This window comes from Tabrizicola sp. (genome assembly GCF_016793705.1).
Lineage (GTDB): Bacteria > Pseudomonadota > Alphaproteobacteria > Rhodobacterales > Rhodobacteraceae > Tabrizicola.
Genome location: NZ_JAEULO010000051.1, coordinates 1 through 55,429 on the forward strand (window position 1 = coordinate 1; position 55,429 = coordinate 55,429).

Annotated in this window: 52 protein-coding genes, 1 tRNA gene and 3 pseudogenes; 36 read left to right on the top strand and 20 right to left on the bottom strand. The window is 65.1% G+C overall.

Annotation, left to right across the window (positions count from 1 at the left end):
• Positions 1-1,233, bottom strand: a 1,233-nt coding sequence (locus JNJ68_RS13835; RefSeq protein ID WP_294982970.1) for a hypothetical protein, incomplete at its 3' end; no start/stop codon positions are given.
• Positions 1,234-1,708: 475 nt separating this feature from the next.
• On the opposite strand from JNJ68_RS13835, the gene JNJ68_RS13840 reads away from it, so the two are divergent.
• Positions 1,709-3,631, top strand: a complete 1,923-nt coding sequence (locus JNJ68_RS13840) for a divergent polysaccharide deacetylase family protein (RefSeq protein ID WP_294982971.1) — start codon at positions 1,709-1,711, stop codon at positions 3,629-3,631.
• A 49-nt stretch (positions 3,632-3,680) separates the two neighbouring features.
• On the opposite strand, the gene trpE is transcribed toward JNJ68_RS13840, so the two are convergent.
• The 3 genes from trpE to JNJ68_RS13855 form a co-directional block, all read right to left on the bottom strand.
• The gene (gene trpE / locus JNJ68_RS13845; protein ID WP_294982972.1) at positions 3,681-5,189 is read right to left on the bottom strand and encodes an anthranilate synthase component I; all 1,509 of its coding nucleotides are present in this window, start codon (positions 5,187-5,189) and stop codon (positions 3,681-3,683) included.
• The gene (locus JNJ68_RS13850; RefSeq protein WP_294982973.1) at positions 5,189-7,060 is read right to left on the bottom strand and encodes a peptidylprolyl isomerase; all 1,872 of its coding nucleotides are present in this window, start codon (positions 7,058-7,060) and stop codon (positions 5,189-5,191) included. Before JNJ68_RS13850 ends, trpE begins: the two co-directional genes overlap by 1 nt.
• A 98-nt stretch (positions 7,061-7,158) precedes the next feature.
• A complete protein-coding gene (locus JNJ68_RS13855; protein ID WP_294982974.1) occupies positions 7,159-8,337 on the bottom strand; it encodes an aminotransferase in 1,179 nt (392 codons plus the stop codon).
• A gap of 135 nt (positions 8,338-8,472) precedes the next feature.
• Between JNJ68_RS13855 and JNJ68_RS13860 the strand changes: the two genes are divergently transcribed.
• Both JNJ68_RS13860 and JNJ68_RS13865 read left to right on the top strand, forming a co-directional pair.
• Complete coding sequence (locus JNJ68_RS13860) at positions 8,473-8,730, top strand: type II toxin-antitoxin system ParD family antitoxin (RefSeq protein WP_294982975.1); 258 nt, start codon at positions 8,473-8,475, stop codon at positions 8,728-8,730.
• Entirely contained in the window at positions 8,720-9,019 is a 300-nt protein-coding gene (locus tag JNJ68_RS13865) for a type II toxin-antitoxin system RelE/ParE family toxin (RefSeq protein ID WP_294982976.1), read from the top strand. Before JNJ68_RS13860 ends, JNJ68_RS13865 begins: the two co-directional genes overlap by 11 nt.
• Here JNJ68_RS13865 and gpt read toward each other — a convergent pair whose 3' ends face one another.
• From gpt to fabI, 3 genes are read right to left on the bottom strand one after another with little or no spacing between them, the layout of a single operon-like run.
• Positions 9,020-9,544 (bottom strand): xanthine phosphoribosyltransferase, encoded by a 525-nt coding sequence (gene gpt / locus JNJ68_RS13870; RefSeq protein WP_294982977.1) that lies wholly within the window; start codon positions 9,542-9,544, stop codon positions 9,020-9,022. It abuts the gene before it with no gap.
• Between the two features lie 11 nt (positions 9,545-9,555).
• Complete coding sequence (locus tag JNJ68_RS13875; protein ID WP_294982978.1) at positions 9,556-10,170, bottom strand: LysE family transporter; 615 nt, start codon at positions 10,168-10,170, stop codon at positions 9,556-9,558.
• Positions 10,171-10,183: 13 nt separating this feature from the next.
• Entirely contained in the window at positions 10,184-11,014 is an 831-nt protein-coding gene (gene fabI / locus JNJ68_RS13880) for an enoyl-ACP reductase FabI (protein ID WP_294982979.1), read from the bottom strand.
• A gap of 95 nt (positions 11,015-11,109) precedes the next feature.
• Here fabI and pdxH point away from each other — a divergent pair, with 95 nt between their 5' ends.
• The 19 genes from pdxH to lexA all read left to right on the top strand — a co-directional run bounded on the left by pdxH (position 11,110) and on the right by lexA (position 25,295).
• Positions 11,110-11,712, top strand: coding sequence for a pyridoxamine 5'-phosphate oxidase (gene pdxH, locus JNJ68_RS13885; protein ID WP_294982980.1), 603 nt, complete (start codon positions 11,110-11,112; stop codon positions 11,710-11,712).
• A gap of 117 nt (positions 11,713-11,829) precedes the next feature.
• Complete coding sequence (locus JNJ68_RS13890) at positions 11,830-12,360, top strand: cold shock domain-containing protein (protein WP_294982981.1); 531 nt, start codon at positions 11,830-11,832, stop codon at positions 12,358-12,360.
• The gene (locus JNJ68_RS13895; protein WP_294982982.1) at positions 12,357-12,830 is read left to right on the top strand and encodes a DUF192 domain-containing protein; all 474 of its coding nucleotides are present in this window, start codon (positions 12,357-12,359) and stop codon (positions 12,828-12,830) included. The genes JNJ68_RS13890 and JNJ68_RS13895 overlap by 4 nt, the downstream gene beginning before the upstream one ends.
• Positions 12,830-13,105, top strand: a complete 276-nt coding sequence (locus JNJ68_RS13900; protein WP_294982983.1) for a VOC family protein — start codon at positions 12,830-12,832, stop codon at positions 13,103-13,105. The genes JNJ68_RS13895 and JNJ68_RS13900 overlap by 1 nt, the downstream gene beginning before the upstream one ends.
• Before the next feature lie 11 nt (positions 13,106-13,116).
• Positions 13,117-13,449 (top strand): hypothetical protein, encoded by a 333-nt coding sequence (locus JNJ68_RS13905; protein ID WP_294982984.1) that lies wholly within the window; start codon positions 13,117-13,119, stop codon positions 13,447-13,449.
• A gap of 76 nt (positions 13,450-13,525) precedes the next feature.
• Positions 13,526-13,602, top strand: a tRNA-Pro gene (locus JNJ68_RS13910).
• 226 nt (positions 13,603-13,828) lie between these two features.
• Positions 13,829-15,283, top strand: coding sequence for a protein adenylyltransferase SelO (locus tag JNJ68_RS13915; protein ID WP_294982985.1), 1,455 nt, complete (start codon positions 13,829-13,831; stop codon positions 15,281-15,283).
• A 37-nt stretch (positions 15,284-15,320) separates the two neighbouring features.
• Entirely contained in the window at positions 15,321-15,872 is a 552-nt protein-coding gene (locus JNJ68_RS13920; RefSeq protein WP_294982986.1) for a helix-turn-helix domain-containing protein, read from the top strand.
• A gap of 85 nt (positions 15,873-15,957) precedes the next feature.
• On the top strand, positions 15,958-17,151 hold the full coding sequence (gene kbl / locus JNJ68_RS13925; protein ID WP_294982987.1) for a glycine C-acetyltransferase: 1,194 nt from the start codon (positions 15,958-15,960) through the stop codon (positions 17,149-17,151).
• Positions 17,148-17,765 carry a class I SAM-dependent methyltransferase gene (locus tag JNJ68_RS13930; RefSeq protein ID WP_294982988.1) on the top strand — a complete coding sequence of 206 codons (618 nt, stop codon included), beginning with the start codon at positions 17,148-17,150 and terminating at the stop codon, positions 17,763-17,765. Before kbl ends, JNJ68_RS13930 begins: the two co-directional genes overlap by 4 nt.
• A gap of 8 nt (positions 17,766-17,773) precedes the next feature.
• A complete protein-coding gene (gene tdh / locus JNJ68_RS13935; RefSeq protein WP_294982989.1) occupies positions 17,774-18,799 on the top strand; it encodes an L-threonine 3-dehydrogenase in 1,026 nt (341 codons plus the stop codon).
• 341 nt (positions 18,800-19,140) lie between these two features.
• Positions 19,141-19,506 (top strand): phosphomannose isomerase type II C-terminal cupin domain, encoded by a 366-nt coding sequence (locus JNJ68_RS13940; protein ID WP_294982990.1) that lies wholly within the window; start codon positions 19,141-19,143, stop codon positions 19,504-19,506.
• 226 nt (positions 19,507-19,732) lie between these two features.
• Positions 19,733-20,320: an aminodeoxychorismate/anthranilate synthase component II gene (locus tag JNJ68_RS13945; RefSeq protein WP_294982991.1), complete on the top strand. Its 588-nt coding sequence runs from the start codon at positions 19,733-19,735 to the stop codon at positions 20,318-20,320.
• On the top strand, positions 20,317-21,330 hold the full coding sequence (gene trpD / locus JNJ68_RS13950; protein ID WP_294982992.1) for an anthranilate phosphoribosyltransferase: 1,014 nt from the start codon (positions 20,317-20,319) through the stop codon (positions 21,328-21,330). The genes JNJ68_RS13945 and trpD overlap by 4 nt, the downstream gene beginning before the upstream one ends.
• Positions 21,323-21,976 carry a uracil-DNA glycosylase gene (locus JNJ68_RS13955; protein ID WP_294982993.1) on the top strand — a complete coding sequence of 218 codons (654 nt, stop codon included), beginning with the start codon at positions 21,323-21,325 and terminating at the stop codon, positions 21,974-21,976. The genes trpD and JNJ68_RS13955 overlap by 8 nt, the downstream gene beginning before the upstream one ends.
• Positions 21,977-22,077: 101 nt before the next feature.
• The gene (trpC, locus tag JNJ68_RS13960) at positions 22,078-22,887 is read left to right on the top strand and encodes an indole-3-glycerol phosphate synthase TrpC (protein WP_294982994.1); all 810 of its coding nucleotides are present in this window, start codon (positions 22,078-22,080) and stop codon (positions 22,885-22,887) included.
• Positions 22,884-23,360, top strand: coding sequence for a cyclic pyranopterin monophosphate synthase MoaC (moaC, locus tag JNJ68_RS13965; protein ID WP_294982995.1), 477 nt, complete (start codon positions 22,884-22,886; stop codon positions 23,358-23,360). The genes trpC and moaC overlap by 4 nt, the downstream gene beginning before the upstream one ends.
• On the top strand, positions 23,360-24,529 hold the full coding sequence (locus tag JNJ68_RS13970) for a molybdopterin molybdotransferase MoeA (RefSeq protein ID WP_294982996.1): 1,170 nt from the start codon (positions 23,360-23,362) through the stop codon (positions 24,527-24,529). The genes moaC and JNJ68_RS13970 overlap by 1 nt, the downstream gene beginning before the upstream one ends.
• A 79-nt stretch (positions 24,530-24,608) precedes the next feature.
• A complete protein-coding gene (gene lexA, locus JNJ68_RS13975) occupies positions 24,609-25,295 on the top strand; it encodes a transcriptional repressor LexA (RefSeq protein WP_294982997.1) in 687 nt (228 codons plus the stop codon).
• Here the strand turns inward: lexA and JNJ68_RS13980 are convergent.
• Positions 25,289-27,388 (bottom strand): ComEC/Rec2 family competence protein, encoded by a 2,100-nt coding sequence (locus JNJ68_RS13980; protein WP_294982998.1) that lies wholly within the window; start codon positions 27,386-27,388, stop codon positions 25,289-25,291. The two genes, lexA and JNJ68_RS13980, sit on opposite strands and share 7 nt — an antisense overlap.
• A 76-nt stretch (positions 27,389-27,464) precedes the next feature.
• On the opposite strand from JNJ68_RS13980, the gene gltX reads away from it, so the two are divergent.
• Together gltX and JNJ68_RS13990 are read left to right on the top strand one after the other, a co-directional pair.
• Positions 27,465-28,868 carry a glutamate--tRNA ligase gene (gltX, locus tag JNJ68_RS13985; protein ID WP_294982999.1) on the top strand — a complete coding sequence of 468 codons (1,404 nt, stop codon included), beginning with the start codon at positions 27,465-27,467 and terminating at the stop codon, positions 28,866-28,868.
• Between the two features lie 95 nt (positions 28,869-28,963).
• Positions 28,964-30,253, top strand: a complete 1,290-nt coding sequence (locus tag JNJ68_RS13990) for a citrate synthase (RefSeq protein ID WP_294983000.1) — start codon at positions 28,964-28,966, stop codon at positions 30,251-30,253.
• A gap of 75 nt (positions 30,254-30,328) precedes the next feature.
• Here the strand turns inward: JNJ68_RS13990 and aguB are convergent, their stop codons facing one another.
• From aguB to JNJ68_RS14005, 3 genes are all read right to left on the bottom strand, one after another.
• Entirely contained in the window at positions 30,329-31,201 is an 873-nt protein-coding gene (aguB, locus tag JNJ68_RS13995; protein WP_294983001.1) for an N-carbamoylputrescine amidase, read from the bottom strand.
• Between the two features lie 58 nt (positions 31,202-31,259).
• Positions 31,260-32,279: a DUF2235 domain-containing protein gene (locus tag JNJ68_RS14000; protein ID WP_294983017.1), complete on the bottom strand. Its 1,020-nt coding sequence runs from the start codon at positions 32,277-32,279 to the stop codon at positions 31,260-31,262.
• Positions 32,280-32,478: 199 nt separating this feature from the next.
• On the bottom strand, positions 32,479-33,624 hold the full coding sequence (locus JNJ68_RS14005; protein WP_294983002.1) for a type III PLP-dependent enzyme: 1,146 nt from the start codon (positions 33,622-33,624) through the stop codon (positions 32,479-32,481).
• A 216-nt stretch (positions 33,625-33,840) separates the two neighbouring features.
• Here JNJ68_RS14005 and JNJ68_RS14010 point away from each other — a divergent pair, with 216 nt between their 5' ends.
• On the top strand, positions 33,841-34,272 hold the full coding sequence (locus JNJ68_RS14010) for an Lrp/AsnC family transcriptional regulator (protein ID WP_294970423.1): 432 nt from the start codon (positions 33,841-33,843) through the stop codon (positions 34,270-34,272).
• Positions 34,273-34,379: 107 nt separating this feature from the next.
• The gene (locus tag JNJ68_RS14015; protein WP_294983003.1) at positions 34,380-34,712 is read left to right on the top strand and encodes a hypothetical protein; all 333 of its coding nucleotides are present in this window, start codon (positions 34,380-34,382) and stop codon (positions 34,710-34,712) included.
• A 30-nt stretch (positions 34,713-34,742) separates the two neighbouring features.
• On the opposite strand, the gene JNJ68_RS14020 is transcribed toward JNJ68_RS14015, so the two are convergent.
• Positions 34,743-36,362 carry an NAD(P)H-hydrate dehydratase gene (locus JNJ68_RS14020; RefSeq protein WP_294983004.1) on the bottom strand — a complete coding sequence of 540 codons (1,620 nt, stop codon included), beginning with the start codon at positions 36,360-36,362 and terminating at the stop codon, positions 34,743-34,745.
• Between the two features lie 171 nt (positions 36,363-36,533).
• Here JNJ68_RS14020 and JNJ68_RS14025 point away from each other — a divergent pair, with 171 nt between their 5' ends.
• The 3 genes from JNJ68_RS14025 (at position 36,534) to JNJ68_RS14035 (ending at position 39,275) form a co-directional block, all read left to right on the top strand.
• Entirely contained in the window at positions 36,534-36,872 is a 339-nt protein-coding gene (locus JNJ68_RS14025; RefSeq protein ID WP_294968666.1) for a P-II family nitrogen regulator, read from the top strand.
• A gap of 50 nt (positions 36,873-36,922) precedes the next feature.
• Positions 36,923-38,332 (top strand): type I glutamate--ammonia ligase, encoded by a 1,410-nt coding sequence (gene glnA / locus JNJ68_RS14030; RefSeq protein ID WP_294983005.1) that lies wholly within the window; start codon positions 36,923-36,925, stop codon positions 38,330-38,332.
• 211 nt (positions 38,333-38,543) lie between these two features.
• Positions 38,544-39,275: a hypothetical protein gene (locus JNJ68_RS14035; RefSeq protein ID WP_294983006.1), complete on the top strand. Its 732-nt coding sequence runs from the start codon at positions 38,544-38,546 to the stop codon at positions 39,273-39,275.
• A gap of 159 nt (positions 39,276-39,434) precedes the next feature.
• Here the strand turns inward: JNJ68_RS14035 and JNJ68_RS14040 are convergent, their stop codons facing one another.
• The 3 genes from JNJ68_RS14040 to JNJ68_RS14050 are packed head-to-tail and all read right to left on the bottom strand — an operon-like array spanning position 39,435 to position 41,715.
• Positions 39,435-40,310 (bottom strand): alpha/beta hydrolase, encoded by an 876-nt coding sequence (locus JNJ68_RS14040; protein ID WP_294983007.1) that lies wholly within the window; start codon positions 40,308-40,310, stop codon positions 39,435-39,437.
• On the bottom strand, positions 40,298-40,921 hold the full coding sequence (locus JNJ68_RS14045) for an NAD(P)H-dependent oxidoreductase (protein ID WP_294983008.1): 624 nt from the start codon (positions 40,919-40,921) through the stop codon (positions 40,298-40,300). Before JNJ68_RS14045 ends, JNJ68_RS14040 begins: the two co-directional genes overlap by 13 nt.
• Complete coding sequence (locus JNJ68_RS14050) at positions 40,918-41,715, bottom strand: DUF3445 domain-containing protein (RefSeq protein ID WP_294983009.1); 798 nt, start codon at positions 41,713-41,715, stop codon at positions 40,918-40,920. The genes JNJ68_RS14045 and JNJ68_RS14050 overlap by 4 nt, the downstream gene beginning before the upstream one ends.
• Before the next feature lie 124 nt (positions 41,716-41,839).
• Between JNJ68_RS14050 and dddP the strand changes: the two genes are divergently transcribed.
• The gene (gene dddP / locus JNJ68_RS14055; RefSeq protein WP_294983010.1) at positions 41,840-43,177 is read left to right on the top strand and encodes a dimethylsulfonioproprionate lyase DddP; all 1,338 of its coding nucleotides are present in this window, start codon (positions 41,840-41,842) and stop codon (positions 43,175-43,177) included.
• Positions 43,178-43,429: 252 nt separating this feature from the next.
• Here the strand turns inward: dddP and JNJ68_RS14060 are convergent, their stop codons facing one another.
• Positions 43,430-43,900 carry a hypothetical protein gene (locus JNJ68_RS14060; protein ID WP_294983019.1) on the bottom strand — a complete coding sequence of 157 codons (471 nt, stop codon included), beginning with the start codon at positions 43,898-43,900 and terminating at the stop codon, positions 43,430-43,432.
• 22 nt (positions 43,901-43,922) lie between these two features.
• On the opposite strand from JNJ68_RS14060, the pseudogene JNJ68_RS14065 reads away from it, so the two are divergent.
• A pseudogene (locus tag JNJ68_RS14065) lies at positions 43,923-44,292 on the top strand (transposase); the annotation flags it as partial.
• Here the strand turns inward: JNJ68_RS14065 and JNJ68_RS14070 are convergent.
• Positions 44,286-44,417 (bottom strand): annotated as a pseudogene (locus JNJ68_RS14070) (transposase); the annotation flags it as partial. The pseudogenes JNJ68_RS14065 and JNJ68_RS14070 overlap by 7 nt on opposite strands.
• Positions 44,418-44,691: 274 nt before the next feature.
• Here JNJ68_RS14070 and JNJ68_RS14075 point away from each other — a divergent pair.
• Together JNJ68_RS14075 and JNJ68_RS14080 are read left to right on the top strand one after the other, a co-directional pair.
• Entirely contained in the window at positions 44,692-47,502 is a 2,811-nt protein-coding gene (locus JNJ68_RS14075) for a calcium-binding protein (RefSeq protein WP_294983011.1), read from the top strand.
• 176 nt (positions 47,503-47,678) lie between these two features.
• Positions 47,679-48,790, top strand: a protein-coding gene (locus tag JNJ68_RS14080; RefSeq protein ID WP_294983012.1) for an IS3 family transposase whose coding sequence is annotated in 2 segments (ribosomal slippage) — positions 47,679-47,982 and positions 47,982-48,790 — 1,113 coding nt in all. Because the reading frame shifts where the segments join, the coding sequence is not laid out codon by codon here.
• Between the two features lie 338 nt (positions 48,791-49,128).
• Here JNJ68_RS14080 and JNJ68_RS14085 read toward each other — a convergent pair.
• Both JNJ68_RS14085 and JNJ68_RS14090 read right to left on the bottom strand, forming a co-directional pair.
• Positions 49,129-49,416: a hypothetical protein gene (locus tag JNJ68_RS14085; protein WP_294983013.1), complete on the bottom strand. Its 288-nt coding sequence runs from the start codon at positions 49,414-49,416 to the stop codon at positions 49,129-49,131.
• A gap of 472 nt (positions 49,417-49,888) precedes the next feature.
• Positions 49,889-50,197 (bottom strand): annotated as a pseudogene (locus JNJ68_RS14090) (transposase); the annotation flags it as partial.
• Between the two features lie 746 nt (positions 50,198-50,943).
• Between JNJ68_RS14090 and JNJ68_RS14095 the strand changes: the two are divergent.
• The 3 genes from JNJ68_RS14095 (at position 50,944) to JNJ68_RS14105 (ending at position 54,533) form a co-directional block, all read left to right on the top strand.
• Positions 50,944-51,489 (top strand): hypothetical protein, encoded by a 546-nt coding sequence (locus tag JNJ68_RS14095; protein WP_294983014.1) that lies wholly within the window; start codon positions 50,944-50,946, stop codon positions 51,487-51,489.
• 78 nt (positions 51,490-51,567) lie between these two features.
• Positions 51,568-53,232 carry a type I secretion system permease/ATPase gene (locus JNJ68_RS14100; RefSeq protein ID WP_294983018.1) on the top strand — a complete coding sequence of 555 codons (1,665 nt, stop codon included), beginning with the start codon at positions 51,568-51,570 and terminating at the stop codon, positions 53,230-53,232.
• Complete coding sequence (locus JNJ68_RS14105) at positions 53,229-54,533, top strand: HlyD family type I secretion periplasmic adaptor subunit (protein ID WP_294983015.1); 1,305 nt, start codon at positions 53,229-53,231, stop codon at positions 54,531-54,533. The genes JNJ68_RS14100 and JNJ68_RS14105 overlap by 4 nt, the downstream gene beginning before the upstream one ends.
• Before the next feature lie 171 nt (positions 54,534-54,704).
• On the opposite strand, the gene JNJ68_RS14110 is transcribed toward JNJ68_RS14105, so the two are convergent.
• Positions 54,705-55,388, bottom strand: coding sequence for a recombinase family protein (locus JNJ68_RS14110; protein WP_294983016.1), 684 nt, complete (start codon positions 55,386-55,388; stop codon positions 54,705-54,707).
• Between the last annotated feature and the right edge of the window lie 41 nt (positions 55,389-55,429).

Here is a 55,429-nt window from a genome sequence, read left to right on the forward strand (position 1 = left end):
GCTACGCTTCGTGACTGAGACCCACGAGCAGTAGTCCATTCGACAGTTCGCTAGTATCGCATCAAGATCGGAACTCAGCGGAGAGACGGGAGCGGAATCTCCCACAGAAGGATCGTCTTGAAGTTGCACTTCCTCCGTTGCTAGACGCTCGCGCTCCGCCTGTTCAGCCGCAAGCCGCCCCTTGTCTATGCCAACGCTTCCTTCACTTTCCCCTCCAACCGCTCGCGCCAAACGTCCAGCCGAGTCAAGCGGTAAACAGGTGAAATAGCCATCTTCATGCTGTGCGCTCTGAAAGACTGAGCCGTCCTTGATATCCACGCAGCTGTGCGTTTGCGAAGCACGGAATGGTTGTCCTTGCCTGCTCCTATGGACAGAAATCAGTTGCTGCTGAAGATCAATGCCCAAGGAGGAAAAAACTGGACCAACGCTGTAATGCAGGGTCATATTTGAGCCTCTGACATAGCACTCCGCAAGCGACATGCCTGATGGCTTCTTCAGAACAAACACAGCCAAAACTCTCAGGGGTGCGAGCGCGTCAGGTGGACATTCCCGCCACTCCTGCATGCGTTGGGATTCAGCATTCCAGCGAACCAAGCTGAGCGCTTTTTTGACTGCTTCAAGTTGAGCCAACGGCAACTGCAGCAAAGGAGCTGTTTCCAGAAGAACGTCATTTTCCGCCAAAGCATCACCGCCCTGACCCTGAGGCAGTGCTGGTGGCGTAGCAGCGCCAGTTATCTTTTGAAGCGTTACGTGTGCCCTATAGGCAGCATCGAAGCCGTCAGGCTCCACCTGAGCCTTCTCGCCAGCAATGATCGCATCACTGAGGGGAAAATCGACCGTAAGGGCATACGGTGCAGGCTTGCCCACGAGGTAGTTGACGTCAGCCGAAAACCTAAGAACGCCCTCATCCAGGAAGCTTCCAACGAACCCTTGAAATACGGGTCCGTCTGACTTTTCGAACTCAATAGCTTCGACAAGCTCCAAGCGCCCGCCTTGCGCACGAACAAGGGCGCGCGCCAATGGGTCAACGCGTCCTGGTACGTAATGCTCGTTTCCTTTGTCGATCCAGTAAACGTCGCGCCATACCCGCCCCACTTCGAGTATATAGGTTCCGTCATATGCAGACACGTCTTGCGCTGCGAGGGGGGCAGATGACTTTGCGTCCGCGTGAGCAGGTGCAGATAAGCAGATAGCCAGCGCGGTCATGAGCGCAGCTGCAAGTTTCAGGATCATGTGTGGCACCCGTTCGAAGCGTCCAGTACTGTCAACTTGCCATCGTCCAAGGCAATGTGGCACCAGTATGGTGGCCAAGCGGTCTCTGATGCAACGCAATCGCAAAATGGGCGCTGGCTGCTTCCAAAAGGTGTGCACATTTCTGTGCACCTGAACTCGTAAGTTTTTTAAGTTATTGACTTACTTAGTTATTTCATGATGTCATTCTCTTGTAAATCCGTGAAGACCGGTTCGATTCCGGTACCCGCCTCCAAGTCTTTCCCCGCAATCCCCGCGTCACCGGGCGGACCAGTGCCCGCGCGCCACGCTAATGGCAACTTGTTGACGGCGGGCAGAAAAAACGTGAAGGCGGCGCGAGTTGCGGCTATAGTGCCGCTCAGCAGAAGAACGGCCCCGGGCAAGCGGGCGGTCCGACCGGGGCAGACAAGGCGCCCGGCTCCGCACTGGCCCAGGTGGCGCAAAGCTGGAGGCGGCAGTGGTCGGCAAATTCCTACTCGGCGTGGTCACGGGTGGCCTGGTGGTCACGGGTGGCCTGGTGGTCGGCTCGCTCTTGTTCCCGACGCGTCCCGCAAACGACAATGTTCCGGCGGCCGAAGCGCCGATCGCCGCGCCGGTCGCCACCACGCCCGAGGCCGGGGCGACCGCCGCCGCGCCCGAGCCCGCTGCCGAGACCGATGTGACCGAGGCTGCGGACGCCACCGCCGACGTTGCGGCAGCCGAGGCTCCCGAACCCGCGCCGGTGGTGGAACTGGCCGAGGCCGAAGCCCCGGCGGAAGCGCCTGCCGTGACGGTCGCGGAAAGTGCCCCCCCTGCGCCCGAGGCGACCTCGGAAGGCGATGTCGCCGCTGCTGCGCCCGAAGCCCCGGCTGCCGAGGTCGCCCGACCGGAAACCGAGGCCGAGCCGTCGAAACCGGCGGCGCCCGAGGCCGATGCCGCCGCCCCGGCTACCGGGACCGAGAGTCCGGCATCCGCAACGGAAACCGCTGCGGTCGAACCTGAACCTGCGGAACCGGCAACCGCTGAGCCAACGCCCGCCGAACCTGCTGCCTCGGTCGAGGCTGCGCCCGACCTGTCTGCTCCTGCCCAGCCCCCCATCAGCGCAGCCGCACCGGAGGAACCGGCTCCGGCAGCACCCGCGCCGAGTGGGGAAACTGTGGCAGAAGCCGCGCCCGCCGCCGAGACTCCCGCCCCGGTGGAAGCCCCGGCAGTCGAGCCCGCTCCGGCGGCCCAACCTGCCGCCGAGGGCGGCGCGACAACGCCTTCGGAGACCGAGGCGGCGACGGCCGATGCGGCACCGGCAACCACCGCAGTAGCCGAAGCCCCGGCTGCGCAAGCCCCCGCAGCGGAAGCCCCGGTCGACGAAGCATTGCCGATGGAGCTGCCTGAAGCCGAGGTTCCGGCGGCCGAAGCGCCGGTCGAAGACCCTGCCGCCGCAGAAGCGCCCGGCGTTGCGACCCCCGCGCCCGAGGTGGTCACCGAGGAAACACCCAATCTGTCACCAGGCACTGCGGTTCCGGTCATGCCAGGCAGCAAGCCCGCAGCGCTTCCCGGCACCGCCGAAACCGATCCCGATGGCGCGGCAACCGCCGAGGCGCCGGGCAACGGGTCCTCGTTCAAGCCCGCGCCTGGCCTCGTCCGCTCGGGCGAGGGGGTGATCATCGGGCGGGACAAGCCGGTGGAGGCCGATGCCGCCGCCGACCCCGCCGCCACGCCGCTGGAGGACCCGCGCCCGATCGCGCAATTCGCCGCCACCTTCGAGAATCCCTCCGCCAAGCCGGCCTTCGCCATCGTGCTGGTCGATCCTGGCACCCCTGACCTCGACCGCGCGGGGCTGGCCGCCCTGCCCTTCCCGGTCAGCTTCGCGCTCGACCCGCTGGACCCCGCCACGCCCGAACGCGCTGCGGTCTACCGCGCGGCGGGCAAGGAAGTGGTGATGCTGGTCACGGGGATCGCGAAGGGGGCAGTGGCCTCGGATGTCGAGGTGGCCTTCCAGGCGATGGAACAGGGCCTGCCCGAGGCAGTGGCGGTGATGGACCTTGCCGATCCGGCCTTCCAGAACAACCGCAGCCTCGCGGGCGCGGTGGTACCGATCCTCAAGGCCGACGGTCGCGGGCTCCTGACCTGGGACGAGGGGCTGAACGCCGCCGACCAGATCGCCCGGCGCGACGATCTGGAAGCCGCCGTGGTCTTCCGCAACCTCGACCAGGGCGGCGGGGACAAGGTGGCCGTGCGCCGCCTTCTCGACCGCGCAGTGTTCAAGGCCGATCAGGCGGGCCGGGTGAGCGTGGTCGGCACCGCAGATCCGTCGACCGTGGCGGCCCTTCTGGAATGGACCGTCGAGGGCAAGGCCGCGACAGTGGCGCTGGCGCCCCTGACGGCGGTGCTGAAGGTGGACTGAGACCCGGAGGGCCGGTCTAGAATTCTTCCGGAAGAATTTTAGACCTGCGTCAGCCGTTCCCGCGCCCGGCAAAACGCCCGGCATCTTCCGCCGCGCGGCGGAGCGCGTTGGATTTGTTGACGGTTTCCTGGTACTCGGCCTCAGGGTCGCTGTCGAAGACCACGCCCCCGCCGGCCTGGATATACAGCGTCTCGTCCTTCAGCACCGCCGTGCGCAGCGCGATGCAGAAGTCCATCTCGCCATTGGCGGCAAAATAGCCGACGCCCCCGCCATAGATGCCACGCTTTTCCGGCTCCAGCTCGTCGATGATCTCCATCGCGCGAACCTTGGGCGCACCCGAAACCGTGCCCGCCGGCAAACCTGCCAGCAGCGCCGACAAGGCATCCTCACCCTCGCCGATCTCGCCCACCACGTTCGAGACGATGTGCATGACGTGGCTGTAGCGTTCGATGATGAATGTCTCGGTCGGGCGCACCGTGCCCACCTTCGCCACCCGGCCCACGTCGTTGCGGCCCAGGTCGAGAAGCATCAGGTGCTCGGCGCGTTCCTTCGGGTCGGCGAGCAGATCCGCTTCCAGCGCGCGGTCTTCCTCGGGCGTGGCGCCGCGCTTGCGGGTCCCGGCGATGGGGCGAACAGTGACTTCGCCATCACGCAGGCGGACAAGGATTTCCGGGCTGGCGCCGACCACCTGGAAACCGCCGAAGTTGAAGAAGAACATGAAGGGCGAGGGGTTGGTGCGCCGGAGCGAACGGTAGAGCGCGAAGGGCGGCAGGGTGAAGCGCTGCGACCAGCGTTGGCTGGGCACCACCTGGAAGATGTCGCCCGCACGAATATACTCCTTCGCCCTCTCCACCGCTGCCTTGTAGCCATCATGCGTGAAGTTCGACTGCGCCGGACCGACCGGCGCGCTGTCGCCCAGGTCGCGCGCCGCCGAGGGCGCCCGGTCGAGATCGCGCAGCGCGTCCATCACCCGTTCCGCGGCCTGCGCATAGGCCGCCCGCGCCGAAAGGCCCCCCGCCACCCAGGCCGGGGCCACGACCGTCACCTCGCCCTTCACCCCGTCCAGCACGGCGACGACCGAGGGACGGATCAGTTCCGCATCGGGCAGGCCCAAGGGGTCGGGGTTCACGTCGGGCAGGCGTTCGACCAGCCGGATCATGTCATAGCCGAGATAGCCGAACAGCCCCGCCGATACGGGCGGCAGGTCTTGGGGCATCTCGATCCGGCATTCGGCCAGCAGATCGCGCAAGGTCTGCAGCGGGTGGCCGTGCAAGTCGGTGAAGCTTTGCCGGTCGAAGCGGGCCTCGCGGTTGATCCGACTTTTCTCGCCATGACATTGCCAGACGAGGTCGGGCTTCATCCCGACGATGGAATAGCGGCCCCGCACCTCGCCGCCCGTCACCGATTCCAGCATGAACGTGTCGGCCCGGGCATCCCCGAGCTTCAGCATCAGGCTGACCGGCGTGTCGAGATCGGCCGCCAGCCGGGCCCAGACGATCTGGTTCCGGCCTGCGTTCCAACCGGCCTCGAATTCGGCAAACCCGGGGGAAAGCTGCATCAGGGCAAGCTCGCGTGCACGGCGTTGATCGCCGCCTGGTCAAGCGTGATCCCGGCCTCGGCGGTCAGCGCGGCGGTGTAGGCGGCAAAGGCATCCTGCGAGATCGCCTGCCCCGCCTGCGCTTCCAGCGAAGCCTTCAGCGCCTCGGCATCCTCGCCGTCGGTGGCGGCGGGCAGGATATTGTCCAGTTGCACCACGGCGGTGAAGCCCTCGGCCTCGATCACCTGGACCGTGCCCTCGGCCATCCGGAACACGTCCTTGAGCAGGCTGTCCGGGGCATCGGCAACGAAGCCCGACCGCGCGGTTTCCGGCGTCACGTCGACGATGCCGAAACTGCCGATCCCTGCCCCGCCCTCCAGTGCCGTCTTGATCTCGGCGGCGCGGGCGGACAGGGCCTTGGCGGCCGCCTCCTTGCGCCAGTCCTCGGCCACGGCCTCCTTCGCCTCGTCGAAGGGGATCGGGGCGGCGGGGACGATCTCGTCCAGCCGAAGGGCGACGACGCCGCCGTCCTCCAGCACGATGGCTTCGGGGAAATCGCCGTCCTGCACCGCTTCGGCGGCGCTGCGGAAGGCGGGATAGCCCTCGATGGTGCTGTCGCCCTGCTGGCCGGGCACATAGTCCAGCGTCGCAAGCGCAAGCCCTGCGTCCTTCGACAGGTCCTCCAGCGTCGCGCCCCCGGCGAGAAGATCGTCGATCTCCTCGACCCGGTCGCCGATGGCCCGGCGCGCTGCATCGGTTTGCATCTCGGCGGCCAGCGTCTCGCGCGCGGCCTCGAAGCTGGTTTCCTCTGCCGCCAACACCCCGTTCACCCGGTAGAGCGCCGGACCAAGGTCGGACTCCACCGGCCCCGCCACTCCGCCCTCCGCGGTGGCGAAGACCGCCTCGCCAGCAGCCCCGAGGTCCGCTTTCGACACATCGCCCTGGTCGATGGCATCCAGCGTCAGCCCACGCTCGGCCACCAGCGCTTCGAAAGTGGTCCCGGCATCCAGCTTCGCCTTTGCCGCCTCGGCGCTCGCTTGGTCAGGGAAGACCAGCCGCTCGACGATCCGCCGCTCGGGAACGACGAATTCTGCGATCCGGTCTTCGTAAAGCTTCTTCAGCGCCGCCTCGTCGACCGGCTGGTCCTTGGCGATCGCCTCCGGCAGCAGCGAGGCAAAGGTGATGCGCTTCGCCTCGGGCCTCGTGAAACGGTCGACATGGGCATCGTAATGCGCCTTCAGGTCGGTATCGGTCGGCTCGGCCACCGGGGTCGTGAGGTCCGCTTCGGTCAGCCGCAGCATGGAGAAACCCCGCCGTTCCGCCACCCAGGCGTAAAGCGTGTCGGTCATCGGCTTCGGCGCCGCGAAACCGCCGCCCACCGCGCCCTGCAACAGTTCGCGGCTGATGTCCCGGCGCAGGTTGGTCTCGAACTCGGCCTCTGTCATGCGGTTGCGGCTGAGCGTGAAGCGATAGGCCTCGCGGTCGAAGGCGCCGGAGGTGCCCTTGAAGCTGTCCATCTTCATGATCTCGGCCGCCACGACCTCGTCGCCGACCGAAAGCCCGGCGCGTTCGGCCTCGTTGTCCAGCGCGGCGCGGTTGATGACGCTTTGCAGCACCTGCTTGTCAAGGCCGACGGAAATCGCCTGCTGCATGCTGACCTGCTGGCCGCTCTGTTGCAAAATGGCGTTGAACCGGGTCCGCAGCGCAAGGGCATAGTCGTCAGTGGTGATGTCGGTGCTGCCGACCGAGCCGATCTTCGACACGCCACCCGAGAAATTGGTGACGCCGAAACCGCCAAGCCCCAGGATCAGCATCGACATGAGGATCCAGACCGCCGCCTCCTGCGCCTTGCCGCGCGGGCGCTTGCCGTCTTCGGTCGGGGTCTTGGCCATGGCTCTGCCTTCGGGTTGTTCCGGGTGAGGTGAATAGTGGGAACCCGGCAGGGGGGCAAGATCAAGATCGCCCCCGGTCGCCGCGCCTCACGCTCTCGTCAGGGCCGGAAGGCCGCCAGCCGCCGGATCACCTCGGCAATGCCCTCGGCATCCACATTGGCGAAGGCGATGCGGATCTGTCTTTTGCCCGCAGCCGACCCTTCGGGCTGGAACATCGTTCCCGGCAGCATGAGGAGCGAGGCCTCGCTCACCAGCCGCTTGCACAGCACGTCGCTGGCCATGTCGAACGGGTGCTCGACATAGGCGAAATAGGCGCCGCAGCCCAGAAGCCGCCAGCCTTGCAGGGATTTGAACCCCTCGACCATCGCGCGGCGGCGGACAAGGATTTCGTCTCGCTCTCCGGCCACCCATTGCCGCAGGTTCCGCATCCCCCAGAGTGCGCCGATCTGGCCAAGCTGGCTGGGGCAGATCGCGACGGTATCGAGAAACTTCTCAACTTCGGCCAGCCGCGCCGTGCTGGCGACGACAGCCCCCACCCGGTGCCCGGTCAGCCGGTAGGCCTTGGAGAAGCTGTAAAGCTGGATCAGCGTGTCGGCCCAGCCGGGATCGGCGAACAGGTCATGCGGCGCGCCGGTCCGGCTGTCGAAATCGCGGTAGGTCTCGTCCACGATCAGGGCAAGGCCATGGGCGCGGCAAAGATCGCGGAACGCCGCCAGCGTCTCTGCCGGATATTCCACGCCACCGGGGTTGTTCGGGCTGACCAGCACGATGGCCCGCGTCCGGCCGGTGATCAGCCCCGCCGCCGCCTCTGCCGAGGGGATCAGCGTCGCATCCGTCTCCAGCGGCACGGTCGTGACCGAGGCCATGTCGAGCCACATCTTGTGATTGAAGTACCAGGGCGTCGTCAGGATAACCTCATCCCCCGGCCCGGCGAGCGTCGCCATCACCGTGCAGAAGGCCTGGTTGCACCCTTGCGTGATCGCCACCTGCGCGGGGGTGACGGTGCCGCCATAGGTCGCCGACCACTGCCGCGCGATTTCCTCGCGCAGGGCCGGCAAGCCCAGGACGGGGCCGTAAAGATGCGCGTTCGGGTCGTTCAGCGCCGCCTCCGCCAAGGCCTGCCGCAGGCCAAGGGGCGGGCTGTCCACCGGGGCGGCCTGGCTGACATTGATCAGCGGGCGGTCGGCGGGAAATGTGACCCCCTCGATCCAGCGCCGCGCCTCCATCACCGGGGGCGGTTCCGTGGCGGCGAAGGCGGGGTTCAGCGGCAGGGTCATGCGGTCCATCCTTGACGGGTCCCGCGAAGTGTCCCCGGATGGCGCGCAGTTGCAAGCCCCCTCGTCAGGCGGTTGTATTGAAATTTGGTATCCATTGGTATAATCTGACCCCGACCCATGAGAAGGACCCCGGCCATGCCCCGCAACACCTCCGTCTCGCTCGGCGACCACTTCACCGCCTTCATCGACACCGAGGTGAAGTCGGGCCGCTACGGCTCGGCCAGCGAAGTCGTGCGCGCAGGACTGCGCCTGTTGCAGGAGCATGAGGCCAAGGTGAAGGCGCTGGAAGCCGCGCTGATCGAGGGTGAGGAATCGGGCGAACCGCAGCCGTTCGACAGCGAGGCGTTTCTTGCTGAGATGCATACAAAATATGCCGGCAAGCATGGCAGCTAAGTCTTACCGTCTGTCTCCCCGCGCCAGGAGCGACCTTGTGGAGATCTGGCGCTACACCCTCAAGAGCTGGTCGCAGGCTCAGGCCGACCGCTATCATGGGACCCTCGTCGCCGAGATCGAGGCCCTCGCATCGGGCTTACGGAAAGGCCGACCATCCACGGTGCGATCCGGCCTGATCAAACGCACCTGCGGCTCGCACGTCATCTGGTATCGCGACCTGCCCGACCGGCTGGAGGTCATCCGCATCCTGCATTCGGCGCAGGACACCGAACGTCACCTGCACGACTGATCAATCCGCCCCGCGCATCGGCTGGACGTATTGCAGCGCCATGTCCCAGGGGAAGAAGATCCAGGTGTCCTGGCTGACGCTGGTGATATAGGTATCGGCCTGCTTCTCGCCTTCGGGCTTGGCGTAGACACAGGCGAAATGCGCCTTGGGGTAAAGGCTGCGGATCAGTTCCAGGGTCTTGCCGCTGTCGACCAGGTCGTCGACGATCAGGACGCCCGCGCCATCGCCCATTACCTCGGCATTCGGGGCCTTGATCACCTGCGCCTCGCGGCGCTGGTCGGCCTTGCCACCGCCCGAATGGTAGGATTTGACGCTGATGGAATCGACAACCCGGATGTCCAGCTCGCGGCTGACGATCATCGCCGGAACCAGCCCGCCCCGGGTGATGCCGACAACCGCCTTCCAGGTCCCCCCCTCGCCCGGCCCCTTGCCGTCCAGCCGCCAGGCGAGCGCCCGGGCGTCGCGGTGGATCTGGTCCCAGCTGACGTGAAATCCCTTTTCATGCGGCAGGCGGTCGGCGGACATGGGTCCCTCCTTCAGGTGGCAACGATCTTGACGCCCAAAAGGGCCAGCGCGGCCCCGAAGCAGCGGTCGATCACGGATTTCAGGCTGATATAGGCCGCCCGCGTGCGCTCCATCGAGAAGATGCGGGCGACAAGGCTGTTCCAGGCGGTCTCCATGATCAGGATCAGCAGGATCAGGCAGGCCAGCACCCAGGTGGGCGTGCCGGGGCTGATGGTGCCGAGGAAGATCGAGGAATACATCACCACCGCCTTCGGGTTCGCGAGGTTGGTCCAGAGCCCCAGCCGGAAGGCCATGAAGGGCGAACGCGGCACCGGACGGCTGTCTTCCGCGACGAAAGGCTTTTTCGCGTCACGCCAGAGGTGCCAGGCCATCCACATCAGATAGGCCGCGCCGCCGATCTTCAGCGCCCAGAGCAGCGAGGGCGCGGCGTCGAAGATCAGGTGCAGCCCGAACATCGCCGCCAAGGCCCAGAAGACGGCACCGGATGCGATACCGAAGGCCAGCATGACTCCGGTGCGGAAGCCCTCGGTCAACCCGGTGCGGGCGGACATGAGGACCGCAGGGCCGGGCGAGACCACGGCAAACAGGACAAGCCCGGCAAAGGCCAGGAAGGCCGCGAGGCTCATGCCGGACGGCGGCTCACTGGCCGCCCTCCTTCCTGCCTTGCAGAAGGTCGATGTCCGGCGCCTCGATCGCCTTCATGCCCACCGCATGATAGCCTGCGTCTACATGCAGGTTCTCGCCCGTGGTGCCCGAGCCAAGGTCGGACAAAAGGTAAAGCGCGGCCTTGCCGACCTCTTCCTGCGTCACGTTCCTCCGCAAGGGAGAGTTCAGTTCGTTCCACTTCATGATGTAGCGGAAATCGCCGATGCCCGAGGCGGCCAGCGTCTTGATGGGCCCGGCGCTGATCGCATTGACCCGGATGCCGTCCTTGCCCAGGTCCTCGGCCAGATACTTGACCGAAGCTTCCAGCCCCGCCTTCGCCACGCCCATCACGTTGTAATGCGGCATGACCTTCTCGGCACCGTAGTAGGTCAGCGTCAGGAGGCTGCCCCCCGGCCCCATCATCGCCGCAGCCCTCTGGCAGACCGCCGTGAAGGAATAGACCGAGATGTCCATCGCCAGCGCAAACCCCGCGCGCGAGGTATCGACATAACGGCCCCGCAGCTCGTTCTTGTCGGCGAAGCCGATGGCATGGACCAGGAAGTCCAGCTGCCCCCATTCCGCCCTGAGCGCTGCGAAGAGCGCGTCGATGCTCTCGTCGCTGGCCACGTCGCATTCGTAGAGATGCGGCTGGCCCAGGCTTTCCGCCAGGGGCTCCACCCGTTTCTTCAGGGCCTCGCCCTGATAGGAAAACGCAAGCTCCGCCCCCTGCGCCGCGACCGCCTGCGCGATCCCCCAGGCAATGGACTTGTCGTTCGCAAGCCCCATGATCAGGCCGCGCTTGCCCTGCATAAGTCCGGTTGACATTCCTGACCCCTCGCCCACTTTTCGTTGCTTCGACGTGTAGGCGATGCGGGGCCAGCCTTCAAGGCAGGTCCTTAACGCAAAGGAAGGGACAGCGCATGGACCGTTCGGGCATTTTCGCGGGCAGCGATCCCTTCGCCATCGCCCGCGCCTGGCTGACCGAGGCCGAGGCGCAGGAGCCGAACGATCCGAACGCCATCGCCCTGGCCACGGTCGACCGGGACGGGATGCCCAATGTCCGCATGGTGCTCTTGAAGGAGATCGAGGCCGATGCCTTCGTCTTCTACACCAACTACGGCTCGACCAAGGGGCAGGAGATCGCAGCTTCCGGCAAGGCCGCCTTCGTCATGCACTGGAAAAGCCTGCGCCGCCAGATCCGCGTGCGCGGCACCGTCACCCGCGAGGATGGGCCCCAGGCCGACGCCTATTTCGCCAGCCGCAGCCTGAAGTCCCGCCTCGGCGCCTGGGCCAGCCACCAGTCGCAGCCCCTTTCCTCGCGTGAGGCGCTCATGGCCGAGGCTGCGAAGGTCGCCCTCACCAAGGGACCGAATCCCGCCCGCCCGCCCTTCTGGGGCGGCTTGCGCATCCACCCGCTCGAGATCGAATTTTGGGCAGACGGTGCCTTCAGGTTGCATGATCGCTTCCGCTGGTCCCGCACTGACGTAACGGCAGGCTGGAGCATCGAACGCCTGAATCCCTAGGTTTCCGGGACCTTACCGATTATCTGTTGGCAGACTGATGAATAGGCCTTGATCATGGGCCGATTTTCCCCGCATCTGTCCGCCCTAAGGGCTAATTCTGGGGAGAAGGCTCTACGAATGGAAGAAGAAGAGGTCATGCAAGTCGTGCATGGTCGCGTTAAGTGGTTTGATCCTGCAAAGGGGTTCGGTTTCATCGTTTCAGACCAATCGGATGCAGATATTCTCTTGCACGCGAACGTTCTTCGGAACTTCGGGCAGGGGTCTGTAGCAGATGGCGCAGGCATCGAAGTCCGCGTCCAGCGCACGCAACGTGGCGTTCAGGCCGTCGAGGTCCTGCGCATAGACCCGCCGGAAGGCGTGGTCCTGCCCTTCGGGGAAGACGCGGCCCAGATGGTCAGCGCCGATATCCTTGCCTTGCCACTGGAGCCGGCACGGATGAAGTGGTTCGACAAGGGCAAGGGCTTCGGCTTTGCCAATGTCTTCGGTCGCCCGGAGGATGTCTTCGTCCATGCCGAGGTGCTGCGCGTCTCGGGCTTTGCCGATCTCTCGGCCGGCGAGGCGGTGGCCTTGCGCATCATCGAGGGCCGCCGCGGGCGGATGGCTGTCCAGGTCATCTCCTGGGAAGCCGCCTCCAGGGACAAGTCATGAGCCGCGCGCTCGTCTGTCTTGCGCTTCTCGCCCTGCCCGGCCCGGCTTGGGCCGACGCCGCCTGCACGTCGGCCCGGCTCGACCTGCGCTGGGATGGCGGACAGGAAAGCTTTGCCGTCGACGTCGCCGACGACGCCGAGGAACGGGCCCAGGGCCTGATGTTCCGTCCCGAGCTCGCCGCGGCTTCGGGGATGCTCTTCGTCTATGACGCCCCCCGGCGCCCGCAATTCTGGATGAAGAACACGCTGATCCCGCTGGACATGGTGTTCGCCGACGCCACCGGCACCGTGACCCGTGTCCATGCCGGTGCCGTGCCCGGCGACCTGACCCCGATCGACGGCGGCGAGGGCGTCCAGTTCGTGCTGGAGATCAACGCGGGCCTCGCGGAAAAGCTTGGCTTGGCGCCCGGTGCGCTGTTGCGCCATCCCGCGATCCCGGCGGCCACGGCGGCCTGGCCCTGCAAGGGCTGATGCCACGGCTGGACCACCTGACGGTCGTCGCTCCCGATCTTGCCGAGGGGGTCGCGCATGTCAGAGAGTGTCTCGGGCTCGACGTGCCCTTCGGCACACAGCATTCCTACATGGGCACACACAATCTCCGCCTGTTGCTGGGGCCAAAGCTCTACCTCGAAATCGTGGCGCGTGACCCGCAGGGGATTGATCCGGGGCGGCCACGCTGGTTCGGACTGGACGATGCCGCGCAAGTCCGCGCCGACTGCACGGCCGGGTGGTTCGGACTCCGTTGATTGCTGCAACCTTGTCGACCCACACCGAAGGGCTGGGCGAGTGTGTTCTGCTGCCCGACCATGCACCGGATTTCGCTTTCACTCTTCCCTCGGACGGCTCCCCGCCCTTGAACGGCGACCTGCCATCCGTCATCGACCACATGGGGGAAGAAGGCCATTTTGCCCGGATTCCCGACTTGGGCGCACGGCTTCGCAGCTTCCGGCTCGAACATCCCGAGCCGGACCGGATCGCCGCGCTTTATGCCTCGCTCGGCATCGTCGACCCACCTGTTGTCGTTCCGGCGACAAGGTCCAGGTATCGGGCCCAGATCGACACGCCAACCGGATTGCGCGAACTGACCTAACGCGTCAGGCCGGTACAAAAGGGTGGAATGGCAAGGCTTTCCAACGCCGATATTCTCCTGTAAGGCTCGCCGCAGTCGGGGCGTAGCGCAGTCTGGTAGCGCGACGGTTTTGGGTACCGTAGGTCGCGAGTTCGAATCCCGCCGCCCCGACCATTGCCCCCTGCAGCCCGCTGCCCGGCCCCGCCTCACCGCTGCACCGATGGTCCCCGGACCCGGACGACGCCGGGACCGCTCGCCTCCCCTCTCGGACCGCTTCAGTTCAGCTTCCTGTCGCCAATGTCTCTCATCTTTGCCCAAATATCCCCGCCAGAGGCTTCGCCCCTTGCCAAAGGCGATGCAGCCGACGGAAGGGTGCCGTGACCAGCGACAGACGCGGCGCATGCTCCGCCTTGCCGAACCCAATGCCCTGCCACATATCTGGGCAGAGGTGCCGACCATGATCCAGTTCGACCATTCCTACACCCGCGACCTGCCGGGCACCTACCTGCGCGTTCCCCCGGACCCGGCGCCTGCACCCCGGCTTCTGGTCCTGAACCGCCCGCTGGCCGCCGACCTCGGGCTCGACCTGACCGAGGCCGATGCCGAGGCCTGGTTCTCCGGCACCTCGCTTCCCCCCGGCGCCGATCCCATCGCCCAGGCCTATGCCGGCCACCAGTTCGGCGGCTTCTCGCCCCAGCTCGGCGACGGTCGCGCGCATCTTCTGGGGGAAGTGATCACCCCGGACGGCCGCCGCTTCGACATCCAGCTGAAAGGCTCGGGCCGCACCCCGTTCTCGCGCGGCGGCGACGGCAAGGCCGCGGTCGGCCCGATGCTGCGCGAATACCTGATCTCGGAATTCATGGCCGCCATGGGCGTGCCCACCACCCGGTCCCTCGCCGTCGTGGCGACGGGACAAAAGGTCTGGCGCGAGACGAAGCTGCCCGGCGCCGTCCTCGCCCGCGTCGCCGCCAGCCACATCCGCGTCGGCACCTTCCAGTTCTTCGCCGCGCGGGGCGAGGGGGACAAGGTCAAGGCGCTCGCCGACCATGCCATCGCCCGGCACTACCCCGACCTTGCCGCAGGCGACTACCTCGCCTTCCTCGACGCCGTCATCGCCCGGCAGGCCCGGCTCATCGCGGAATGGATGGGTCTCGGCTTCATTCACGGCGTGATGAACACCGACAACATGGCGATTTCCGGCGAGACCATCGACTACGGCCCCTGCGCCTTCATGGAGGCCTATGCCCCCGGCACCGTCTTCTCCTCGATCGACCATCAGGGCCGCTATGCCTATGCCAACCAGCCGCTGATCCTCGGCTGGAACCTCGCCCGGCTGGCCGAGACACTGGTCCCTCTCCTCGACCCGGTGCAGGAGCGCGCCATCGAGATCGCCAACGACCGCCTCGCCGGCATCGCCACCCGCTACCGCGCCGACTGGCTGGCGGTGATGCGCCGCAAGCTGGGCCTCCTCGGCGAGCACGAGACCGACGCCCAGCTCGCCGACGACCTCCTGTCCGCGATGGAAGGCGCCGACTGGACGCTCACCTTCCGCCGCCTCGCCGACGAGGCCGCCCTCCGCCCCCTCTTCCCCGACTTCGCGAAGATGGATGCCTGGCTTCCCCGCTGGCGCGCCCGCGTCGCGGACGGCGCGGCAGCCCGGATCGCCGCCACCAACCCGGCCGTGATCCCCCGCAACCACAAGGTCGAGGAGGCCCTCGCCGCCGCCACCGAAGGCAACATGGCCCCCTGCCACGCCCTCCTCGCCGCGATCCAGTCCCCCTTCGTCGAAGCGGAGCCCTTCATGCTCCCCGCCCCCACCGGCTTCGGCCAATACGTCACCTACTGCGGTACCTGAGTTGACGGGGCGGCCCCGCCCCGCCACCATGCGGCCCATGGCCGACCGTTCCGACATCCACGACCGCCTCGCCTCCTCGCTCCGCGCCGCGCGCAAGGAACGCGGCCTCTCGCTCGACGCCGCCGCGAAACTCTCCGGCGTCTCCCGCTCCATGGTCAGCCAGATCGAACGCGGCGAATCCTCGCCCACCGTGGCTACCCTCTGGGCCCTCACCCAGGCCCTGCAACTCGACTTCGCCGGGCTTCTCGAAGGCCGCCCCGCCCCCGGCATCGACGTCACCCGCGCCGCCGCCGCCCCCGTCATCCAGCGCGGCGGCGTCATCATCCGCATCCTCTCCGCCCCCGAAAGCGTGGGCAGCCACGAGGTCTACGAACTCGCCTTCGCCAAGGGCGCCAAACTCACCTCCGATCCCCATTCCCCCGGCTGCCGCGAGCACCTGACCGTCCTCGAAGGCCGCCTCACCGTCACCTCGGGCGAGGCGACCGACAGCCTCGCGCCGGGCGACGTCGCCCGCTACCCCGCCGACCGACCGCACGAGATCACGGCCCTCGGCACCGCCCGCGCCATCCTGATCGTGCAGGACAGCTGACTTCCAGTTTAACGGATACGAATCCGCCAAGTTGACATGACGTCCACGATCTGCCAGTTTCCGCCAAACCGGAAAGGAGTCTGCCATGACGGACAAGGCCGCGTTCCTCGACCACATCACCGCGACCCTTGAGGGGATCGAGGCCGAGGGCCTGATGAAACGCGAACGCCTGATCACCGGAGCCCAGGGCGCGCATGTGCAGATGGCTGGGCGCGAGATGCTGAACCTCTGCGCCAACAACTACCTCGGGCTCGCAGACGACCCCCGCCTGATCGCCGCCGCAAAGCAGGCGATGGACGATCACGGCTTCGGCATGGCCTCGGTCCGCTTCATCTGCGGTACGCAAGACCTGCACCGCCAGCTGGAAACCCGGCTCGCGCAATACCTCGGCCATGACGACAGCATCCTCTTCGCCGCCTGCTTCGACGCCAACGGCGGGCTTTTCGAGCCGCTCCTCGGCCCCGAGGACGCCGTCATCTCCGATGCGCTGAACCATGCCTCGATCATCGACGGCATCCGCCTCTGCAAGGCCAGACGCTACCGCTACGCCAACAGCGACATGGCGGACCTCGAAGCCCAGCTGAAAGCCGCAAAAGCCGACGGCGCCCGCTTCATTCTCATCGCCACCGACGGCGTCTTCTCGATGGACGGTTTCTACGCCAAGCTGCCGGAAATCCGCGCGCTGGCCGATGCTTACGGCGCCCTCGTCATGGTCGACGACTGCCACGCCACCGGCTTCACCGGCCCGAAAGGCGCAGGCACCCCGGCGCGCGCCGGAGTGCAGGTCGACCTCCTCACCGGCACCCTCGGCAAGGCGCTTGGCGGCGCTTTGGGGGGCTACATCGCCGGACCGCAGCAGGTGATCGACCTCCTCCGCCAGCGCGCCCGACCTTACCTCTTCTCCAACGCGCTCCCCCCCGCCGTGGTCGGCGCCGCCCTTGCCGCGCTCGACATCGTGGAGCAAGCCGACGCCCTCCGCGCGAGGCTCACCGAGAACGCGACCTACTGGCGCGCAGGCCTTACCGCCGCAGGCTTCACCCTCCTGCCGGGGGAACACCCCATCGTCCCCGTCATGCTGGGCGACGCCAAACTCGCGCAGGCCATGGCCGCCGACCTCTTCACCCGGGGCGTCCATGTCGCAGGCTTCTTCTTCCCCGTCGTCCCCAAAGGCCAGGCCCGCATCCGCACCCAGATGAACGCCGCGCTCACCCGGGACGACCTCGATTTCGCGCTGGACGCCTTCCGCGCCGCAGGCCGGGCGACCGGAGTTCTCAAATGACCTCTGCCACCGCGATTGCCGGTTACACGACCCATGCCCCTCAGCTTGTCGCCCGCTACGACGCGATCCCGAACGAGATCTGGTATGCCCCGGTCCGCCATCTTCTGCCCACAAACCCCGCGCGGGTCATCGACGTCGGCGCGGGCACCGGGCGCGACGCGCGCTGGCTTGCCGCGATGGGGCACAAGGTCACGGCGGTCGAGCCGGTTCCCGCCTTCGTCGCCGCCGGACAGGCGCAAGGCGGCGCGCGCTGGATCACCGACGCCCTGCCCGACCTGCCCCATGCGCTTGCACTGGACGAACGATTCGACCTGATCCTCCTCTCCGCCGTCTGGCAGCATCTCGACGCGGGTGAGCGTCAGGCCGCCGCACCGGTTCTTCGCCGCCTCGCCGCCACGGGTGCCACGCTCCTGATGGCGCTGCGCCATGGCCCGGCCTCGACCGACCGACCGGTCTGGCCCATCGACGTGGACGCCACCGCCCAACTGCTGGCCCAGGCAGGCTTCCGCGAAACCTTCCGCGCCAGCGCGCCCTCGATCCAGCCCGCGAACCTCGCCGCCGGGGTCCGATGGACCTGGCTTGCCCTTGCCGCCCAACCCGAGGCCCCCGGATGACCAACGAAATGAAGACACTCGTGAAGGCGAAGCCTGAACCTGGCCTCTGGATGGAGCGCCGCCCGGTGCCCGACATCGGCCCGGACGACGTGCTGATCAAGATAAACAAGACCGGGATCTGCGGCACCGACATCCATATCTGGAACTGGGACGCCTGGGCGCAGAAGACGGTCCCCGTCCCGCTCGTCACCGGTCACGAATTCGCGGGCGAGATCGTCGAACTGGGCCGCAACGTCGAAGGCCTGACCCTCGGCCAGCGCTGCTCGGGCGAAGGCCACCTGATCGGCAAGACCAGCCGACAAAGCCGGTCCGGCAAGTTCCACCTCGACCCCGAAACCCGCGGCATCGGCGTCAACGAACCCGGCGCCTTCGCCGAGTACCTGCGCCTTCCTGCCTTCAACGTCGTCCCCCTGCCCGACGCCATCGACGACGAGATCGGCGCGATCCTCGACCCCTTGGGCAATGCCGTCCATACCGCGCTTTCCTTCGACCTGATCGGCGAGGATGTCCTCATCACCGGCGCCGGTCCCATCGGCATCATGGCCGCTGCCGTCGCCCGCCATGTCGGCGCCCGGCATGTGGTGATCACCGACATCAACCAGGCCCGGCTCGACCTCGCCGGCCAGGTGGCAGACGTGGTGCCGGTCAACGTCGCCACCACCGACCTCAAATCCGTCTACCCCTCCCTCAAGATGTCCCAGGGCTTCGACGTCGGCATGGAGATGTCGGGCAGCCAGCAGGCGCTGGACCAGATGGTGGAGCACATGGTCATGGGCGGCCGCATCGCCATGCTGGGCATCCCGCCCGGCAAGTCCCCGGTCGACTGGTCACGCATCGTCTTCAAGGCGATCACCATCAAGGGCGTCTACGGACGGGAAATCTTCGAGACCTGGTACAAGATGATCGCCATGCTGGAAAACGGCCTCGATATCCGCCGCGTGATCACCCACCGCTTCAAGGTGGACGACTTCCAGCAGGGCTTCGCCGCCATGCGCTCCGGCCTCTCCGGCAAGGTGGTGCTGGACTGGACGTGATCCCGGGCACGCCCCCAAGCCCTTTCACCTGGCGACAAATATCCCCGCCGGAGGCTCTTCGCCCGAGCCGGTTGCGCGTTCTTCACGCGCAGAGGCGAGACAAAAGGCTTGCGCGCCAGCGCTCATTCTAGCAGCCGCCCCAACCCGCGCAGCGCCGGGTCTACGCAACCCCGCAACCCCAAGCGCCTCCCCTCCCCCTCGTGGGGAGGGGCCGGGGGTGGGGGGGCCGCTGTCGCATATCAGTCCTGCGCCCGTGAAATGCCCCGAAATAGCCCTCCTGCGTTAACCCCCCGTTCACCATTTCCCGGCTCACTGGCGGTGTGGAACAAGGACACCCCCGCATGGACGGATCGCACCCCCAGGGCTTCGCCGAAGCGCCGATCATCTTCACACCGGCGCAGCCCGCCCTCGCGGCCCCCGTTCTCGCCGAAGGTCCGCGCTTCCGCGTCCGCACCCTCTGCCTCGCTCCGGGGGAGACCACAGCGCTGCATTCCCACCTCCACCGCTCCGAACACTGGATCGTCGTCTCGGGCACCGCCGGGATCACCCTCGGCCTCCGCGCCCGGCTGGTGGGCGAGGGCGAGGCCGTCCATATCCCCCTCGGCCAGCCGCACCGGCTGGAAAACCCCGGCCGCCTGCCCGTCACCCTGATCGCCGTGGAAACCGGCTGCTACCCCGGCGAGGACGACCTGATCGGCCATGACTGACGCCGCCTCGCTTCCTCCGGTCGCTCGTCGGTGGCCCCTCGCGAGGAGCGACCGAAGGAAGCGACGAGCCGCCACCGTGGTAAAGACCGCCCTAACGCGCCCGCGCAACCCGTTGATTTTCCAAGGCCCGAAAATCTGTCCACCGTGGACGGCCGCCGCCTGACCCCGGTTTACACCGCCCCCCGCATCGGCGATAACCAGCCCAACCGGCCCGAAGGTGACGCCCATGCTCCTCCTGATCGACAACTACGACAGCTTCACCTGGAACCTCGTCCACTACCTCGGCGAACTTGGGGCCGAGGTGGTCGTGAAACGGAACGACGCCCTCCAGGTCCAGGACGTGATCGCGATGCAGCCGGAGGTGATCGTCCTCTCCCCCGGCCCCTGCGACCCCGCCGCCGCCGGAATCTGCCTGCCCCTCACGAAAGCCGCCGCTGCCGCCGAAATCCCCCTCCTCGGCGTCTGCCTCGGCCACCAGACCATCGGCGAGGCTTTCGGTGGGAAGGTCGTCCGCTGCCACGAGATCGTCCACGGCAAGATGGGCACCATGCACCATTCCGGGCAAGGCCTGTTCAAGGGTCTGCCCTCGCCCTTCCAGGCGACCCGCTACCACTCCCTGATCGTCGACCGAGCCACCCTCCCGCCCGAGCTGGAGGTCACCGCCTGGCTGGAAGACGGCACGATCATGGGTCTGCGCCACCGGAGCCACCTGATCGAGGGCGTGCAGTTCCACCCCGAGAGCATCGCCTCGGAACACGGTCACCAGCTCCTGCGGAACTTCCTCGACGAAGCCCGCGCGAAGGTCCCGGCATGAGCGACATCCTGAAGCCGCTGATCGGCACCGCCGCCAACCGCCCCCTGACCCGCGCCGAAGCCGAGGCTGCCTTCAACGCGCTCTTCGAGGGCGAAGGCACCCCGGCCCAGATGGGCGGCTTCCTGATGGCCCTTCGGACGCGGGGCGAGACGGTCGACGAATACGCCGCCGCCGCCAGCGTCATGCGGTCGAAATGCAACCCGGTGAAGGCTCCCGAGGGCGCGATGGACATCGTCGGCACCGGCGGCGACGGCAAGGGGACGCTCAACATCTCCACCGCCACCGCCTTCGTCGTGGCGGGCGCGGGGGTGACAGTGGCCAAGCACGGCAACCGGAACCTGTCGTCCAAGTCCGGCGCGGCGGATGCCCTGACCGAGCTTGGCCTGAACGTGATGGTCGGACCGGAGGTGGTGGAGCGCTGCCTCAACGAGGCCGGGATCGGCTTCATGATGGCGCCGATGCACCATCCCGCGATCCGCCATGTCATGCCGGTCCGGGCAGAGCTGGGGACGCGGACGATCTTCAACATCCTCGGCCCCCTGACCAATCCGGCGGGAGTGAAACGCCAGCTGACCGGCGCCTTCTCCGACGCGCTGATCCGCCCGATGGCCGAGACGCTCCTCGCCCTCGGCTCCGAGAAGGCCTGGCTGGTCCACGGCTCTGACGGCACCGACGAGATCACCATCTGCGGCCCGACCTCGGTCTCGGCGGTGGAGGACGGCACGGTCCGCGACTTCACCGTCCACCCCGAGGACGCAGGCCTCGCTCCGCATCCGTTCGAGTCGATCCTGGGCGGCACCCCGGCCGAAAACGCCGCCGCCTTCCGCGCGCTTCTGGACGGCGCGCCGGGGGCCTATCGCGATGCGGTGCTCCTGAACGCCGCCGCCGCGCTGGTGGTGGCCGACCGCGCGGGTAGCCTGACGGAAGGGGTGGAGATCGCCCGCACCTCGATCGACAGCGGGGCGGCCAAGGCCAAGATAGAGGCGCTGGCCCGTCTGACCCATGGCTGAGCGGCCCGAGCCGCCCGACAGTTGGGCCAGCCTGCCCTTCTTCACCGATGGCCGCTGGGCGGCGCTCTGGCACAAGCTCGAAGCCCTGCCCGACTGGCAGCCCGCGCCGGAGGCGATCTTCCGCGCGCTCGACCTGACACCGCGCCCTTCGGTCCGCGTGGTCATCCTCGGCCAGGACCCCTACCCCACGCCCGGCCGTGCCACCGGCCTCGCCTTTTCCTTCCCGCCCGGCCAGCCGCCGCGCGACAGCCTGAAGAACATCCTTGCGGAGGTCGAAGCCGACACCGGGCAACGCAAGGCCGACGGCGACCTGACCGGCTGGGCCCGGCAAGGTGTCCTGCTCCTGAACCCGGTCCTGACCGTGCCGGTGGGGCTGTCGCACGGTCACAAGGCCCTGGGCTGGCAGGCGCTTGCCGCCGAGATCCTGGCCGCCACCGCAGCGGACGGCCCCCGCGCCTTCCTGCTCTGGGGCGCTCCCGCGCAGAAGGCCTGCGCCGGGCTGCCGCGCGACGGCCATCTTGTCCTGCAAAGTCCGCATCCCTCGCCGCTCTCCGCCCATCGCGGCTTCTTCGGCTCGCGACCCTTCAGCCGGGTGAACCGCTGGCTTGCCGAACGGGGCGAGCCGGAAATCGACTGGTCGCTCTAGACTTCCCTTCCCCCACCCGTCACGCTAGGACCGTCCCAGCCTGTTTTGAACTTTCTGCGGGGTCGGGAGTTGGCTCCCAGCGCCGGACGAAAGGAGACCGCATGACCATCCTCGACCGCATCAAGGCCTACAAGCTGGAGGAGGTGGCCAAGGCCAAGACCGCGACCCCGCTTGCCGACCTGGAAGCCGCCGCCAGATCCGCCGCGCCCCCTCGCGGCTTTGCGCGCGCGCTGCGCGAGGCGACGCTGACCGGCTACGGGCTGATCGCCGAGATCAAGAAGGCCAGCCCGTCCAAGGGTCTGATCCGGCCGGACTTCGACCCTCCCGCTCTTGCGAAAGCTTATGAGGCTGGGGGCGCCACCTGTCTTTCGGTCCTGACCGACGCGCCCAGCTTCCAGGGCGCGGACGAATATCTTGTTGCGGCTCACGATGCCGTCGCGCTTCCCTGCCTGCGCAAGGACTTCCTCTATGACACGTATCAAGTCGTCCGGTCCCGCGCGTTGAATGCCGATTGCATCCTGCTGATCATGGCCTCGCTCGACGACGGCCAGGCGGCAGAGCTGGAGGCGGCGGCAGTGGCGCTTGGGATGGATGTGCTGATCGAAGTGCATGACGAGGTAGAGCTTGACCGCGCGGCGCTGCTGAAATCGCCGCTGATCGGCATCAACAACCGCAACCTGCACACCTTCGAAGTGACGCTCGACACCACCCGCAAGCTCGCCCGCCGGGTGCCGGAGGACCGGATGATCGTCGCCGAAAGCGGGCTTTACACGCCCGACGATCTGGCCGACCTCGCGCAATACGGCGCGCGTTGCTTCCTGATCGGCGAAAGCCTGATGCGGCAGGAAGACGTGACGGCGGCAACGCGGGCGATCCTGGCGAAACCCCTGACCGCGCAGGGCGGGCTGTGAGCGGGCTTTCCCATTTCGACGACCGGGGCCAGGCCCATATGGTCGATGTCTCGGGCAAGCCGGTGACGGACCGGCTGGCGGTGGCCGTAGGCGCGGTGCGGATGACGGCGGAGACGCTCGCGCTCATCACCGAGGGCCGGGCGAAGAAGGGCGATGTTCTGGCCGTTGCGCGGCTGGCGGGTATCATGGCGGCGAAGCGGACCGCCGAGTTGATCCCGCTGTGCCACCCGCTGCCGATCACCAAGGTCGCGCTGGAGCTGACCCCGGACCCCGCGCTGCCGGGGGTGCGGATCGAGGCGACCGTCAAGACCTCGGGCCAGACCGGGGTGGAGATGGAGGCGCTGACCGCCGTCTCGGTCGCGGCGCTGACCGTCTATGACATGGTGAAGGCGGTGGAGAAGTCGATGGTGATCGACGGGGTGCGCGTTATCCTGAAAGATGGCGGAAAATCCGGACGTTACGAGGCGGAGTGATGATTTCAGTCGAAGAGGCGCTCGTCCGTTGTCTGGCCCTTGCCGCCCCGCTGCCTTTGGAAACCGTGCCGCTCGCGCAGGCGGCGGGCCGCTGGATGGGTGTCCATGCCGTGGCGATGCGCGACCAGCCGCCCTTCCCGGCCTCGGCGATGGACGGCTATGCCCTGCGGGGCGATCCGGCGACGGGCGAGAGCTTCATTGTGATCGGCGAAGCCGGGGCAGGACATGCATTTCAGGGAACCGTCGGTCCCGGCCAGGCGGTCCGCATCTTCACCGGCGCCCCTGCGCCCGAGGGGGCGACGCGGGTGGTGATCCAGGAGGATGTCGCCCGCGACGGCGACCGGATCACCCTGACCGCCGGTTCCGACGGATCGACCAACATCCGCCCGCTCGGCCAGGATTTCCGCCGAGGTGACAGCCTTTCTCCCCGCCGGTTGCGCGCCAACGACCTTGCGCTGCTGGCGGCGATGAACATTCCCACGGTGCAGGCCACCTGCCGCCCGGTGGTGGCGCTGATCGCGACCGGCGACGAGTTGGTGATGCCGGGCGAGGACCCGCGTCCCGACCAGATCATCGCCTCGAACAGCTTCGCCCTGAAGGCGATGGTCGAGGCCGAGGGGGGCGAGGCACGCCTTCTCCCCATCGCGCGGGACAATGAGGCGGAACTGGCGACCGTGCTGGGCCTGGCCGAGGGCGCCGACCTGATCGTCACCATCGGCGGCGCCTCGGTCGGGGATCACGACCTGGTGGGCAAGGCGGCGGGCCTCGAACACAGCTTCTGGAAGATCGCGATGCGCCCCGGCAAGCCGCTGATGGCGGGGCGGCTGGACGGGATGCCGATGCTGGGCCTGCCGGGCAATCCGGTCTCGGCTATCGTCTGCGGACATCTCTTCCTGTTGCCGATGGTCCGCGCGATGCTGGGCGACCCCTCGCCTGCGCCGCAGACCCGCCGGGCGCGGCTGGCCGTCAACCTGCCCGCCAACGGCGTCCGCGCGCATTACATGCGGGCGCGGCTGACGCAGGGCGAGGAGATGCCCGAGATCGCGCCCTTCGACCGGCAGGATTCGGCGCTTCTGTCGATCCTCGGGCAGGCCGATGCGCTGCTGATCCGCCCGGTCGGGGACGGGCCGCGTGGCGCTGGCAGCACGGTCGATTACCTGCCGCTTTAGGCGCCTGTGGATATTTCTTGACACAAACCGGGAACACGGGCAGAACATTGCGTTAACACACGCTGTTGGGGGCCTGGTCATGCTGACACGCAAGCAGTTGGAACTTCTGGACTTCATCAAGACCCGGATGGACCGCGACGGGGTGCCGCCCTCCTTCGACGAGATGAAGGATGCGCTGGACCTGCGGTCGAAGTCGGGCATCCACCGGCTGATCACCGCGCTGGAAGAACGCGGCTTCATCCGCCGCCTCGCCCACCGCGCCCGGGCGCTGGAGATCGTGAAGCTGCCCGAGGCGATGGAAAAGCCCGGCTTCTCGCCCAGGGTGATTGCGGGCGACAGGGTCGATCCGCCGCGCGGCGCGATGCCGGTCTCCACCGTCCATGCGCTGGAACTGCCGGTGATGGGGCGCATCGCGGCGGGCGTCCCGATCGAGGCGATCTCGGAAGTGTCGCACCATGTCGCGGTGCCGGGCTCGATGCTCTCGGGCAAGGGCCAGCACTATGCCCTTGAAGTGAAGGGCGATTCCATGATCGAGGCCGGGATCAACGATGGTGACATCGTAGTGATCCGCGAACAGTCGACCGCCGACAACGGCGACATCGTCGTGGCGCTGGTCGAGGATCACGAGGCCACGCTGAAGCGCTACCGCCGCCGCGGCAACATGATCGCGCTGGAAGCCGCCAACCCCGCCTATGAGACGCGGGTCTTCCCGGATCACCTGGTCAAGGTGCAGGGCCGGCTGGTGGGGCTGATCCGCAGCTACTGAGTGGCGAGTTCGGGAGCTTTACCGGACAGATCCGGCAGCGAAAACGCGCGGGCCGACGGCGACCACAGCCTCTGGGCGCCTTTCGTCGCTTCGATCCGCAGGGAGTCGCCCTCCTGCCAGAGGGCCAGGGCGCCGGTGGCGGACAGGGTTTTCGCATCGATCAGCGGGCAGTTTTCAGGAGCGGCTCCTGCCTCTGCCGCAAGGACGACCAGCCCTGCCGAACGACAGACTTCGGCCAGTTTCGTCTCGGCCCCCTTGCCGGACAGGGTCACGGCGCGCAGACCGGCCAGATCGAACCAGCGCTCGCCCTTCGGGCCGTCGAAGCCCGGACGCTCTGCCGCGAGCGCCTGTTCCGTCAGGTCCCCGTCGTTCTGCAACCAGTTTTCGGCAGCAAATCCACCGCCCTTGGCGGCGGAAAGCGCGCGGCCTTCCGGCCCCTCCAGCCCAAGCAGCCGCCCGTCGCCCGAGACGAGAAGCAGCGGGCGGTCCGCTGCAAGCCATAGTCCCAGCGCCGCCAGCACCGGCAGCGCGCCCGCCAGTTGCATCCTGCCCCGCCAGAGAATCAGCCACAGCGCCCCGAGCGTGAACATCGGCAGCACCCAGGGACCGGGCGCCGGGATTGCTGTCACCGACCCGTCCAGCCCCGCCGTCCAGTGCGCGACGAACAGGATCCAACGCGCGCCCTGCTCCATCACCCAAAGCGGCAGGCCCGCGAGCCCAAAGGGCGCGAGCAGCGCCGCCACCGCCCCGGCTGGCATGATCACCGCCCCCATCACCGGCACGGTCAGCAGGTTCGCCAACAGCCCGTAATCGGTGAAGCGGTTGAAATGCGCCGCCGCATAGGGCGCGGTCGAGAGGCCACCGATCAGCGAGGACAGGACCAGCGTGAAGACCGGCATCAGCCAGCGCGGCACCCGTTCACGGTAGATGCTGCCGTCGAGAGCGGCAAAGCCGGTGATCAGCGCGATGGTGGCGGCGAAGGACATCTGGAAGCCGGGTTCCAGCAGGCTTTCGGGCTTCGCCAGGAGGAGGAGCGTCCCCGCCACCGCCACCGACCGCAAGGTCAGGGACCGGCGGTCCAGCAGCACCGCCCCCAGGAAGACCGCAATCATGATGAAGGCGCGTTCTGTGGCGACGTTCGCGCCGGAGAGGAGAAGGTAGAATAGCGCCACCCCAAGGCTGATCACAGCGGCCACCTTCTTGCTGTTCAACCGCAGTGCGACATAAGGCACCAACGCCAGCCCGTAGCGCAGAAGCGCAAAGACGAAGCCGGTGAGGAAGGCCATGTTCATCCCCGAGATCGCCAAGAGATGCGCAAGCGAGGAATCCCGCAGCGCCTGCACCGTTTCCTCGGTGATGGCACTCCGGTCCCCGGTCATGGCACCCGCCGCGAAGGCCCCGGCCTGGCCGTCCATATGCGCCAGCATCCCTTGCGTCAGCCAGCTGCGCAGCCGGTCGATGGGCAACGCGCCTTCTGCGGGTTCCTCCAGCAAGAGGACTGAAGTGCGGGTGTAGCCCACCGCGCCCAACTGGTCGAAGAAGGCCATGCGGCGGAAATCGAAGGCACCCGGCTCCACCGGACCCTCGGGCGCAGCAAGGTTTGCGGTCAGGATCACCACCTGGCCGGGTGTCGGTTGCAGCCAGTCCTGCGCCTCCTGCAGGGACACCCGCACCCTGAGCGGGGTCTTGGCCGGTGCGACTTCCTGCAACACCACTTGATCCAGCGTCAGCCTCAGGGCGTCTGATTGCGAGCGGTCGATCTCGACGATCCTCCCCTCTACGGGCCCGTAGTAGCGGAAATTCAGCATCGGCGCGTCGAGCGAATGAGCGCGGATTCCGGCGGCGATCCAGCCCGCGGCAAGTGCGACGACGGCCAGACCCAGGGGGCGTGCCAGTTCCAGCCTGGCGGCCAAGGCCAGACCACCAGCCAGCACCAGTGCGGCCAGCGAGTAGCTGCCGGCTCCCGGCTCGATCCGGACCGAGAACCAGGCGCCGATGCCGCAGCCGACCAGCACGGCAATCCAGGGGAACAGCATCCCCCGCGCCGATTGCAGCAGCTCCAGCGGTGCCAGGAGTGCCCGCTCGACCGCCACCTTGTTTCCCGTCCCGTGATTGCCTAAACCCGGCGGAATCCTAAGCTCTGCCTGGTTTCTGAAAGGTTAACGCCCGATGTCCGCCCAAGTTGTCACCCGTTTTGCACCTTCGCCCACCGGCTATCTGCACATCGGCGGCGGGCGGACGGCGCTCTTCAACTGGCTCTACGCGCGCGGACGGGGCGGGAAGTTCCTGCTTCGGATCGAGGACACCGACCGCGAACGGTCGACTCCCGAGGCGATGGCGGCGATCCTGCGCGGGCTCACCTGGCTGGGGCTCGACTGGGACGGCGACGTGGTCAGCCAGTTCGCCCGGAAGGACCGCCATGCCGAGGTCGCCCATGAAATGCTTGTGCGAGGAACGGCTTACAAGTGCTTCTCGACGCAAGAAGAAATCGCTGCCTTCCGTGCTGCCGAGGAAGCGGCGGGGCGTTACCCGGTGTTCCTGTCGCCCTGGCGTGACGCCGATCCGGCCACCCATCCCGAAGGCGCGCCTTACGTCATCCGCATGAAGGCCCCCCGCACAGGCGAGACGATCATCGACGATCAGGTGCAGGGCCGCGTGGTGATCAGGAACGAGACGCTGGACGACATGATCGTCCTGCGCTCGGACGGCACGCCCGTCTACATGCTGGCGGTGGTCGTCGACGATCACGACATGGGTGTCACCCATGTGATCCGGGGCGACGACCACCTGAACAATGCAGCCCGACAGCAGATGGTCTATGACGCGATGGGCTGGCAGGTGCCGGTCTGGGCGCATATCCCGCTGATCCACGGGCCGGACGGCAAGAAATTGTCCAAGCGTCACGGTGCGACCGGGGTCGAGGAGTATCAGGCGATGGGTTATCCCGCCGCCGGGATGCGCAACTACCTGACGCGCCTCGGTTGGGCGCACGGTGATGCCGAGATCTTCACCTCCGAGGAGGCGATGAAGATGTTCGACCTGTCTGGAATCGGTCGCGCCCCCGCCCGGTTGGACTTCAAGAAGCTGGAGAACACCTGCGGGCATCACATGGCGATGGCCGAGGATGCCGCGCTGCTGCATGAATTGCGGGCCTACCTCGCCGCTGCGGGACGTGAGCCGCTGTCCGAAGCGCAGAATGTTCTGATGCAGCGGGCCCTGCCTTTCCTCAAGTCATCCGTGAGGACTTTCCCGGAACTTCTTGATAAAGCGTCATTTCTTATGGCCTCCAGACCGATCATGCAGGACTCGAAGGCCGCCGAGGCACTAGATACGGTATCCCGTGGTATACTGAAATCATTGACGCCGCGCCTGCAAACTGCTAGCTGGACGAAAGAGGCGCTGGAGCCCATCCTGACCGAGATCGCCGCAGAGAACGGCATCGGGTTCGGCAAGCTTGCGGCACCGCTTCGGGCGGCTCTGGCCGGTCGAACTGTTACACCTTCGGTTTACGACATGATGCTAACCATCGGTCGGGAAGAAACCGTCGCCAGGCTGATGGACGCGTCGCAGTGACCAGCGCCCCCCGGCCTTGAAGCTGCCCCCGCCGGGGTGCAGGATAGCCAATGGCCGCCCCTGCCAGGGTGCGACCGTCAGGATCGGGGAGAACAATGTCGGATACCATCGCCAAGCTTGAACTGAACGGGAATACCTACGACCTTCCGGTCCTGAAGCCTACCCACGGCCCCGATGTGCTGGACATCCGCAAGCTCTACGGCGAGGCGGATGTGTTCACCTTTGATCCGGGCTTCACTTCGACCGCCGCCTGCGAAAGCGCGATCACCTATATCGACGGCGATGTGGGGGAATTGCTTTATCGCGGCTATCCCATTGAGCAGCTTGCGGAAAAGTCAACGCATCTGGAGGTCTGCTACCTGCTGCTCTACGGCGAACTGCCGACCGCTCCGCAGCTGGCCGATTTCACCCAGCGCGTGACCCGGCACACGATGGTGCATGAACAAATGCACTATTTCTTCCGCGGCTTCCGCCGCGACGCGCATCCGATGGCGACGATGGTCGGCGTGGTCGGCGCGATGGCGGCCTTCTACCACGACTCGACCGACATCAACGATCCCTGGCAGCGCGAGGTCGCGGCGATCCGGATGATCGCCAAGCTGCCGACAATCGCCGCTATGGCCTACAAATATTCGGTCGGCCAGCCCTTCGTCTATCCGAAGAACGCGCTGAGCTATGCCGGCAATTTCCTGAACATGTGCTTCGCCGTCCCGGCCGAGGATTATTTGGTCTCTCCGATCCTGGAAAAGGCGATGGACCGCATCATGATGCTCCATGCCGACCACGAGCAGAACGCCTCGACCTCGACGGTGCGGCTGGCCGGGTCCTCGGGCGCCAACCCCTTCGCCTGCATCGCGGCGGGCATCGCCTGCCTCTGGGGCCCGGCGCATGGCGGGGCGAACCAGGCTTGCCTGGAAATGCTGAAGGAAATCGGTTCCGTCGATCGCATCCCGGAATACATTGCCAAGGCCAAGGACAAGACCAGCGGATTCCGGCTGATGGGCTTCGGCCACCGCGTCTACAAGAACTTCGACCCGCGCGCCAAGGTGATGAAGGAAAGCGCCGACGAGGTGCTGGAGCTTCTGGGCATCCACAACAACCCTCTCCTCCAGGTTGCCAAGGAACTGGAGCGGATCGCGCTGGAAGACGAGTATTTCATCTCGAAGAAGCTTTATCCGAACGTCGACTTCTATTCCGGCATCATCCTGGAGGCGATGGGTTTCCCGACTGCGATGTTCACGCCGATCTTCGCGATCAGCCGCACCGTGGGCTGGATCAGCCAGTGGAAAGAGATGATCGGCGAGAAAAACCAGAAGATCGGCCGCCCGCGGCAGCTCTACATCGGCCCGGCCAAGCGCGACTACGTCGACCTGCGGCATCGTTAGGGAGTGTGGGCGGATCATCACCCACCCTGCAATCCGGGAAGGGCGGCCCTTGCGGCCGCCCTTTCGCTTTCCGGCCTACCCGCGCCCGTCCAGCGTCCTGACCGCGCCATAAAGCCCAGGCCGCCGGTCGCGGAAGAGGCCCCAGCTGGCCCGGAGCGCGGCAATCGCGTCGAGATCGAACTGATGGACCAGCACGGCCTCCGTCACCCGGTCGGCCTTGGCCACCAGTTGCCCGGCGTGGTCGGCGATGAAACTTGAGCCGTAGAATGTGACCACCCGCCCCTCGGGGGCCATTTCCGTACCGATCCGGTTCGAGGCCACCACCGGCAGGATGTTCGCCGCCGCATGCCCTCGCATCGTCATTTCCCAATGCGGCTGGCTGTCATAGCCGGGCGCGGGCGGCTCGGACCCGATGGCGGTCGGATACAGCAGCACCTCCGCCCCCATCAGCGCCATCGACCGGGCGCATTCCGGGAACCACTGGTCCCAGCAGATGCCGACGCCGATGCGCCCGAAGGCGGTGTCCCAGATCTTGAAACCGGTATCGCCGGGCGAGAAGTAATACTTCTCCTCATAGCCCGGCCCCTGCGGTATATGACTTTTACGGTAAAGACCCAGCACGCGCCCATCGGCATCGACCATCGCCAGCGAGTTGAAGAAGGCCTGACCGGCGCGTTCGAAGAAGCTGACCGGGATCACCACGCCCAACTCGCGCGCGAGATCAGCAAAGCGGGCGACAAGGGGGTTCCCTTCCAGCGTCTCTGCGAGGTCGAAATACTTCGGGTGCTGCTCGATACAGAAATAGGGCGCAGCGAACAACTCCTGGATCAGCACGACCTGCGCACCCTGCCCCGCCGCCTGACGCACCAGCGCCTCGGCGCGATCGGCATTGGCGGGCAGCTCCCAGGTGCAGGCGAACTGGGTGGCGGCAACGGTCAAGGGTCTCATGCGGGCCTCGGATGCGATACGAGGCCACCCTAGGCCCCTGACCCCGCCACTTGAAGCCCTATTCCGCAGGCTGTTCGCTGGGCCAGCGCGCCCCGGCGGCAGCGATGGCGCTGGGGTGCAGCCGTTCCGATCGGTCCCGCCCGACCAGCCGCCGCCGCCGCAACAGAAACCACTTGCCCCAGCTGCGCAACGTGCCGACCATCGGCGCATCGGGATCGCAGGGTAAGCCCGCCCGCCAACCCTCGGGCAGCGCCAGCCCCAGCGCCTCCGCCCGGTCCAGCATCCAGACCAGCGGAATGTTCGCCAAGGGCCGCGCCGGTTCGAAATCGCCGATCTGCCCGCCGACGTCACCATGCGCGCCCCGGAACCAGACCTGCTCCACGTTGCCCTCCCAGCCCGGCGGGCAGTCCCACAGCACCGGCGCAAAGGCCTCGCGCGTCTCGTTCAGCGCAAGCGCGTGGTAGCCGTGCCGGATCGAGGACCCGAGCTGGTGGTTGTGGAAGCCGTAGCGGTCCGGCGCGAACATCCAGAAGAACGGCAGCCGCAGTCCCAGCGCCTTTACCGTGTCGAAGACCCCGACCATCTCGATCGGCGCCTCGGCATGGCAAAACCGGCGCACGAAAGCCGCAGAGGCCGCGCTGTCGGCCCCGCGTTCGTAGTGCCGCCAGGCCAGCCGCACCGCGCGTTCCGTCGCATGTTCGCGCTTCAGAAGCCCCACCCGATCGATCACCCCCGCCAGCGAGCGCACGGCATAGGCCCCGCGCGAATACCCGAAAAGGAAGATCCGGTCCCCTTCGCGATAGCCCGACGCCAGCCAGCCATAGGCCCGCTGGATCTGCGGCGCGGTTCCCCGCCCCTCCAGCAGCGCCAGCCCGCGCAGCCAGCCTTCCCATTGCATCCCCGGCTCGTAGTAAAGCCTGCGGTTCGCCCTTGTGCCCATCTGCTTCAGAAGCAGGAACAACAGGCTCACGTTGCTTTCCTGACCCGGTTCCAGGCTGGACATCGTGCCGTCAAGGATCACGACGTGGTCGACCACTCCCCGCACCCGCCCCGGCGCGGGCGCAGGGGCGGGTTCCACCGCAGGCTCGACGTCGCGGCGGAAGAAACTGCGCAGGCGGTCGAACAGGCGCGTGGCGGTTCTCCTCTGACAGCGGCGCGCGACGGGCACGTCGGACCAGCATCGCGCCGCAGGGGCTAAGGCTCCCTCTCCACAAAGCTCATGCGCCCGGCGGGATTTGTCCAGCCGGGCGCGCGCATTTCACAAGAATTTCAAACAGTCAGAGCTTGAGGCTCAGAACCGTCGCCATCTGCAACTCGCCGAAGCCGTTGAAGCGGGTGTTGGTGACGGTGGAATAGGACCCCATCCCCTGCCAGACCACGAAATCCCCCTCCGCCAGGTCGGCGGGCAGCGGTATCTCCCCGGGCAGACGGTCGACCGAATCGCAGGTCGGACCGAAGACGATGCGTGGCATCGGCTCGCCCTTGCGCTTCTCGCCCTCGGGCGTCAGCACCTCGATCCGGTCGATCACGCCGATCATCGGCAATTCGGTCAAGGAGCCGTAGACCCCGTCGTTCAGAAACACATGGCTTCCGTCGCGCAGCGCCTTGACCCGGGCGGCAAGCGCGAAGGCGTCGCCGCAAAGCGCCCGGCCCGGCTCGCAGACCAGCGCCGGGCGGTCGGCCCCGAAGGCCTCGGTCGCGACGCGGTCGATCAGGGCGAAAGTGTCCTCGATCTGTGGCACGATCCCGGTCATCCGGTGGTTCGGGAAGCCCCCGCCCACGTTCAGCCGCGCGATCTTTACCCCCGCTGCCTTGGCGATCACCGCCGCCTCGCGGATATAGGCCTCCCACGCATGCGGGTCGGTGCATTGCGTGCCGGGGTGAAAGGTGATCGAGGGGATATAGCCCGCCTCGGCGACCGTTTTCAGCAGTTCCGCCGCCAGTTCCTCGGTCGCACCAAACTTGGCGCCGAAGTTGTAGGCCGCACCCGCGACCGGCAGCTTGAAGCGCACCGAAATCTCGGTGCCTTCGACCGGCACCATCTCGATCAGCTTCGCCAGCTCCGACTTCGAATCGACGCTGTAGGATTTCACCCCGCGCTCGACCGCATAGGCGATCTCGTGACGGGCGCGGACCGGGTTGTTGTAGTGGATCGCCGCATCGGGGGCGAGGCGGCGGATCAGGTCGATCTCGAAGGGCGAGGCGCAGTCGAAGCCGCGCACGCCCGCTGCGGCCAGGTTCTCCACCATCGCCTCGCCGGGGTTCGACTTGACGGCATAGGTGACAAGGCCGGGAAAGCCATCGATGAACCGCCGCGCCGCCGCTTGCGCGGCCGAGGGCGCGAAGAACAGCACGGGATTTTCCGGCGCCTGTTTCTTCAGAAAGTCGGTGGGGTTGGACCAGATCGTCTTGGAGAGTCCCATCGGCGGATTTCCCTTTGCCAACAAGACGCTTCGCCCTTCCCCATCGCAGCTACGGGACCGGGCACCAGCGTGGTTTCAAGTGAACCAGGCCAGGTGCGTATGAGCCGCCCTTTTCCTGCAATCGAGGATGCCGCATATGGTGTACAAACTCACCGAACAAAACTATATTAATGCTCGATTTCGTCGTTATAATGACGAAAAAGGACGACAGATTGCATGGATGAGCTGGATCGCAACATCATTGGGCTCCTCTCCGCCGACGCGCGGGTTTCGGTGGCGACGCTATCCCGCCGGTTGAAGGTGGCGCGGTCGACGATCCAGGCCCGGCTGGAGCGGCTGGAGACCTCGGGCGTCATCGCCGGCTATACGCTGAAACTGGGCGAGGCGGCGCGGGAAGGCCGGCTGCGGGCGTCGGTCCTGCTGACCATCGAGCCCCGCTCGCAGGCCGCCGTGCTGGCCCGGCTCCGGTCGATTGCCGAGATCGAGCGGGTCTTCACCACCTCCGGCCGCTTCGACTTTCTCGTGCAGGTCGCCTGCCCGAATACGCAGGTGCTCGATTCGGTGCTGGACCAGATCGGCGCGATGACCGGCGTCAGAGCGTCAGAGAGCCTGATCCACCTGTCGACGAAGATCGACCGGGCGGTGTGACCGGCTGATGTTCCGCGACCGGTCGATGATATTGCATATCATCGTGCCGGGGTGCCGCATATCCGCACGGCCTGCGGGTTTTGGGGCCGCAGCATTTGGAGGACTTCATGAACATCAAGATGCATATATCGCGCCTCGTTCTGCCAAGCCTGGTGGTTCTGGCCTTCGGCACCGCCGCATTTGCCGAGAAGAAGGAGGTGCGCGTTGCAAACGGCCTGACCGCCGGGCAGTTCATCAGGAACTGCGAAAGCCAGGGGGGCGAGATCGACGACAGCACCCAAGGCGAAGGCGTGTCCTGCACCCTGTCGAACGGCACGAACATCGACTGCTCCTTCGGCCCGAAGGACACCTATTGCGAGGTGACGACCCCGCGCAGCAGCGTCCCGACCCGCACGATCAAGGGCCTTCTGGGCGACTCGACCGTCCAGGCGATGAAGTAACCTCTCGTAGGATGGGCAATATTGCCCATCCTACAGACCCAGTGCCCGGAACACCTTCGGCAATTCCTCCGGCAGGTCCTCGGCGATCAGCCCCGGCCCGAAGCTCAGCGCACATTCCACATGCAGCCAGGCCGCGGTGCAGGCGGCATCGAACGGCGAAAACCCCCGCGCCAGCAACCCGGTGATGAACCCCGCCAGCACATCCCCCGACCCTGCCGTCGCCAGCCACGGCGCCGCCCGGTCGTAGTGCGCCGAGTTGATCGCGCAACGCCCCGAGGGGTCGGCAATCACCGTGTCCGGCCCCTTGTAGAGGACCACGCAGCCCGCGCGCTTTGCCGCCTCCCGCGTGGCATCGACCTTGGAATAGGCCGGGCCCTTGGTCGCCGGGGCGGCCAGCTTCGCGGCAATGTCCGGGAAAAGCCGCGCGAACTCCCCGGCATGGGGGGTCAACACGCAGCCGTCATGCAGGGCGGCGAAGAGGTCGGGGGGGCGGGAGAGGATCGTCAGCGCGTCGGCGTCGAGGACCACAGAACGCCGGGGCACGCCCCGGCCTACGTCAACGACATCCGCGCCCGTAGGTCGGGGCGTGCCCCGACTCCCCAACGCCACCGCCAAGAGCCCCGCCTCCCGCTCCCCCGTCCCCATGCCCGGCCCGAGGCACAAAGCATTGATCCGCCCGTCCTCCAGCACCCCGGCCAGAGCCTCCCCATCCACCACTCCCCGCAGCATCACCGCATCCAAGCGAGCGGCGTTCTCGGGGATGGCCTCGGGAGGACAGCCCACCGTCACCACCCCCGCCCCGATCCTGAGCGCCCCCCGCGCCGCAAGCCGCGCCGCTCCGCCGCGACCGGAGGGGCCGGAGAGGATGAGCGCGTGGCCGTGGGAGTATTTGTGCGCGTCAACCAGCGCCTTTCGCAGCATCGGATGAACGGCTTCTACAACCGTCATTCGTTCACCCACGGGGCTGATTAGAGGCCGAAGGCCGATGTCGCAGACAACCAGCTGACCGCAGTAACTGGGGCCGTCCGCAAGGTGATGTCCTGATTTTGAACGGTGAAACGTGACCGTCAGGTCTGCCTTCCGGGGCCATTTTCCCAAAGCCTTGCCAGAATCAGCACACAAACCTGATGGCGTATCCACCGCGACATACCAGCCAACGCTTTCGTCCAGCGTATCGTCAAGCGATCGCAACAACGCGGCAATCGCGCCTCCCAAGGGCCGCGAAAGGCCAATCCCGACGAGCGTATCAATCAAGACCTGATTGTCAGCTTGAGCAAGCCGCAACACAGCATCCTCGGCGTCCTGTTCGGTGGAGAGGGGTGTCACCTCCCCCATCCCCCGCCACCGCTCATAGTTCACCCTTGCATCCGGCGGCAGCCGTTCCGGGTCGCCGTAGAGGAAGACCTCCACCTCCCAGCCCCACTCCTTCAACAGCCGCGCCACGACGAACCCGTCGCCGCCGTTGTTGCCGGGCCCGCATAGCACCACCGCCCGCTGCGAGGTGGCGCGCAACTCCGGCCATTCCTCGAACACCGCCTCGACCACGCCCCGCCCGGCGCGTTCCATCAGTTCCAGCCCCGTGACCTCACCCGAAGCAATCGCCGCCTGTTCGATGGCCCGCATCTGCGCGGCGGTCAGGAGTTCGGTCATGTTTTCAGCACCACAGTTTTCAAACCGCCCGCCACGCAGGCGCTTTGCACAAATTATAGGCACGACCCGAGGATTCCCCCTGCCGCAGCCCGCAACCAAACCCTGTCACATTGTCCCGTGCGCAGGGAAGTGGTCAGAGGGGCAAAGACGGAACCGGGGGGAGTCGGCCCAATGAAGAAAGTCGAAGCGATCATCAAGCCGTTCAAGCTGGACGAGGTGAAGGAGGCGCTTCAGGAGGCCGGGATCCAGGGGCTGTCCGTGACCGAGGTCAAGGGCTTCGGCCGCCAGAAGGGTCATACCGAACTTTACCGCGGCGCCGAATATGTCGTCGACTTCCTGCCCAAGGTGAAGATCGAGGTCGTCCTGACCGATGACATGGTCGACACCGCCGTCCAGGCCATCGTCTCGGCCGCGCGCACCGACAAGATCGGCGACGGCAAGATCTTCGTCACCCCCGTGGAACAAGCCATCCGCATCCGCACCGGCGAAACCGGCGACGATGCTGTCTGAACCGGGCCCACAAGCCTGAAACCATCAACCCCAAACCGAAAGGCAGTCAGATGAGCGCCGTTGCCAAGGCTCTGAAACTGATCAAGGACGAGGAAGTCGAATATGTCGACATCCGCTTCACCGACCCCAAGGGCAAGCTCCAGCACGTGACGCTGGTCGCCGACCTGGTGGACGAGGATTTCTTCGAGGAAGGCTTCATGTTCGACGGCTCCTCCATCGCCGGATGGAAGTCCATCGACCAGTCCGACATGAAGCTGATGCCCGATGCGTCCTCGGTCTACCTCGACCCGTTCTACGCCGAGAAAACCCTCTGCGTGCATTGCAACGTGGTCGAGCCCGACACGGGCGAAGCCTACAGCCGCTGCCCGCGCCAGATCGCGCTGAAGGCCGAGGCTTACCTGAAATCCTCCGGCATCGGTGACGCGGCCTATTTCGGCCCCGAGGCCGAGTTCTTCCTGTTTGACGACGTCCGCTACTCCGTCACCCCCCGCAAGGTGGCCTACGAGATCGACGCGGAAGCCGCCGCCTGGAACACCGACACCCAGACCGAGGGCGGCAACTACGGCCACCGCGCGGGCCACAAGGGCGGCTACTTCCCGGTCAACCCGGTGGACGAGGCGCAGGACATCCGGGGCGAGATGCTCTCCACGATGAAGCGGATGGGCATCAAGGTCGACAAGCACCACCACGAGGTCGCGACCTGCCAGCACGAGCTGGGGATGATCTTCGGCGGGCTGGTGGAACAGGCCGACAACATCCAGAAATACAAATACGTCATCCACAACGTGGCCCATGCCTACGGCAAGACCGTGACCTTCATGCCGAAGCCGATGAAGGGCGACAACGGCTCGGGGATGCATGTCAACATGTCGATCTGGAAGGGCGGCAAGCCGCTTTTCGCGGGCGACAAATATGCCGACCTGTCGCAGGAGGCCCTGTGGTTCATCGGCGGCATCCTGAAGCATGCCAAGGCCCTGAACGCGCTGACCAACCCCGGCACCAACAGCTACAAGCGGCTGATCCCGGGCTTTGAAGCGCCGGTCCTGCGCGCCTATTCGGCCCGCAATCGCAGTGGCTGCGTCCGGATTCCGTGGACGGAATCGCCGAAAGCGAAGCGTGTGGAAGCCCGTTTCCCCGATCCGTCGGCGAACCCCTACCTGGCCTTCGCGGCGCTCTTGATGGCAGGTCTCGACGGGATCAAGAACAAGATCGACCCCGGCCCGGCCTCGGACAAGGACCTCTACGACCTGCCCCCCGAGGAACTGGCCGAAATCCCGACCGTCTGCGGCTCGCTGCGCGAGGCGCTGGAGGAGCTGGAGAAGGACATGGACTTCCTTCTCGCCGGCGACGTGTTCGACCGCGAGCAGCTGGAAGCCTACATGGCGCTGAAATGGGAGGAAGTGTACGCCTACGAGCATACCCCCCACCCGATCGAGTATCAGCTGTACTATTCCTGCTGAGGGGATGGGCAGATTGCCCACCCTATGCGGGATCGAGAGGGCGCCTTCGGGCGCCCTTTTCGTTTGCTGTCCACGGTGGACACTTCTAACAAGCTATTGAAATCGCTACAAAGCAGCTGCGGACATTAACCTTTGCGAAACCATCCCCGCGCCGGTTGCGAGGGGGGTGCACCTCGGCTAACCTGCGGTTGCAACAGGCGGCGGGAATGGCATGTCAGACGACCCCCTGAGACGGAAACCCGGCAAGCGACGCCCCGCGATCTGGGCTTCGGGCGGGCAGCGGCCACCTTTCGACCTGCGCGCCTTGGGGCGGGCCACGCTGCACCTGTCGCGCGAGGGCATCGCGCCCATTCACGCCTGGGCGGCGCGGGGCCTGCGGCGGGCAGCGGTCAATGTGAAGAACGGCGCCGGGCGGATACCGGCGGGAAAGCTGGGGCGGGTTGAGCGCTTCGTGCCCTCGCATCTGCGGGTCGCCGCTTGGGTGAAGAACCTTGCCGCCACCTTGTCCCACGCCAGCGCCACGGCGGACGAGGATGTGACGCGCGGCAATGCGCTGGTGGCGGAGATCGCGCCGCATCTCTGGGGCGCGGCACCTCCGCCCCCCGCGCCGGAGCAGGTGCCGGAACCTGTGACTGTGGCCCCGGCCGACCCGTCGGATGCCCCGCCCGTCGTGCTGGCCGAACCGGAGCCCGCGGCGGCGGACCCGCTTGCCGCGATCCGCGATGATCTGGCGGGCAAGCCCCCGCAGGAGGCCTCGCGCGCCCCTGTCGGCCCCGCGCTTCCCCCGGCCCCGCCGGGCCCGGTGGCGGAAGGCGCGATCCAGGTTTCCGGCTACCTCATCGGCTGGGCATCGGTGCTTGCCGCCCTGCCCTATGGCCTGGTCCGGTCGCTCTGGCTTTGGGCGAACGGGCGGGATTTGAAGACCATCGACCCGGAGGATTGAACGTCTCGCGGGTCAGGAGGGCTATCGAATTGAGCGCTGACGCGCGAAGACTCCTTGTCTCACGGTTTTGCGTGAAGAACGCAAAACCGCTCGGGCGAAGGGCCTCCGGCGGGGATATTTGCTGCCAGGGTGAAAGGGCCTGGGGCGCGCGGTCCGGGGTCAGCCGAGCGCCTGTTCCACGAAGGCCAGCATATCCGTCTTGACCGGATCACTCTCGAAAGCCGCGCCGCCATGGCCTGCGCCGGGGACCAGCTTGTAGTCGATTGCGGCCCTGGGGTCGGCGGCGAGCCAGGCCTCGCGCAGGCGTTTGGCTTGCAGGTCGGCGACCACAGCATCGGCGTCTCCATGCCGGATCAGGATCGGCGGCAGGGGCTCGCGCATCCGGTCGAGCCGGGCCAGCGGACTTGCCGCGCGGGCCGCCTCTCGCCCTTCGCCGACCGTGAAGCCGAGAAGGCGGCTTTCCGGGCTGGCGGCATCATCCGCCGGTCCGCGCGCCGGGGTGCGCGCGAGCGTCTTCAGGTCGGCGTCCAGCGTCGAGAAATCCATCGGGCCGGAGAGGCTGACCACGCCTTTCGGCGGCAGGCCCACCTCGACCAGGCTGAGCGCGGTGGTGACCGCCAGATAGGCCCCCGCCCCCTGCCCCATCAGCACCATATGCGACGGGTTCAGCCCGAGGTCGGCGCCGTTCCGTTGCAGATGCACCACCGCCGCCAGCGCGTCGTCGGCCTGGGCGGGCCATTTCGCCGCGCCCGAGAGCCGGGTGTTGACCCGCACCACGGCGATCCCGGCCTCCAGCCACTCCGGCCAGACTGTGACATCGGCCTTGTCGCCGGTCGCGAAATCGCCGCCGTGGAAGATCACCAGCACCGGGGCGGCCCCACCCCCGCGCGGATGCAGGATGTCGAGGGCCTGTGCCGGGTCGTCGCCATAGGCCAGTTCCGTGTCGCCGGGCACGCGCCAGCGCCAGAGCGCCACGCCCCCCGCCGCAGCGGAGATGCCGCCGATCAGCAGGGTCCGTCGGATCAGTCCGGGCATGTCAGCCTCCCTGCGATGCGGGTGATATCGGCGGCGAGCCGCGCCTCGAAGCGGGCCACCCGACCCGGCGCGATGGCCTCGGCGCTGTGGAGCGCGCGCCAGGTCAGGCGGGCCTTCGGGGCGCAGGGCTTGAGGATGGACAGGCTGAGGATGCGCCGGACCGGGCGGCGCAGCACCAGCCAGTCGACCCAGGCGGGCGCGCCCATGGTGGTGACGGCCAATACCTCGCGCAAGGCATGCAGCCGGGGCAGCATCGGGCCGAAGTCGGGGGAATTGTCGTAAGCCGTGCCGGGTGCCCAGACCCGGTCGAACCAGCCCTTCAGGATCGCCGGAAAGCCGAACCACCAGGTCGGGAAGACCAGGATCAGCACCTGCGCCCCGGCCAGTTCCTGCTTTTCCTGCGGCAGGGTGGCGGGCGGCATTGCGGGCGGCGTGGCGTAATGGTCGCGGCGTTCTTCGGATGTGAGGCGGGGGTCGAACCCGTCCGCATAGAGGTCGCGGCGCGTCACCTGCCAGCCTTGCGCGCGGGCCTGCGCCTCGACCGTGGCGGCGAGGCGGGCGTTCAGGCTGTTCTCCAGCGGATGCGCGAAGACCAGAAGGCAGCGGGTCAATGCATCGCCTCGCGCAGGGCGGCGTAGTCCTCGGGGGCAATCCGGTTGGCATCGACCAGGATGGTATGGATGGCGAAGAGCACCGCTTGCGTTTCGGGCAGCCGCAAGAGCGTCTGGCGTTCGCAGCGGACATAGGATTTGCCAGTCGGCTGCTTGCGCCAGTCGCCCTCGACCCGCGGGTGGTGCAGCATGAAGTCGTCGTAGGTGAAGAAGTTCATCCGCCAGAGCGGCTGCTCGGGCCGGATCGCCGAGAGAAGCCGGTGGACGCGGGCGGCGAGCGTCTCGTCGTAGATCTCGACCGGCTTGTGGATGGCCAGCATCGGGCGGCCGATCTTCTGGGAAAGCGTCCAGGAGGCGGGGAAGCAGAGGATGGCGGCGGTCAGGTCGTATTCCGCGCCGTTCGACTGCATCAGGCAGAGGTCCTGCTGGACGAGGCGGCCGAGGGTGAGGAGCGGTTGGCTGGGGTCGAGCGGAACGGTCACGCCGTCGGGGCGCCGGGCCTCGGTGGCGGTGACGGTGAAGCCGGGCTCCTGGCGCAGCCAGTCGAGGACGGTGGCGTAAAGCTCGCTGGCGGCGGGCTCTGCCTGCGGCAGGGTGGCGTGGACGACCTCGGGTTGCCCCGCGATCAGCCGGTCGCGGAGTGCCATCTGGCCGGCATAGGCCTCGTCCACCCGCAGCCAGTCGCGGCCCTGGACGGGTTGGATGCCGGGCAGGCGGCGGGTGGCGGGCTCCTCCCAGGGGTGGAGGGGCAGCCGGTCCTGCAGGATCGGCGCATCTTGCATCGGGTTCACCATGGCGGTCTTTGACCATGGGCGGGGCCGGGCTGCAACCAACACATTTGCGACTGCCCGTGTCGCCGGTGGCTTAGGCGGCGATCTGCCTGCGGGGCAAGTTGCGGGAGCAACCGGAGAGCCAGCCATGACCAGCTACCACCGTGACCGCCGCAAGATCGACCCGACACGGGGCGACCACCTGGGCGACGGGACCCCGAACCAGAACGACCGGGTGGAGATCGGGCCGACGCAGCTGGCGTTCCGGGAATGGGAGGCGGCGGGGCTTGCCTTGCCGGACCTTCAGCGGATGCGGGAGGATCGCTGGAAGCGGTTGGTCGCGGGGCTGGTGGCGCGGGACTACGGGGGGCTTCTGATGTTCGACCCGCTGAACATCCGCTATGCGACCGACACCACCAACATGCAGCTTTGGAACACCCACAACCCGTTCCGGGCCTGCCTGTTGTGCGCCGACGGGCATATGGTGATGTGGGAGTACAAGAATTCGCCCTTCCTGGTAACGTTCAACCCGCTGGTGAAGGAGCTGCGGTCGGGGGCGACCTTCTTCTACAATTCCACCGGCGACCGGGGGGTGCAGGCGGCGCAAGGCTTCGCGGCGCAGGTGGATGAGGTGATGCGCGAACATGCCGGGGCGAACCGGCGGCTGGCGGTGGACAAGATCATGGTCCACGGGCTCAGGGCGCTGGAGGCCATTGGCTTCACGGTCGAGGAAGGCGAGGAGGTGACGGAGCGGGTCCGCGCGGTGAAGACGCCGGACGAGATCCTGGCGATGCGCTGTGCCCATGTGGCCTGCGAGGCGGGGATCGCCGAGATGGAGGCCTTCACCCGGGCGAATGTGCCCTCGGGCCGCGTCAGCGAGGATGCGATCTGGGCGGAGCTGCACGCGGCGAACATCCGGCGCGGCGGGGAATGGATCGAGACGCGGCTCCTGGCCTCCGGTCCCCGGACCAACCCCTGGTTCCAGGAATGCGGGCCAAGGCTGGTGCAGCCGGAGGAGATCGTGGCCTTCGACACCGACCTGATCGGGGCCTATGGCTTCTGCATCGACATCAGCCGGACCTGGTGGGTGGGCGACAGCCGACCGTCGAACGCGATGGTCTCGGCCTTCCACCACGCGCTCGACCATATCACCGACCACAAGGCGCGGCTGAAGCCCGGCGTGACCATCGAGGAGCTGGTGATGGGAGGGCATCAGCTGGCCCCGGAATACTGGTCGCAGAAATATTCCTGCAAGATGCACGGGGTCGGGCTTTGCGACGAGTGGCCCTATGTCCACTACCCCGACGGCTGGATGCCGGGAGCCTTCGACGCGGCGCTGGAGCCGGGGATGGTGCTCTGTGTCGAGGCACTGGTCTCGCCGGAAGGGGGCAGCTTCTCGATCAAGCTGGAGGATCAGGTGCTGATCACGGAGGACGGCTGCGAGACGCTGACACGCTATCCGTTCGACCCGAGGTTGATGGGCTGACCCGAAGGGCGCTTTCCCGCGGCCTTACCCACGAAGCATAGCGGCACCGATGGAGACGCGGGATAACAAAGGGGCTGATGGCGGAGGGGATGGTTCTGACGCCGAACCTTCTCTACTGTAAGCCATTGAATCAATTAAGATAGTGGCCCAGACACTAGCAACCGCGGTTGCTGTCTTGCAACCGCGCGGCGCGCATCAGTTCAGCATCGCCACTCTAAGTCCATGTTAAGGCACCGCGTGCGCCCCGGCGGGTCAAGGGATCAGCCACTCTATCTCAACGGCAAAGCGTTGTGCACTCTCCGCACTACGGTGCGGGAGCGACGCGATGAATCGGGCGATGTCGAAGTTGGGCTCGGCTTCCAACAGACGTGCCCGCATCGCTTCTGCCGCCGCGCTTTCTCCAAGCGCCCGATAACAGGCCGCCATATAGCCGAAGTGATAGTAGGACGGGTTCGTGATGTGGCGAAATGCAGCCAGAGCGTCGGCGTGACGGCCCAAAAGATGCAGGCTCCGACCCTGAATGTTCCAGAACCACTCCAGATGCAGCGGATTCAGGCGCATAGCATCACGGATGCGCGACAGCGCCTCTTCCGGGCGGTCGATATAGATCAGATAGCGCCCATACTCGATCAACAGCAGATCGTCGTTTGGATTTGCAGCAAGACCTGCCTCAAAGTGATGTCCCGCCCGGTGGACTTGCCCGGAAAGAGTGGAGATCACCAACTGAGGAACCAGGAGGTGTTCTATGGGAAACGGGAACAGACCGACGCCGGAGTTTCGGCGTGAAGCGGTGCGTCTGGCATTGACCAGCGGTCGGACGCGGCGGGAGATATCGGAGGATCTGGGTATTGGCTTGTCGACGCTGACGCGATGGCTGAGCCAGGAGCGCGATGCTGGTGAGCCGAGTGAGGCACCTGTCGATCTGCATGCCGAGCTGAAGCGTCTACGTCGGGAGAATGCGGTCCTGAAGCAGGAACGCGACATCTTAAAAAAGCCGCGGCCTTCTTCGCGAGGGAGGGAAATCGGTGAAGTTCGCCTTCATCGATGCAGAGAAGGCCAGTTTCCCGATCAGCCGGATGTGCTGCGTCCTCGGGGTCAGCCAGAGCGGTTTCTTCTTCCAGCTGAAGTGGGTCGCCTGGCTGATCCCGGCCTTGCGGCAGATCTCCGCGACCGGCGCCCCTTCCTCGCCCTGCTTCAGGATGAACGCCTTCTGCGCGTCTGAAAACTTGCTCGCCTTCATACGATTCCGCTCCTCTCCCAGCCAGGAAAGCGTAGCGGAAAACTCCAGCTTCAAACGGACCAGGTTCAGGGCTTCAGATCACGACATATGCCGCATCAAAAATCAAAGTCGGGCTCATCGCAACTTTTCCGAAAATCTCGCAGATCAGAACAATCTCCCGTCATCAAGATCGAATGGAGAGATTTCTAAAAACTTCATTTCTAGACAATTTCAAACTTTTAAGAATCGTTAACTCGAGTGATTGCAGATTGTTCTTGGGTGTGCGGAGAGCAAAATGGCAATTCTGAATCTAGGGGGATTTTCCCTGAATCCTGGTTATATCGGCGAAATTGCAAAAGACGCGCTCTTCGGCGCAAACTTTCTATTCAATCGGGATGGGACCTCATCTCCAGGCGAGATCGATCCAAATTATGTAAAATTCATTGAGGAGGCAAACGTTTCGACGCTGAGGTATCCGGGCGGAACTCTTGCAGAAGAACGTATCGACCTAGCTGACCCTGAATCGCTCTCGGCGAACTACATGAACCCTGACTATAAGGTTGGTGACCCAACAGTTCCACTTAGTTCCTTCCTTGCCTTGTGCGAGGCGTCCAATTCTTCCGCGACGATCGTGTTACCCACATATCGCTTCCTGAAAGACGCGCCGGATTCCTCCGGCCATCGGGCGATCGACATCACTGAGGAAGCGAACCTCAGATCATATATCAAGTCTGCGCTTGCGGCTGGCACCGAACTTGGAGTGAGCATCGCTGGATTTGAGATTGGGAACGAGTGGTACGTAGACAACACGGAAATATTTGGATTTCGTATGTCGCCAATTGAGTATGGTCGGGTTGCGAACTACATTGCCGCGATTGTCCAGAGCGAAATAGATCATTATCTAATGTCTGGTAACTACGACCAGACGGAGGAACCGGCAATCATCATTCAGGTCGGTCCTGGAGGAGATAAGGAGTGGTATAAGCCCTCAGGTTTCGCACCCGACGAAAACTATATAGGGAAATTGGTTTCTGCGACTGAATTGATTGCGACGCAGTTTTCCGACATCAATGCGAGAAAGGCGGTTGATGGCATCCTTATGCATCGTTATCTTCATGGATCGGACAGCATGACGGGAGAATGGGTGTATAACCCATTCGTCACTTGGTCCAGCATTACCGCAAAAATGCCCGGATTCGCAATCGTAGATCGGTACGTTACTGAGTGGAATGTATCTGCACGGAACCAAGCCGAGCGCGGACTGGCCCAGTTCGATTCTATGGTTGAGCTATTTCGGGAGATGCTTCTGGTTGGAGTGGATCATGCCAACGTCTGGGCGGTGCAGCAGAACAACGGAACTCGGATGATAGCAAATAGCGGCTCCGGGACAGCGCCCTTCGGTGGTCTTACCTTCGGGGGCCTTGCGTTCGATATTTGTTCAACTCAGCTAAGAGGGCTGAAGGTGATACGGGCGCCGGAGGAGATCTCGGGCATCTCAGTGAATGCCTTCGGTGGCCAGGGAAGGGAAGTCATCTTCCTGACAAACCGTAGTGACGAAAATCGAACTCATACGGTCGATCTCAGGAAGATCGTGCCCGGCGGGCATCACGCCACGATATACTATATTGGTGTGGGCGAAGATGGCAAACCCGAGGTTTTTGTTGAGACAGTCCGCATAGGAGCAAAAACACCCTACAAGGTCCTTCCGTTTGGGAGTCAGGAGAGCGTCGTAATTGTGATCGCTCGACCGGGAGTCGGTGTGACTATCGAAGGATATGATCTGAACGACCGGCTTGATGGCAGCCTTTTCTCCGACACCATCCTTGGAGGCTCTGGAAACGATACCTGCTCTGGGGGCAACGGAAGTGATCTTCTGAATGGGGAAGACGGCAACGACATTTTGATTTGCGGAAGCGGAGACGATACGATCCTCGGTGGTGATGGCAGCGACTATTTAGATGCCGGGAGCGGAAATGACAGAATAGTCTTTTCTAGCGGGCAAGACACAATTTTTGGGGGTCTTGGAACGGACATAATTTCATTCGAGCAACAGAGTGGCTCTGTTGTATTGGATCTCGCTTCTCCTGATGTCGTGCGCTCGCTTCTCGGTGGTTCCACGCTTAACTCAGTTGAGGGGTATTCAGGAAGTACATTTGATGACACGTTGTACGGTGCCCAATTTGATGACCTGCTGTTTGGAGATTCGGGAAATGACAAGCTATTTGGCAACGCAGGTGCGGACCAGCTTCGTGGCGAGAGTGGAGAGGACCTAATCTATGGGGGCGACGGCCTCGATTCTCTTTTCGGCGGTAATGATCGCGACACTGTGTTTGGAGACGCGGGGAATGACTTAATTTACGGGGGCGGTGGCAATGATCTTTTAAATGGCGGTAACGGAAGTGATTCAGTGTTTGGGGAAGATGGTGACGATTTCATCTTTGGTGAAGATGGCGATGATCGTCTTGAGGGAGGAGCCGGTAGAGACAAGCTTTATGGTGGCTCGGGTTCGGACACACTTAGTGGTGGTGTGGGAGATGATGATCTGTCAGGCGGTGACGGCAACGATTCCCTCACTGGAGATGATGGCAATGATCTAATATTTGGAGAAGGCGGGTCAGATCGCCTTTTCGGATCTTCAGGTATGGACAATGTGTATGGCGGCGAGGGAAATGATCTGGTCTACGGTGGCGAGGGAAATGATTTACTCATGGGAGATTCCGGCGATGACTGCATATATGGTGATGGTGGAAATGACCATATTGTTGGCGGAGGCGGAAATGATCGGCTTTTCGGAGGCGTGGGCAATGATTTTATCGTAGGTGGCTCGGGTTCGGACGTTCTGAGTGGAGGAGCTGGAGAAGATACGTTTGTGTTTCACGAGCAGTTTTCCAAAGCGCGAGTATGCGATTTCCGGGACAATGTTGACACCTTGCAGTTCTACGATGTCTTTTTCACGGAAGGGATGTCCGTGAGGGAATTCGTGGATACATTCTCATATATATCTGGAAAAAATGTCATTTTTGACTTTGGGGACTTGGGGGAGTTAACTGTCTGTGGTGTAAAATCACTTCAAAATCTCTACGATGACGTAGTACTCTATTTTTGATCTTTGCCGATCGAACACCGCCAGGTCAAGGCTCATTGATTTTACCAGTGCAGCGTGATTCAGGCTCCGCAAGGAGACTGATCTATGAGCAATTTTGATCTCCTCCCCGAGAATCGGACAGTGAGGGAAGCTACGATCTGACGTCTGCTGATCTCCAAGAGCGAGGAGATCAGGACATGAAGAAGCGCAGGAACCATGACACGGGGTTCAAGGCCCGCTTCAAGGCCCGCGTGGCGCTGGAAGCCGTGAAGGGCGGGCGCACGGTGTCGGAACTGGCTGCCGAATATGGCGTCCATCCGACGATGATCCACCAGTGGAAGAAGGCGTTGCTGGAGGGCGCGGCGGACATCTTCGAGCGAGGCAGCAAGAAGGCCCCCGAGGTCGATGAAGGCACGGTGCGTGCGCTGCATGCGAAGATCGGGGAGCTGGCGGTCGCCAACGATTTTTTGTCACGAAAGCTCAAGCCTTGGACCAGCAAGTGAGGCGCGGCATGATCGAGAAGAACCACCCGAGCCTGTCGGTCGGGGCACAATGCCGCCTGTTGTCGATCTCGCGGTCATCGTTCTATTACGCGCCGCAGGGCGAAACGGCGATGAACCTCGACCTCATGCTGCTGATCGACAAGCAGTTCCTCGAGACCCCGTTCTGCGGCGTGCGGCAGATGACATGGCACCTGCAGAACGAAGGCCATGCCGTGAATGAAAAGCGCATCCGGCGGCTGATGCGCCTCATGCGGTTGATGCCGATCTACCAGAAGCCTGACACCAGCAAGCCCGCGAAGGGCCACAAGACCTACCCCTATCTGTTGGGCGGGCTGCGGGTGGAGCGGCCCAATCAGGTCTGGTGCGCCGACATCACCTATTTGCCGATGCGCAAAGGCTTCATCTATCTGGTGGCCATCATGGACTGGTTCACCCGCAAGGTGCTGGCCTGGCGCATCTCCAACACGCTGGAGGCGGACTTCTGCATCGAGGCGCTGAACGAGGCGGTTCACAGGTTCGGCCCGCCCGACATCATGAACACCGACCAAGGCAGCCAGTTCAAGTCCTTCGCATGGACTGACCGGCTGAAACGGATCGGCACCCGGATCTCGATGGACGGCAAGGGGCGCTGCCTCGACAACATCTTCATCGAGCGCCTCTGGCGGTCCCCGAAGTATGAATGCGTCCACCTGCACGCATGGGAGACCGGATCGCAGGCCAGAACCGGCATCGAGCGCTGGATCACCTTCTACAACACCCAGCGGCCCCACGCGGCCCATGGCGGACGCCCGCCCGCCGTGGTCTAGTTCAACACCATCGAAACCGATCAGCAGGTGCAGGCAGTAGCTCAAATCTCCCGGAAATCTGTCCAAGAGTTGCGGAGGAGCTCAGCGGAGCTTGCGACCTACCCCAGCAAGTAGGGCCTTACCGACAAGGCTTGCGAGCTCTTGGTGCGGCCGATCGAAGGGTGAACCTGCGAAGTTTTGTGGATCTGGAAGATGCGCCTCGTGGTCGCCCGACGTTCACGACTTGCTAACTATCTTCTGTTCAACTCAACCTTGGCGAGAGCAGCCCAATAATTCAATCAACTAAAAACTGAATGCACTGAAGCATCGACTGCACCAACTGAACTCGGATTTACCATCTAGATTCTCGCCGCCCAGACCCGGAACCTTGCCTGCCCGGTGACCCCTCGGACGAGATCTCGCCGGACCAGCAGGTCAAGATTGCGCAGCACCGCGGCGCGGCTGGCGCCAGTTTCGGACCCGGCCTGCCCCACTCCGCGCATCGGCTGCGATGCAAGCGCCGCGATCAGCCGGGCGGGCGTGCGGCCGGTCAGGTCCGCCGTGCCGACCAGGGCCCGGTCGCGCCAGGCGGCCAGCCGCTCCAGCGCCATCAGCGCCGCCAGCACGGCCCGATGCGCCCCCTGCACCCAGGCCGCCAGCCGTCGCTCCGGCGGGCCCGAGGCGACAAGCGCCCCAAAAGCCGGTCAGCGCCAGCGGCAGGAAGGCCAATCCCCCTTGCCCCGCCGCAAGCCGCGCCCCCAGCACCGCCGCCTCCAGTCCGAGCAGATGCTCCGGCCGCTCGTCCAGGCTCCGCCACAGGTGAAACGCCGCACAGCCCCGCGTCACGGCGGATCGCCCGTCCAGTCCCGCCAGCACCCCGGCAAGGTCGAGGGCAAGGTCCGCATCCCTGCGTCGCAGCTGACGCGCCAGTCGGCGTCAACGCGGAGGTTCGAATATCCTGGACAACTTCATCGGTTGGACAAACGTCGCCCGGATTGTCCGCAATCCGCTTCAAAGAAGGGTGTGGATGTATTCTCTCATCTCCTCGGCACAGTTAGACAGGTGCCAATCAGACGTCCGCGCCGATCGTCCGGTCCCCTTTTTCGCCCGCAGACTCTAAGCCATGCGGTGCGCCTTCAGGTAGGTCGCGTCGATCAGGACCGTCATATGCTCGGTGCCTTCGGAGGCTAGTCCCTCCATTATCCTCGCAAAGACTCCTATGTCACCCCACCGCTTCCAACGGTTGTAGAGCGTCTTCGGCGGGCCATACTCACGCGCGGCGTCGCACCAACGCAAGCCATTGCTATTGATTAATATTATGCCGCTCAACACGCGTCGACCGTCTACACGCGTCTTGCCATGGCTCTTCGGGAAGAACGGCTTCAACCGCTCCATCTGCTCGTCGGTCAGCCAGAAGAAGTTGCCAATCACCTCTCCCGTCAGTTCGGGAGCTTGAATCATGCAGGCAGGGCTGCTCAAGCCGATTAATGGGTCCTGACCGTAATGAGGACGCTCTACCGCATGATGTGCTTGGTCGCATGGATCAAGCTATGGCGATCATACGCTTGCCGTTCCGGTTGTCGGTTCACTGTCGCCTAGGTGGATTCAATTAACTTCCCATTAACCCTCGCGGCATAACGTGGGCGAAAGTGACCGAATCCTAGGTGGCCCATGCATCCGAGCGAGTTGAAGAACCAAGCCCTTGTCGCCGCTGCGAAGGCTGAGCGCGACGGGTTCGCCGCGACCGCTGAGGCCCTGAAAGCCTTGGCATTTGGATGTGCGGCAGAAGCGCGCGACCTTCTGTTGAGCCCTCAACGCGATATCCTACAGACCAAAGATGATTCTGCCCAAGATAGAATTTTCTTCCTCAGCATGATCTATTAAGAGAATCTTTACCAAGCTCGGCTGTTCTCCAAGGTAGATGCTGCTTGGAGATTGCTCAGAATGAGACAATGGCAAAAGGACGCTCTGCGCGTCATCCGTGAAGCCCGCGCCCACGCTACCAGGATCTCCGATTCCAGACTGCACGTGGCGTGCAGCCGTTCCATCGACGCGATGGTCATGGACGGCTGCATAATGCCGTCGGAGCTGCGCATCTACGCCCGGCAGATCCGCGAGACCTACGGCAATCTGGAGACGGAGGCCGCGTGTCTGAATGCAACGGCGCTGGCGGGGTGATCGAGATGGATATTCTCCAGCTTTACAATCATTTTGCGTTTCTGATACTCTCGGCATCCCTGCTTGCCGTACTTGGCCTTCGGGGCGTGACGGGTTCGGCCTCCGCACAGGTCACAATGATCCGCGATTTCCGTACTTTGGCGGAACGGGCTGACCGGAATTGCCTGTTGGAGCGGACCACCGAGCTTGAGCTGGATTTGGACGCATCCTCGACCCACAGCGCAGGAAACGTGCTGGCCTTCCCTTCGGATCGATCCGGTCGGCGCTTTGTAAGTGCATCCGACCGGTTCATCCGAACCCTCGCAGTCATCACAAAAGACAGATGCGACCTGAGTGTGTGGTGCCTCCAGCCGCGTCTTGGGGAACTGAAGCGCCTGGATGCAAATTGTCAGCGCCTCCGGTCCGCATTGGAAGTCGGACGCATTCAATTGGCTACAAAAGAACCTATCTTGCCCGAAAGATGCGCCAATCATGGACCTGAGCGACTGCCTGCCGACGGGATCGGTGGCGTACGACTTTGGTTTCATCTGATGCAGTGGTGAGCTCGATTGGATAGTAGCCACAAGCGTTTGGGTATTCAGGAACTTCGATCGGCGCGGCGGGAGGCGTCCGGGCTGATCATGGCAATAGTTGTGTTCAGTGTGTTTATAAACGCTCTGATGCTCACCGGCCCGCTCTTCATGCTGCAAGTCTATGACCGGGTGCTGGGCAGTGGGTCCGAAGCAACGCTGGTTGCGCTGTCGATCTTGGTCATCTGCCTGTTCCTTGCCATGGGTGTTCTGGAGAACGCCCGTGGCCGGGTGACGGCGATTGTCGGGGCACGGTTTCAGGAGCGGCTTGATCGGCGCGTCTTTGTGGCCGCGATGCAGCGTTCGGCAGTTGCTCCCAACGATCCGACTGCGATGGCGGCGCAGCGTGATCTGGAAGCAATCCGGACCTTCCTCGCTTCATCGGTCTTCCTCGCACTGATGGACTTACCCTGGACCCCCTTCTTCATCGCAGCAATCTTCATCTTTCATCCGCTCCTTGGCTGGCTTGCGATCGGGGGCGGGATATTTCTTATTTCTGTCACGACGCTGAACCAGATCCTGTCCAAACAGCCGCAGAAGGAAGCAGGCTTAGCATCGGTACAGTCAGAACGGCTCTCCGACCAGTTGAAGAATGAGGCCGAATCGCTGCAAGCGCTTGGCATGTCCAAAGCCGGATATGATCGCTGGCAGGTGGCACGACGCGTAGCGCTTCAAAGAGGTATTGCGGCGACGGAATTGGCTGGTGGCTTTGGCTCGATGACCAAGACCTTCCGGCTCTTTCTGCAATCCGCGATGCTGGGCCTCGGAGCCTGGTTGGTGCTGCAACACCAATTGACCGCTGGCGCGATGAGTGCAGGCTCCATCCTGATGGGACGTGCACTCGCACCGATCGAGATGGCCGTGGGACAATGGCCGACGGCGCAACGCGCAAACGAGGCTTGGCATCGGTTGTCCGAGCTCCTGTCCCATGCTTCACCAATTCCTCCGCGCACCACTTTGCCGCGACCAAGAGCCTTGCTTGAGGTCGAAAGGCTGACAGTCGGCCCGCCAGGAGAACAGGGAGCAATCCTGCGTATGGTCAGCTTCAGGGTGGAGCCGGGACAGGCGATCGGTGTGATCGGCTCGTCGGGCTCCGGCAAATCCACTCTGGCCAGGGCCCTGACCGGGATCTGGCGGCCACTTGGTGGCACAATCCGGTTGGATGGCGCGGCGCTCGATCAGTACGAACCGGACGTGTTGGGACGTCTGATGGGGTATCTGCCGCAAAGAATGATGCTCTTCGACGGTACGATTGCCGAGAATATCGCGCGCCTCGATGCCCAGGCCGACGCTACGCAGATCGTCGCGGCGGCGAAGAAGGCCGACGCCCACGACATGATCGTCAAGCTGCCCAACGGCTATGATACACGCATATCGGCGGCAGTAAGTAGACTTTCGGGCGGGCAGATGCAGCGCATCGGTCTCGCGCGGGCACTTTATGGGGATCCGGTGCTGCTCGTTCTCGATGAGCCAAACTCAAATCTGGACAACGAGGGGTCAGCTGCAATGAACGCAGCAATCCGGGCCATGAAGGCGGATGGCAAATCGATCCTCATCATGGCGCACCGACCCGCAGCAATTCAGGAGTGCGATCTCTTGCTGGTGCTGGAGGGCGGGATGCTGAAGGGATTCGGCCCGCGCGATCAGGTGCTACGTGAACTGGTCAAGAACCACACAGAGGTCTTGAAGACACAGGCGTCGGGTGGTGTGGCATGAACGAGAAGGCCGTGACCTGGTCAGCTGGCCGTCCGCTCTTCTGGGGTTTCCTGACACTGCTGCTTTTGCTCGGTGGGCTTGGGGCCTGGTCGGTGTTCACAACACTGGCGGGGGCTATCATTGCGCAGGGCCAGGTAGAGGTGTCGCAAAGCCGACAGGTCATCCAGCATCTCGATGGCGGCGTAGTGGCGGAAATCCTCGTAAAGGAAGGAGACAGTGTCCATGCGGACGCAGTGCTTTTGCGACTGGATGGTAGTCAGCTGCGATCCGAACTCGCGATCCTCGAGAACCAGTTCTACGAGAGCAGCGCTCAGCGGGCGCGGCTGGAAGCAGAGCGGGATGCTGCCGAGACCATTCGCTTCCCGCTGGAGCTGCTCAACGCAGCAGCAGGCAGCCAAGATATCGCTGGGATGATAGAAGGTCAGGCAAGTCTATTTGCTGCCCATCAGGAGTCACTCACCCAAGCGATCAATCAGCGCCGGACACGCGCCGGACAGATTTCCAGCCAGGTAGAGGGCATCGAGGCGCAGCGGGCGGCGATTGACACCCAGATTGTGCTTCTGAAGCCAGAGTTGGCCGCACAGAAAGAGCTGCTTGATAAGGGATTGACCCAAGCCTCGCGCGTCTCGACCATTGAGCGTGAACTGGCGCAAGCAAACGGTCGCAAGGGCGAGCTGACCGCAGGGTGGGCCGAGGCGGCGGGCCGTATCACCGAGATCGAGATCGAGATCACGGCGCTTGCAACGCAGCAGCGAGAAAAGGCGGAAGCCGAGTTGCGTGATGTGGTTGCCCGCCAACTCGAGCTCGTAGAACGGATGAATGCGCTCCATGACCGCATCTCCCGGCTTGATGTGAAAGCGCCGACATCTGGCATAGTTTTGGGGCTGAAGGTCACTACACCGCACTCCGTCGTCAGGCCCGCCGATGCCCTGATGTTCATTGTCCCCCAGGATCGGCCCCTCCTCGTGGTCGCTCGCGTTCCCGTTACGCATGTCGACGAGATTCGGCCAGGCCAGGAAGTGCGGCTGGTACTTTCTTCCCTGCCATCCAGAACGACACCCGAGCTTCACGGCCTTCTGACTTTGATCTCTGCCGATGCCTTAACGGACGAGCGCACCGGCGCAAGTTACTATCGCGCCGAGATCGCCATCGACCTTGCCCCTCTGCAGGACATCGCTGGCGCGGCTGTGGTACCCGGTATGCCGGTCGAGGCCTTCATTCGCACCGGCGACCGCACGCCGCTCTCCTATCTCCTAAAACCATTCACGGATTACTTCCGGGCCGCCTTCAGAGAGACCTGAGGACTTGCCGATAGCTCTACCTGCGGCGCTGTCAGACGAATGCGAACTGGTCTCCGATCGCCCCACCCAGCTGAGGTGTCAGGCAGCGAGAAGGCCCCGCCACTCGGCGAGAACGGCGGCGCGGTTGCCCCAAGGACCCTCGTTGTGGACAAGGGACGACCGCGGGACAGGTCAGGAGTTACGATCAATTAGGCACTTAACGTTCCCGACATTCCACGCCCTACCACGCCGCGTTCTGATTCCGCGCGCTGTGAGCTCTGCCGCGATCTCCCGCAAGGAGGTGTGCCCCTCCGCGCGAATGTCCGCAAGCACTGGCGCCAGGTCTGCGGCAAACGCGGCTGCATTGGCCGACACAGCGGTCCTGAGTGCAACGCCGCCTTTACCGGCCCGCCGGAGGCTCGCCGCACCATTCGGGTTGCCGAGCTTCATCCCACGTGCCTTGGCGACCGCCAGCGCTTCTTTTGTCCGCCGCGAGATCGCTTCCCGCTCGGCCTGGGCCACCAGCGCCATGATCCCAACGGTCAGATCGTTGGCTTCCGGCATGTCCACAGCCACGAACCTCACCCCGCTGTCGCGCAGGGCAAGGAGGAAGGCCGCATTCCGGCTAAGCCGGTCCAGCTTTGCGATCACCAGGGTCGCGCCGGTGACCTTCGCCAGGTGCAGCGCCTTCGCAAGCTCTGGCCGATCGGCCTTGCGCCCGCTCTCGACTTCGGTGAACCGCGCCAGCACGTCCGCGCCGCGGGAGACGGCGAAGTCCTCGATCACCTTGCGCTGCGCTTCGAGCCCGAGCCCGCTCGCGCCCTGCCGCGCCGTCGAGACCCGCTCGTAGGCCACCAGCCGCTGTCCTGCCGCCATCTCCGCCCCCTGTACACAACTGCCTAACGTTCGTTGCGCAG

Coding starts and splice junctions, on each gene's coding strand:
- JNJ68_RS13945 (WP_294982991.1), top strand. CDS start 19,733: ATGCTCCTCCTGATCGACAACTACGACAGCTTCACCTGGAACCTCGTC.
- gpt (WP_294982977.1), bottom strand. CDS start 9,544: ATGTCCGCCGACCGCCTGCCGCATGAAAAGGGATTTCACGTCAGCTGG.
- JNJ68_RS13855 (WP_294982974.1), bottom strand. CDS start 8,337: ATGACCCTGCCGCTGAACCCCGCCTTCGCCGCCACGGAACCGCCCCCG.
- JNJ68_RS14075 (WP_294983011.1), top strand. CDS start 44,692: ATGGCAATTCTGAATCTAGGGGGATTTTCCCTGAATCCTGGTTATATC.
- JNJ68_RS13865 (WP_294982976.1), top strand. CDS start 8,720: ATGGCAGCTAAGTCTTACCGTCTGTCTCCCCGCGCCAGGAGCGACCTT.
- JNJ68_RS13920 (WP_294982986.1), top strand. CDS start 15,321: ATGGCCGACCGTTCCGACATCCACGACCGCCTCGCCTCCTCGCTCCGC.
- JNJ68_RS13955 (WP_294982993.1), top strand. CDS start 21,323: ATGGCTGAGCGGCCCGAGCCGCCCGACAGTTGGGCCAGCCTGCCCTTC.
- JNJ68_RS13900 (WP_294982983.1), top strand. CDS start 12,830: ATGCCACGGCTGGACCACCTGACGGTCGTCGCTCCCGATCTTGCCGAG.
- JNJ68_RS13890 (WP_294982981.1), top strand. CDS start 11,830: ATGGAAGAAGAAGAGGTCATGCAAGTCGTGCATGGTCGCGTTAAGTGG.
- trpE (WP_294982972.1), bottom strand. CDS start 5,189: ATGCAGCTTTCCCCCGGGTTTGCCGAATTCGAGGCCGGTTGGAACGCA.
- JNJ68_RS13875 (WP_294982978.1), bottom strand. CDS start 10,170: ATGAGCCTCGCGGCCTTCCTGGCCTTTGCCGGGCTTGTCCTGTTTGCC.
- kbl (WP_294982987.1), top strand. CDS start 15,958: ATGACGGACAAGGCCGCGTTCCTCGACCACATCACCGCGACCCTTGAG.
- gltX (WP_294982999.1), top strand. CDS start 27,465: ATGTCCGCCCAAGTTGTCACCCGTTTTGCACCTTCGCCCACCGGCTAT.
- JNJ68_RS13850 (WP_294982973.1), bottom strand. CDS start 7,060: ATGGCCAAGACCCCGACCGAAGACGGCAAGCGCCCGCGCGGCAAGGCG.
- dddP (WP_294983010.1), top strand. CDS start 41,840: ATGACCAGCTACCACCGTGACCGCCGCAAGATCGACCCGACACGGGGC.
- tdh (WP_294982989.1), top strand. CDS start 17,774: ATGAAGACACTCGTGAAGGCGAAGCCTGAACCTGGCCTCTGGATGGAG.
- glnA (WP_294983005.1), top strand. CDS start 36,923: ATGAGCGCCGTTGCCAAGGCTCTGAAACTGATCAAGGACGAGGAAGTC.
- JNJ68_RS14005 (WP_294983002.1), bottom strand. CDS start 33,624: ATGGGACTCTCCAAGACGATCTGGTCCAACCCCACCGACTTTCTGAAG.
- aguB (WP_294983001.1), bottom strand. CDS start 31,201: ATGAGACCCTTGACCGTTGCCGCCACCCAGTTCGCCTGCACCTGGGAG.
- JNJ68_RS14110 (WP_294983016.1), bottom strand. CDS start 55,388: ATGGCGGCAGGACAGCGGCTGGTGGCCTACGAGCGGGTCTCGACGGCG.
- JNJ68_RS14025 (WP_294968666.1), top strand. CDS start 36,534: ATGAAGAAAGTCGAAGCGATCATCAAGCCGTTCAAGCTGGACGAGGTG.
- JNJ68_RS13930 (WP_294982988.1), top strand. CDS start 17,148: ATGACCTCTGCCACCGCGATTGCCGGTTACACGACCCATGCCCCTCAG.
- fabI (WP_294982979.1), bottom strand. CDS start 11,014: ATGTCAACCGGACTTATGCAGGGCAAGCGCGGCCTGATCATGGGGCTT.
- JNJ68_RS14050 (WP_294983009.1), bottom strand. CDS start 41,715: ATGGTGAACCCGATGCAAGATGCGCCGATCCTGCAGGACCGGCTGCCC.
- JNJ68_RS14015 (WP_294983003.1), top strand. CDS start 34,380: ATGAACATCAAGATGCATATATCGCGCCTCGTTCTGCCAAGCCTGGTG.
- JNJ68_RS13940 (WP_294982990.1), top strand. CDS start 19,141: ATGGACGGATCGCACCCCCAGGGCTTCGCCGAAGCGCCGATCATCTTC.
- JNJ68_RS13990 (WP_294983000.1), top strand. CDS start 28,964: ATGTCGGATACCATCGCCAAGCTTGAACTGAACGGGAATACCTACGAC.
- JNJ68_RS13895 (WP_294982982.1), top strand. CDS start 12,357: ATGAGCCGCGCGCTCGTCTGTCTTGCGCTTCTCGCCCTGCCCGGCCCG.
- JNJ68_RS14020 (WP_294983004.1), bottom strand. CDS start 36,362: ATGACCGAACTCCTGACCGCCGCGCAGATGCGGGCCATCGAACAGGCG.
- pdxH (WP_294982980.1), top strand. CDS start 11,110: ATGGACCGTTCGGGCATTTTCGCGGGCAGCGATCCCTTCGCCATCGCC.
- JNJ68_RS13860 (WP_294982975.1), top strand. CDS start 8,473: ATGCCCCGCAACACCTCCGTCTCGCTCGGCGACCACTTCACCGCCTTC.
- JNJ68_RS14010 (WP_294970423.1), top strand. CDS start 33,841: ATGGATGAGCTGGATCGCAACATCATTGGGCTCCTCTCCGCCGACGCG.
- trpD (WP_294982992.1), top strand. CDS start 20,317: ATGAGCGACATCCTGAAGCCGCTGATCGGCACCGCCGCCAACCGCCCC.
- JNJ68_RS14105 (WP_294983015.1), top strand. CDS start 53,229: ATGAACGAGAAGGCCGTGACCTGGTCAGCTGGCCGTCCGCTCTTCTGG.
- JNJ68_RS13970 (WP_294982996.1), top strand. CDS start 23,360: ATGATTTCAGTCGAAGAGGCGCTCGTCCGTTGTCTGGCCCTTGCCGCC.
- JNJ68_RS14040 (WP_294983007.1), bottom strand. CDS start 40,310: ATGCCCGGACTGATCCGACGGACCCTGCTGATCGGCGGCATCTCCGCT.
- JNJ68_RS14100 (WP_294983018.1), top strand. CDS start 51,568: ATGGCAATAGTTGTGTTCAGTGTGTTTATAAACGCTCTGATGCTCACC.
- JNJ68_RS13915 (WP_294982985.1), top strand. CDS start 13,829: ATGCTCCGCCTTGCCGAACCCAATGCCCTGCCACATATCTGGGCAGAG.
- lexA (WP_294982997.1), top strand. CDS start 24,609: ATGCTGACACGCAAGCAGTTGGAACTTCTGGACTTCATCAAGACCCGG.
- JNJ68_RS14035 (WP_294983006.1), top strand. CDS start 38,544: ATGTCAGACGACCCCCTGAGACGGAAACCCGGCAAGCGACGCCCCGCG.
- trpC (WP_294982994.1), top strand. CDS start 22,078: ATGACCATCCTCGACCGCATCAAGGCCTACAAGCTGGAGGAGGTGGCC.